Raw genomic sequence first — 56,451 nt, forward strand, 5'->3', positions numbered from 1 at the left:
GCGAGGTCGAAGAAGCACTGGTCAACCTCGACGCGACCAGCGCGCGCACCAGCGACGCAGACAGCGCGGTGCAGAACTACCAGGTCTCTTTCAACGCCACGCAGGCGCGTTATGACAGCGGCCTGGCCAGCCTGTTCGAACTCGAAGACGCGCGCCGCACGCTGTTCACTGCGCAGACAGCACGCGTTTCTCTGCAGCGCGAGCGCACCGAAGCCTGGGTGTCGCTCTATCGCTCGCTGGGCGGTGGCTGGACGCGCGCCTCGACCACCGCACCCAGCGCCGCATCGGCTCCGGCTCCATCCTCCAATGCCATGGCGGCGTCGTCATGAGAAAAACAATGAAACGCTCGACCCTTATCACCCTCATCGTGTTGGCACTCGTGGTCGTCGGCGGTGCCGCGTTCATGTTGATGCGGGGCAAAACCGGCACGGACGCAAAGAGCAAAGCAGCGGCGCCGAAGCCATCGCTCAGCGTGACCGTAGCGAAGCCCGAATCGAGCGAACTCACGATGACGCTGGCCGCCAACGGCAGCGTCGCCGCATGGCAGGAGGCCAGCGTCGGCTCGGAGTCGAACGGATTGCGGCTTGCGGAAGTGCGAGTGAACGTGGGCGACATCGTCAAGAAGGGTCAGGTACTCGCGACCTTCTCTCCGGAAACAGTCAATGCCGACGTGGCGCAATCCCGTGCAGCATTGGCCGAAGCGCGCGCCACCGCCGCCGACGCTGCCGGCAACGCTGCGCGCGCCCGCACGCTGGAGCAAACCGGCGCGCTCAGCCAGCAGCAGATCAACCAGTACCGCACCACCGCCGAGACCGCCAAGGCCAAGGTCGAAGCGGCTGAAGCAGCGCTCGCGGTGCAACAGGTTCGCAAGGGCAACACGCAGGTGCTGGCGCCCGACGACGGCGTGATTTCGGCGCGTACGGCGACGGTCGGCGGCGTGGTGTCGGCCGGCGCCGAGCTCTTCAAGATGATCCGCCAGGGGCGGCTCGAGTGGCGCGCCGAAGTCACTTCCGCCGAGCTGGGCCGCATCGCGGTCGGCACGCCGGTCACAGTCATCAGCGCGAGTGGCGCACAGGTGCCGGGCAAGGTGCGCGCGGTGGCGCCGACGGTCGATCCGCAAACGCGCAACGCGCTCGTGTACGTCGACATTCCCAACGTGCTGCACAACACAGGCATCAAGGCGGGGATGTTCGCGCGCGGCGATTTCCTGCTGGGGCGCAGCAGCGCGACGACCGTGCCGCAAGCGTCCATCGTGCCGCGCGACGGCTTCAACTATTTGCTGCTGCTGCAACCGGACAATCGGGTGTCGCAGCTCAAGATCGAAACCGGTCGCCGCGTCGGTGATCGAGTGGAGGTCACGACCGCACTGCCGGCCGATGCCAGGGTTGTGGTGCAAGGCGCGGGCTTCTTGAACGACGGCGATCTGGTTCGGGTGGTGGATGCCACGACCCCCGTCACGCCGTCTGCGGCCAGGTAAGGAACGCTGGCCATGAACGTTTCCGCCTGGTCCATCCGCAATCCGATTCCCGCGGTGATGCTGTTCGTGCTGCTCACCTTTGGCGGCCTGTTGTCCTTCAACGCGATGAAGGTGCAGAACTTTCCCGACATCGATCTGCCGACGGTCACCGTGTCGGCAGCGTTGCCGGGCGCATCGCCGTCGCAGCTTGAAACCGACGTCGCGCGCAAGCTGGAAAACGCCATCGCGACGATCACCGGCCTGAAGCACATCACGACCAAGGTGCAAGACGGCGCGGCCACGCTCATCATCGAGTTCCGCCTCGAAAAACCGGTGCAGGAAGCCGTCGACGATGTGCGCTCGGCGGTGCAGCGCGTGCGTGCCGACCTGCCCGCCGACGTGCGCGATCCGGTCGTCACCAAGCTCGACCTGGCCGGGCAACCGGTGCTGGCCTTCACGATCGCATCGAGCAAGCTCGACCCCGAAGCATTGAGCTGGTTCGTCGACAACGACGTGACGAAGAAGTTGCTGGCTTTGCCGGGTGTCGGTGCGGTCAACCGCGTGGGCGGCGTGACGCGGCAGGTCAACGTCGACCTCGATCCTGCCAAGCTGCAGGCGCTCGGCGCCAGCGCAGCCGACATCTCGCGCCAGTTGCGCCAGGTGCAGACAGAAAGCGCCGGTGGCCGTACCGACCTGGGCGGCAGCGAGCAACCGGTCCGCACATTGGCCACGGTGCAGAGTGCGAGCGAGCTGGGCAGCCTGCAGATCGCGCTGTCCGACGGTCGCCGCATCCGGCTCGACCAGGTCGCGCGCGTGATCGACGGTATCGCCGAGCCGCGCGCTGCCGCGCTGCTCGACGGCAAGCCGGTGGTCGGCTTCGAGGTGGCGCGCAGCCGTGGCGCCAGCGAAGTGGAGGTCGGCGCCGCGGTTCAGAAGGCGTTGACCGAACTGCGCACCCAACACCCCGACATCCAGCTCAACGAAGCCTTCAACTTCGTCGAGCCGGTCAAGGATGAATACGAAGGCTCGCTGCACCTGCTGTACGAAGGGGCCATCCTGGCCGTGATCGTGGTGTGGCTCTTTCTGCGCGACTGGCGCGCCACGCTGGTGTCGGCAGTGGCATTGCCGATGTCGGTGATCCCGGCGTTCATCGGCATGCACCTGCTGGGCTTTTCGGTCAACGTGATTTCTTTGTTGGCGCTGTCGCTGGTGATCGGCATCCTGGTCGACGATGCCATCGTCGAGGTCGAGAACATCGTGCGGCATTTGCGCATGGGCAAGAGCCCGTACGACGCGGCGATGGAGGCGGCCGACGAGATCGGGCTGGCCGTGATCGCCACCACCTTCACGCTCATCGCGGTGTTTTTGCCGACCGCTTTCATGAGCGGTGTCGCAGGCAAGTTCTTCAAGCAGTTCGGCTGGACCGCAGCGCTCGCCGTCTTCGCATCGTTGGTCGTCGCACGCGTACTGACACCCATGATGGCGGCCTACCTGCTCAAGCCGATCGTGACGGCCGAAAAAGAAGCTCGCTGGCTCACGATCTACATGCGCACCGCCGAGTGGTGCATGAAGAACCGCTTCAAGACGATGGCGCTGGCAACGCTCTTCTTCTTCGGCTCGATCGCGATGATTCCGCTGCTCAAGACCGGCTTCATTCCGCCGGACGACAACTCGCAGACGCAGGTCTACATCTCGCTCGCGCCTGGCGCCACGCTGGCAACGACCACCGTGATGGCCGAAGAAACGCGACGCCGCGTGATGGCGATCGAGCACGTGAAGAGTGTCTACACCACCATCGGCGGCGGCAGCGCGGGCGGCGACCCGTTCGCCAGCTTCGGAACACCCGAAACGCGCAAGGCGACGCTGACGATCAAGCTCGACGAACGCGGCGACCGGCCGCGCAAGCAGGTCATCGAGAACCAGATTCGCAACGCGCTCGAAACGCTGCCCGGTGTGCGCAGCACGGTCGGGCTCGGCGGCTCGGGCGAGAAGTACATCCTGGCGTTGAGCGGCGACGACCCGGCCGCACTGACGACTGCAGCGCGGGCAGTCGAGCGCGACCTGCGCACCATTCCGGGCCTCGGCAACATCACATCGACCGCGAGCTTGATCCGACCCGAAATCTCGGTGCGGCCCGATTTCGCTCGCGCCGCCGACCTCGGCGTGACCAGCGCGGCCATCGGCGAGACGCTGCGCGTGGCCACGCTGGGCGACTACGACGTGTCGCTGCCCAAGCTGAACCTGGCGCAGCGGCAGGTGCCCATCGTCGTCAAGCTGGAAGACTCGGCCCGACAGAACCTGGCGCTTCTGGAGCGGCTGTCGGTGCCGAGCGCGCGCGGACCGGTGATGCTCGGCCAGGTCGCCAACCTCACGGTGGAAGGCGGCCCTGCCGTCATCGACCGCTACGACCGCTCGCGCAACGTCAACTTCGAGATCGAACTGTCGGGCGTGGGGCTGGGCGATGCGAAAGAAGCGACGATGAAGCTGCCGTCGATTCGCAACCTGCCGCCCGGCGTGCGCGTGACCGAAGTTGGCGACGCCGAGGTCATGACCGAGTTGTTCGCCAGCTTCGGCCTGGCGATGCTGACGGGCGTGCTGTGCATCTACATCGTGCTGGTGCTGCTGTTCAAGGACTTCCTGCATCCGGTGACGATCTTGTGCGCTCTGCCCCTGGCACTCGGTGGCGCCTTCGTCGGCTTGCTCATCGGGCAGAAAGCGCTGTCGATGCCCTCGTTGATCGGGTTGATCATGCTGATGGGCGTGGCGACGAAGAACTCGATCCTGCTGGTGGAGTACGCCATCGTCGCGCGACGTGGTCATGACGGAAGCGACGGCCGGCCAGCCGTTGCCGGCATGAGCCGCTGGGACGCGCTGCGCGATGCATGCCACAAGCGGGCGCGGCCGATCATCATGACCACCATCGCGATGGGCGCCGGCATGCTGCCGATCGCAGTCGGCTTCGGCGCGGCGGATTCGAGCTTTCGGTCGCCGATGGCGATCGCGGTGATCGGGGGACTCATCACCTCGACGGTGTTGAGCTTGCTCGTGGTGCCTGCCGTGTTCACCTACATCGACGACATCGAGCAATGGCTGAAGCGGACGGCGAGGCGTCTGCGCGGGCACCCGCCCGATCCAAGGTAAACGCGCGCACTTTGCCTACTCGCGAATGCAGCGCCTTCGCACTCGGCTGGTTCCGATCGTCCTGCACTGTCCAGTTTTTGAAGACTGGAAGTGGGTCAATAGATGAATCGTCAGCATGTTCGCAACGGCCTGTCTGCCATCGTCGCGCTGGGCGCGCTCGCTGCGTCGGGCGCCTGGGCCCAATCGACCGACGCCGTAGCGCAAGAGCGCTACCAACGAGCTCTCGCGGTGTGCAACGACGGCAGCTTGCCCGCGCCCGAGCGCAACAGCTGTGTGCGCATGGCCGGTCGGCAATTGGACCGCACGAATGGCGGGCCCCCGGTCGATACGCCGACTGCCACCCCCGACGGCCGGGCTACGGTGGTAGCGCCGGCCGGCTCGACGCCGCCGAGTGACGCCGACACCACCACGTCGCGTGACGGGCGGGCCACCATCGTCGCGCCATCGGACGGCACCGCGACGCCGCGCTAGTTTTTCGAGTTGGGTATCGATAAGAGGACTGCCAAGATGCAAAAGATGTTGACGGAGCGCGAAGCTTTCGCGGGCGTGCTGATCGGCATAGTGATGGAGCGATGCGGTGAAGCTCATTCCTCAAAGACTTCGCGCACCGGGCTGCAGTTGACCGTGCCGGTCGCCGAGCGGCCGTCGGTGCGGCGTGGACTCGATGCGCTCATCGAGCACGGCGCGCTTTCGGCCCTGGGCGAAACCATCGGCCTGACGCCCGCCGGTCAGTTGCTGGCGCAGCGCACCGCCAATGGCAACACCGACCACATGTCGCTGGATGGTGATAAGGAGCGCGTGCTGTTGCAGCCGTTGCTCATTGCCATCGACCGCGACGACCGGCTGCTTCCGAACAGGCCGCTCGAGGACGTGCGCACGCTTCCAGCACGGCTCGAGAACTATCAGTCGCACCGCGCTGGCCGCGGTGTGCTGTCGAGCTGGTCGCTCTGGGTCGCGATCGTGGCCGTTGTCGCGGCGCTGGCTTGGTACGTGCGGCGTTAGGCCAGCGCCCGCGCCTTGCGCTCGCTCATGCGCTTGGCCAGGCGCGGCAACACCAGAACCGCGACCACGACGACGATCAGCGCGATCGACATCGGCCGCTGGAAGAACACCGCTGCACTGCCTTCGCCGATCGACATCGCGTTACGCAGTTGCGCCTCTGCGAGCGGGCCAAGGATCATCCCGACCACCACCGGTGCGGTGGGGAAGTCGAAGCGCCTCATCACCACGCCGAGAATGCCGATGCCGTAAAGCAGGAACAAATCGAACGCGCTCTGGCGCATGCCGTAGGCACCGACCGTCGCGAAAATCAGGATGCCCGCGTAAAGCTGCGGCTTGGGAATCTTCAGCAGCTTGACCCAGAGGCCGACCATCGGCAGGTTAAGCACCAACAGCATCACGTTGCCGATGTAGAGCGAGGCGATCAGCGCCCAGACCAGCGCAGCCGACGTGGTGAACAGTTGCGGACCCGGCTGGATGCCGTAGTTTTGGAACGCGCCGAGCAGGATCGCGGTGGTGTTGCTGGTCGGGATGCCGAGCGTAAGCAGCGGAATCAGCGCGGTGGTCACGGTCGCGTTGTTAGCGGCTTCCGGGCCAGCCACGCCTTCGATGGCACCGCGTGTCCCGAACTCCTTCCTGACCTCGCCTTTGGCCATCTTCTTTTCGACGGCATAGCTCAGGAAGGTTGGTATCTCGGTGCCGCCTGCCGGGATGCAACCGAACGGCGCACCGATGGCGGTGCCGCGCAGCCACGCCGGAATCGACCGTTTCCAGTCGCTCTTGCTCATGTGCACGCGGCTCAATTTGTTCTGCGCTTCGACGACCTTGCCTTCATACAGCGCCGCATACAAAACCTCGGCCACGGCGAACAAGCCGACCGCCACCAGCACGATCTCGATGCCGTCGAGAAGCTCGGGCACACCGCCGGTGTAACGCCCCTGGCCGGAGATCTGATCGAGGCCGACGCAACCTGCCGCCAACCCGATGAAGAGCGCCGTCATGCCGCGCAGCGTGCTCTTGCCGAGCACCGCGCTCACGGTGGTGAAGGCCAGCAACATCAGCAGAAAATATTCGGGCGGACCGAGCTTGACCGCGAACTCCGCGACGAACGGCGCGAACAGCGTGACGATCACAGTCGCGATGGTGCCCGCCACGAAAGAGCCAATGGCCGCGGTTGCCAGCGCTGCGCCCGCCCTGCCGCTCTTGGCCATCTTGTTGCCTTCCATGGCCGTCACCATGCTGGCGGTTTCGCCCGGCGTGTTGAGCAAGATGGAGGTGGTCGAGCCGCCGTACATGGCGCCGTAATAGATGCCCGAGAAAAAGATCATCGAGGCGGTGACGTCGACCTTCGACGTGATGGGCAGCAGCATCGCCACTGCGACCGCGGGGCCGATGCCGGGCAGCACGCCGACGGCCGTGCCGAGCGCACAGCCGACCAGGCACCACAACAAGTTGACAGGGGTGATCGCAAGCGCGAACCCGTGCATCAGGGCATTGAAGATTTCCATGTCAGAGCCACCCGGTCGAAGTGAGGCCCGGCAGATTGATCGCCAGGAATTGCGTGAAGGTCCAGAACACCGGCGCGGCGATGAGCGCACCCGTGACGACGTCCAGCGCCCAGGTGCGCGGTGAGCTCGAAGCCGCTCCGCTGGCGCGCCGCAAGCCCTGTACTGCCAGCACGTAGCACAGCGTGCAACTCACGATGAACCCCAGCGTGGTGATGAGCGCCGCGTTGAGCAGCAACCCCGCAGACACCCATACGAAGCCCGCCCAGTAAGCGTGCTCCGCACCCGAAGGCGCATCGAGCTCACGAAAGCCGCCACGGCGTGCCTCCCACAAGATCCAGCCCCCGCCAATCGTGAGTACGATCGACACCAACCAAGGCAAGAAGTTAGGCCCGACCCCGCCGTACCCGGCCTCCGAAGAAATGCTGATGGCGCCGAACCCGAGCGCCAGTCCTGTCGACAAAACGCCAATACCGACCAAGGTTTGCGGCCATACGGCGACCGGCCCACGCGGCGGCTCGGCATCAAGGGGGGTAACGGCCGAAGGCTCTGTTGTTGTCATATTCGTCTCAAGGTTTCAACCGAGAGCGCCAAAGCGCCAAAGGCGCAAGCGCTCCCCTTCCAGATGCGAGCCCGACCTCTAGATCATTCCGGACTTGGCCATGATCGCGCGAAGGCTCGCGAAGTCGTCGTCGACGAACTTGGCGAACGCATCACCCGACAGTACTGACGGCGTCCAATCGTTCTTCTTGAGGGCCTCGGCCCAAGCGGCGGACTTGAGCGCGGCCAGCACCATGTCGGTCAGCGCCTTCTTCTGGTCCGGCGTGATGCCTGGAGCGCCGTACACGCCGCGCCAGTTGCCGATCTCGACATCGATGCCCTGCTCTTTCAGCGTCGGCACGTTGACGCCCGGCAGGCGCTGGGCCGAGGTGACGGCAATCGCCTTCATCTTGCCGGCGTTGATGTACTCGGCGAATTCGCTGTAGCCGCTTCCACCGACCGTGACGTTGCCGCCCAGGATGGCCGCGGTCGCTTCACCGCCGCCGCGGAACGCGACGTAGTTGATCTTGGACGGATCGGCGCCGACCTTCTGCGCGATCATGGCCGCGGCGATGTGCTCGGTAGCGCCGCGCGAGCCGCCGCCCCACTTGACGCTGCCCGGGTCTTTCTTGAGCTGGTCGACCACGTCCTTCATGGTCTTGAGCGGCGAATTGGCCGGCAGCACGAACACGTTGTATTCGCTGCTGATGCGCGCGATGGGCGTGGCCGATTCGAGCTTGACCGGTGGCTTGCCGGTGATGATGCCGCCCAGCATGACGGCACCCATCACCATCAGCGCGTTCGGGTCGCCCTTGGAGCCGTTGACGAACTGCGCGAGGCCCAGTGCACCTGCGGCGCCTCCCTTGTTGTCGTAGGTCACCGTGTCGGCAACCTTGGCGTCGGTCAGCGCCTTGCCCAGTGCGCGGCCGGTGGTGTCCCAGCCGCCACCCGGGTTGGCCGGGATCATCATCTTGACGTTGGCGGCAGCTGCCCAGGCCGACATCGGCAAGGCGCCGGAAGCGGCCAGTGCGGCCAGGGATTTCAGAAAGGTATCGCGACGCATGTTGATGTCTCCTTCGACAATGAACCCGAATAGAACCTGAACAGAAGCTGAGTAAACGCTGAACACCGCTATCATGCGGCGCCCCGCTGTCAGTTGGCTGTCCGTCACATTGGGGAAAACACCAAACCCCGAGGCATGAAACTGCTGCTCGTCGAAGACGATCCCACGATGCAGACCACGCTGCAGCGCGCCCTTGCGCGCCGGCAGATCGACGTTCGCGTCTGCGGCGATGGCGCACAGGCGCTGGAGCAATGGCGCGCGCTCGAACCGGACGTGGTCGCGCTGGACTTGAGCTTGCCCAACCTCGACGGCCTGCAGGTTCTGGCGCAGGCCCGTGCCGCCGGCTTGCGCACTCCCGTGCTGCTGCTGACCGCGCGCGGCACCGTGGGCGACCGCATCGTCGGCCTCAACGCGGGCGCCGACGACTACCTGCCCAAGCCTTTCGACCTGGACGAGCTGGAAGCGCGACTGCGCGCACTGCGCCGACGCCATCAGAGCGCCGGCGTCGATTCACCACTCAATCCGCAGCAGGTTGGCGCACTGCGCTACGAACCGGAGAGCGGCGCCATCTATCACCGCGCCGAAGTGCTCGAACTCACGCCGCGCGAACTCGGCTTGCTGAAGGTGCTGATGGAAAAGCCCGGTCATGCCGTGACCAAGGAACGTCTGTTCGAGCTGGTGTTTCCCGGAGAAACAGAGGTGCAGTACGAGGCCATCGAGGTGGTCGTGTATAGGCTGCGCAAGAAGCTGGTCGGCACGGGCGCGGTGTTGATGACGCTGCGCGGGCTTGGCTATCTGCTGCGCGAGGCATGACGCGGTCTTTGTCGACGTCGCTTTCGCGATCGTTGTCGCTAAGAGCGACGCTGCTCTTCGGCATCCTGGCGCCGGTGGCGCTGTTCATCGTCATCAACTCGGTGAGTCTCTACCGCCAGACGCTGGCTGCCGCCACGACGGCTTACGACCGCACCTTGCTGGCGTCGGCCAAGACCATCGGCGAGCAGCTGGATGTCGAGGGCTACGACGAGCATTCGGTGCTTCGCGCCAAGGTGCCCTATTCCGCACTCGAAGCCTTCGAGGCCGACAACAAGAGCAAGCTCTTTTATCGGGTGTCGGCCATCGACGGCGAGCTGGTGTCCGGCTTTGCCGACCTGCCGTTCTGGCGCGGTCGCATTCCCGACCTCAGCGCCTATGCCTCGCTGGTCGACTTCTACGATGCCCAATTTCGCGACGAGCCGGTGCGTGTCGCGGTGCTGCTGCAGCCGGTGGCGAGCGAGCATGGGCGCGGCATGGCGGTGGTGCAGGTGGCTGAAACACTGGAGCTGCGCGAGACATTGGCACGCAAGATCCTGGTCGACACGCTGTGGCGTCAACTGCTGCTGCTCGGTGTGATCGCCGGCGTAACGATTCTCGTGGTGCAGCGCGCGACGCGCCCGGTGCGCGAACTCGGCGAAGCGATCGAGGCTCGCGCCGCGGACGATCTGTCGCCCGTCCACGCACCCGACGCGCCGCGCGAGTTGCGACCGCTGATCGACGCGACCACGCGCGTCATGGGCCGGCTGCAGCGTTTGCTCGATCATCAGAAGCGATTCGTGCGCGACAGCGCCCATCAACTGCGCACGCCGCTCGCGGTACTGAAAGTGCAGGTGCAATCGGCGCGTCGCGGCGACGTCGACCCGCGTCAGGCCCTCGACGAAATCAACCAGACGGTCGAGCGCGCCACGTTGTTGGCCAACCAGATGCTGTCGCTCGCCAAGGTCGAGCAGTTGCGTCAGCGGCCGGAGTCGGCGACTCTCGCCTTCGACGAGGTGGTGCGGCAAGTTGCCATCGACGTGTCGCCGCTGATCGCCGCCAAGGCGCTGGAGTTCGAGCTCGACGCCAAGCCGGCGCCCGTGCATGCGCACTTGTGGATGCTGCAGGAGCTTGCGCGGAATCTGCTGCACAACGCCATCAAGCACAGCCCTGAAGGCGGTTTGCTGGCGGTGCGGGTGCATGTGGAAAGCGACCATGCCGTGCTGGCGGTCGTCGATTCAGGGCCGGGTATCTCGGCCGAACTGCGGCAGCGCCTGTTCGAGCCGTTTTCCGCCGGCGACGCGGCCAGCGGATCGGGCCTGGGTCTGACGATCTGTCGGGAAATCGTGATGGCGCTGGGCGGCAGTCTGACGCTGGACAATCGCGTGCAGGACGGCCAGGTGGTCGGCCTCGATGCAAAAGTGCGGTTGCCGCTCAAGGAGCACACACAAGGATGACGATGGATCGTTTGCGAATCGACAAGTGGCTGTGGGCCGCGCGCTTCTTCAAGACTCGGTCGCTTGCCGCCGATGAGATCGGCAAGAACCGCGTGCAGGTCAACGGCGACATCGCCAAGGCGTCGCGTGAGGTGAAGGCGGGCGACACGGTCGGTATCCGGCTCGGCGCAATGACCCGTGTGGTCCAGGTGCGCGGCATCAGCGCACAACGCGGCTCGGCACCGATCGCGCAACTGCTCTATGCAGAAACCGCCGACAGCTTGGCCGCCCAGACGAATGCGCGAGAACTGCGGCGCATGGGGACGGAGCCAGGGCTCAGTCTGGAACAGGGCCGGCCGACGAAGCGCGACCGACGTCAGCTCGACGATGCCTCTGGCGGATGGGGGGCTCGTTGGAGCGCCAGCGTGGACGACATCGACACTTGATGCCGACGCTCGAGGCTGCAAGGTCAGCCGCAGCGGGTGCCGAAGATGCGGCCGTTCGTCTCGACGTCGACATTCAATCGGCTCTCGTCGAAGGGCGATACGCTCGCGTCCGACCGGAGAACGGTGCGCGCCGTGCGTGCATCGGCGCGTTGGCGTATCTCTTCGAGAAGCGGACCGTTGACGACCTTGCCGAGCGCGAATCGTGCGCCGGCCGCCCGGCAAGCCGGCATGGCCTCATAGAAGCGCGGCGGTGCCGCGATGTCTGCTGAAAGCGGACGGACGTCGCCGCGGAACTGGCACGCTGCACAAGCAAATGCGCAGAGCGAAAGCGACAGCAAACGCAAATACCGGAATTTCGATTCCATGATTGTTTCTCCCTGACAGCAAACACAAAGCCGCTTGACGATACTGCGGGCGCATCCCTTACGCTGTCAGTTTTTTCACAGAAGAAGAAAGCGCTTATGACGAGCTTCAAGACCTACCGAGTCGGCGACAACTTCAAGCTGTCCGACATCGACCCTGGTGATACGCCCTTCCTCGAGGGCAGCGACGACGCGCAGAAAAAAGAACTCGATGCACTTGCAGTGCAACTCGACGTGCTGCAAAACCTGCTGCATGCCGAGGGTCGGCGCAAAGTACTGCTGGTGCTTCAAGGCACCGACACGAGCGGCAAGGACGGCACGATTCGCTGGGTGTTCTCACGCACCACGCCACTCGGCGTACGGGTCGCGGCCTTCAAGGCGCCGACCGACGAAGAAAAAGCGCGTGACTTTTTGTGGCGCTGCCATGCGGTCGTGCCACGCAATGGCGAGCTCGCGGTATGGAACCGCAGCCACTACGAAGACGTGCTCGTGCCGGTCGTCGAGGCATGGATCGACAAGGATGTCACCCGAAAGCGTTACGCGCAGATCAACGACTTCGAGCGGCTGCTGACCGAGAACGGCACCGTCATCGTCAAGTGCATGCTGCACATCGGCAAGGATGAACAGCGCGTGCGCTTGCAGTCACGCGTCGACACACCGGGCAAGCAATGGAAGTTCAGCCCCGACGATCTCATCGTTCGCGAGAAATGGAGCGCTTACCAGCGCGCCTACAGCCGCGCGCTGGCAGCGACATCGACCCGGCATGCGCCCTGGTACGTGGTACCGGCCAACAGCAAGTTGCACCGCAATTTGATGATCGCGCGCTTGCTGGTCAAGACGCTCGCGCAAATGAATCCCACTGCGCCGCCGGCGGACCCCGCGCTCAAGGGGCTTGTTGTCAAATAGTCACACGACCGCAGCCAGCGGGAGTGTATGGTTCTGCCTTTCTAAATTCAACCGAGTACCACCGTGTCCGATAAGCCCCATTCGCCAAGTGCGGCTGCGCCCATAGAGAAGGCGTTGGCGCAAACGCAAGAAACGCAAGAGAAGTTGAGTGCCGGCGTGAACGAGCTGGCCGTGACCAACGCCGTGCTTCAGCAGGAAGTGCCAGTCGAGGCGCTTACTGGCGATCTGGCGCTCGCTCTCGAAAAGAACGAGGCACTAGAGACCAAAGTGCAGGAATGCGTCGACGACCTGGAAGACGTCGGCAAGGTGCTCGCGGAAGAGGTGGCGCGGCGCAAACGGCTGGAAGCGAAGCTTGCCGAGGCCAAGGCGGAGGTTGCCAGCGCTGGCGCGAACAACAACGCCGCTGCGTGAGCGATCCGGTCCTCAACTGAGGGCCACTGCGCATCGACCGCAGTCTGTGGGATGCAGGCGTATCTGGATTGGCTGTCATCAAGCTCCATCCAGGGTTCCGATTTGATCCGGGTTGCCTACACGCGTTCCTCCTGACCGCCTGCACGGGCCCTAGGCCAGGCGAAGCAGCATCACTGTTGTAATTCGTAACAAAAATCTCGATGCGATGTGCGCGATGACCAGCAGACAAGACCAATTGACCGGGATAGAGCGGGCGCTCGCCGAGCTCGACAAGGTGCTTGGCGCTGCGCCTGTGGACCGCAGCGAAGTCCCGTTCTACGGACCGACGATGCTGCTGTCGATGAGCGAGATAGACCAGGCCATGGCACTGCAATCGGAGCGGGCACGGTACGAAGCCAACCCCGAGGACACCGCCGTCCACTTCTGCCTGACATCGGCGATCGCCCTGCTCGAAGTGAGCCAGGTGCTCCTTAACCAAGGTGGCGATCTCTCCCCGCAAGACCGCGAACGTCAGTGGAAAACGCTGGTTGCGTACACAAAAACGGCGGGCCGCTCCGCCTATCGCGCTGCATCGATCCTGACGGACCAAAAAGACTGATCACGACGCCTTTCGACACCATTCGTCGGAATTGTGAATTTATGTATCTCCGCGTGAGATATGCACGCGACTCCTCGTCGACACGCTGCGAAACTGCCCGCATGCCGAATTTGCCGCACACCTCGCAATTGCCGTCGTTGCGGTCGCAATCGTCGTGATCTGCCCAAATTGCGGTGCGCATAACCGGTCGCTCGCCAAGTTCTGCATGAAGTGCGTCACCTCGCTATCGGCCACCCTTGTCGACCGTGAAGAAAACGCCATTGCAGACATTGCCACTACCGAGATGAGCCACGCCGCGACCCTGCGCGTCCAGCGCACCGCCGAATGGGCAGCGGACGGCCATGCCGATCACGAGCGCCCGGAACTCACCGAATTTGCAGAGCACGCATTGCCGGATGGCACGCTCATCGATGGCTTTCGCATCGCCAGATCGATTGGCGAAGGCGGCTTCGGTATCGTCTACCTTGCATGGGATGTGGCGCTGGAACGGCATGTGGCCATCAAGGAATACATGCCGACGTCGCTGGCGGTACGGGCCAATCCGTCGCTCGAAGTGTCGATGCGGTCCGACCGGCACCGCGGCACCTTCGACGCCGGCCTGAAGAGCTTCGTCAACGAAGCGCGTCTGCTGGCACGCTTCGACCACCCGGCGCTGGTCAAGGTGTTCAGGTTCTGGGAAGCGAATCGCACCGCGTACATGGCGATGCCTTTCTATGAAGGGCCGACGCTCAAGGCAACGCTGGCGACCTCCGGCAACACGGCGTCCGAGTCGGAACTGCGCGCGTGGCTGGAGCCTCTGCTCGATGCGCTGTCGGTGCTGCATCGCGAGCATTGCTATCACCGCGACATCTCCCCCGACAACATTTTGCTGACGACGTCGGGCCCGGTGCTGCTCGACTTCGGCGCGGCACGGCGCGTGATCAGCGACATGACGCAGGTGCTGACCGCCGTGCTCAAGCCCGGCTTTGCACCGATCGAGCAATACGGCGGCGAGTTGCAGCAAGGGCCCTGGACCGATCTGTATGCGCTGGCAGGTGTCGTGCATTACGCGATCACCGGCCGAGCCCCGACGGCGTCTGTGGTGCGCGTGGTGAGCGACACGCTGCGCCCGCTGGCGGTGACACACGCCGGCAAATACAGCGACAACTTTCTGCGCGCCGTCGACCTCGCCTTGTCGGTGCGACCCGAGGCGAGGCCGCAAGACGTAGCGGAGTTTCGAGCGTTGCTCGATGCGGGTAAGGTTGCCAAAGCGGCGGCGATCCCGGATGCGCCGCAACAGGCCGACGCGCCAAAGGCCGAAGAGGCTCCGGAAGCGGCCCAGGTATCGATCGACGAATCGGCCGACGACCTAACGCTATCGTCACAACCCGACGTGCCGCAGTCCGCCGCCAAACGCTCCCATCGTCGCGTCTATCTTGCCGCTACTGCATGCCTGCTCCTGGTCGGCAGTGCGACGTTCTGGACGATGCACAGCAGCGGTTCACGGCAGCCGGGCCTCAGCACGTCGGCGGCCGCAGCGGCCAGCTCGCCCGCGCCCGTAACGCAATCGCCAGTCGCACCCACTGTGGTCAAAGCAGTTAGCGCGATCGCGGTAAATGAAGCACCAGCACCACCTTCGGCGGCTGCAACGCCTATCGCCCTGGCGGCCACGCCGCGCTCTGCGGTGCGCATGCCAGCGCCGTCTGTCCCCGAGCGAAAGAAGCCGGCGGCGGTCATCGCTTCGGTCGATGAACCGCGCACGGCATCGCGCACTGATGTCGAGGCAGAACCCGCTTCGCTTCGCAAGGCCCCGGTGCGACCGCAACGCTGCGCCGAGATCATTCAGAAATCTTCACTCGACACCCTGACTGCAGACGAAGTCGCTTACCTGAAAAAAGAATGCCGATGAGTTCCCGTTTCCCCTTCCTGTCTCAGCTTGCTTCTACGACTCTGCCGCGACTGTTTTTCGGCGCCGTGTTTGCGATCGCCGTTGCGGGCTGCAGCACCACCACACCGGTCGGAAGCACTGAACCGCTGCAATTCGACCAGGCCATTGCCGCGGCCACGGACGCGCTGTTTCAACAGTCGCAAGACGCTATGGGCTTCATGGCCCGGCGCAGCAAGCAGGCCGTCGCGCTCGACCCCACGCTCGATGCGGCCAGCGGCCAGCAGACCGCCGCAACGCAACAGCTCGACCGCACGATCACCGAGCGTGCGGCACGCAACTTCGAACAGATCGAGGTGCTTCCGTTTCAGGCGACCAGCCTGGCCAAGGCGCAGTACCTGCTGGTCGGCACGTTGGTGCGTGTGCAGAACACCTATCGCATCGACCTGGGGTTGGTCGACCTCAAAGGTGGCGCGGTGGTCGCGCACGCATCCGCCGTCGCGAGAAAAGAAGGCGTGGACATGAGCCCTTTGCCCTACTACCGCGACAGCCCGGTGCTCATCAAGGACAAGGTCACCGATGGCTACGTGCTCACCAGCGCCACGCCCGCAGGACAAAAAGCCGACGCTACGTACATGGAGCGCATCGCCACGGCGACCGTCATCAACGACGCCACGACGCTCTACAACGCCGCACGCTATCGCGAGGCACTGGGCCAATACCGCAGCGCGCTTGCGACGCCCGCAGGCGACCAGATCCGTGTGCTCACCGGTATCTATCTGAGCGTCAGCAAGCTGGGCATGACGACCGAAGCCGAAGAAACCTTCGGGCGACTCGTTGCGTATGGCATCGCCACCAACCAGCTCGGCGTCAAGTTCCTTTTCAATCCCGGCAGTACCGAGTTCTGGGCCGACCCCAAACTGACCGGGGCCTATGCCATGTGGCTACGGCAAATCGCACGCCAGGCCAGCCGCACCAAGGTCTGCATGGACGTTGTGGGCCACACGAGCAAGACCGGCACCGAAGACGCCAACGAAACCCTGTCGCTCAGGCGCGCAGCGTTCATCAAGCAGCGCCTCGGCGCCGACTCGGCAGACATGGTCAAACGCACCCGTGCGATCGGCATGGGCTCCAAGCAGAACATCGTCGGCAGCGGTACCGACGACGTGGTCGACGCACCGGATCGACGGGTCGAGTTCAGCATCGTGGAGTGCGGTAAGTAAGCCGATTGGCGTTACCGCGAGGTTCATCACCGCCGCGATCCAGAAGCACGCCGACGCGACATCTGCCCTCCAGATCATCGTTCGGCCTCAGGATTGCTCTTGCGCTGTCAGAACGTCTTGGTCAGCGTAGCAATGAACTGCGCCTTGTTGATCGACTGAGTTTGCACGCCGATCGGGCCAAAGCCCGGTTCCACGACCGCCAGGTAGGCATCTTTCTTGTTGGCACCGACCACCGCACCGGCCAGCGACAGGCCACCGCCAAAGTCCCACGACGCGCCGACGTTGTAGTCGACGTAGCTCTTGTAGCCCGTGTTTTTGCGGATGTCGCTGCTCAGGCGCGTGTAGCCGACCGCGGCCTTCAACGTCAGGTGCGGAATCACTTCCTTGGCGTACGACAGGTTCAGGTAGCCGCTGTTGCGGCCCTTCAGGCCCGAGCCGTTGGCCGCGCCGGCAAAGCCGAAGTAGTCCTTGGACACGGTGTGCGAGTACTTCGCGGTGAAGGCGCCCAGGGCGTCGTCGCTGTAGGTGGCAGCGCCGTAGAGTTCGGTCGTGTTGCCCAGGTGGTTGCCCGGGTACACATAGGTCAGCACGCCGAAGTCGAGGTCGAACACGCCGACCTTCATCTTGTAGCCGCCGTAGATGTCCATCTCGATGCTGTTGCCCGAGAGCCAGTTGACGCTGGAATTCCAGTTGCCCACGTAGAAGCCGCTTTCGCCGAAGGCGTAGTCAAAGCCGCCCTGCACCGCCGGCTTGACGCCGCGCTTCTTGTACAGACCGTTGTGGCCGATGGCGTCCTGGTCCTGGCCGCGGAACTTGTAGTTCGTGGTCAGCGAGATGTTGGCGGTCAGGGGGGACGTGGCTGGAGCGGCGGCCGCTGCATCACCGACAGTGCCTGGTGCGGATTGCGCGAAGGAGAGGCAAGACACGGTGGCAAAGACACCGGTCAGACCGGCTTTGATAACGATACTTTTCATTGAGCTGTGCAGTTGTTTGACGACAGCAGCAGGCTAAGCAGGACTCCGTAAAAGCCGCGTAAAAAATGCGGGCGCTCTTATAAAAAGCTTGTTGATGGCCCTGTATGCGCTGGAGCCTGGAGCGCCAGCGCGACGCTGTTCGCACGGCGTGTATCGCATTCCCTGCATCAGCTGGGTGCCGGCTGCACGTATCGATTGCCTAATCCTTGTCGACGAAGATGTTTTGTATAGCCATGCCTTATACAAAACCAACTCATTGAATAGCATGCCTGCTCTTTCTCAATCAGGCACTCCTCCTCATGGACTCCATCTCCCCCGGGCAATTCAGCCTTGTCTACAACGCGTTTTCCTTCGCCATCGCGGTGATGGGAGCGGCGACTGTGTTCTTCTTCCTGTCGCGATCCCAAGTGGCTTCGTCTTACCGAACGGCACTCACAGTGACCGGGCTGGTAACGCTCGTCGCGCTGTACCACTACCTTCGGATCTTCAACAGCTGGGAAGCCGCCTACTCGCTGGCCGATGGCGTGATGAAGCCGACCGGCGCCAAGTTCAACGATGCTTATCGCTACGTCGACTGGCTGTTGACGGTGCCGCTGCTGCTGATCGAACTGATCCTGGTGATGCGCCTGTCGGGTGCTGAAACGCGTGCCAAGGCCACCAAGCTCGGACTGCTTGCAGCCCTCATGGTGTTGCTCGGCTACCCGGGCGAAATTTCGGCAGACCTGAGCACCCGCTGGCTGTGGTGGGGACTGGCGATGATCCCATTCGTCATCATCGTGTACGACCTCTTCGTCGGCCTGCGGAATTCGATTGCCTCGCAGCCCCCCGGCGCCCGCGGTTTGGTCAGCGCGGCCCGTTGGTTGACGGTGGTGTCATGGTTGTTCTATCCGATCGTCTTCGTGTTCCCGATGATCGGTTTCACCGGCGGCGCAGCGACCATTGCGGTGCAGGTCGGCTACACCGTGGCAGACGTGGTGGCCAAGGCGGTGTTCGGCGTGTTGATCTTCCTGATCGCCTCGCGCAAGACCGAGATCGAAGCTTCGTTGAGGTAAGCCGTTGAACCCCGAGCTTTCGTGGGCCCGCGTTCGGGGCTATCAGCCGCCGGTGCGACGGGCATCGGCACCGCGCTGGGTGGCTGAAGTGCCTCACGCCGTGGTGGTGGGCGCAGGCTACGGCGGCATCGCCGCTGCCTTGCGCCTGCGGGCCAAAGGCTACCGCGTCACGCTCATCGACCGGGGCGAGCAACTCGGCGGTCGGGCTCGGGTATTCGAGCGCGACGGTTTCCGGCACGACGCCGGTCCGACCGTGATCACCGCACCGTTTCTCTTCGAAGAGCTGTTCGAGTTGTTCGGCGAGCGACTGGCCGATCACGTCGAGCTGGTGCCGCTGACACCCTGGTACCGCTTCCGATTTGCGGACGGCGACCACTTCGACTACGGCGGCACGCTGGATGAAACGCTGGCCGAGATCGGGCGTATTTCTCCTGAAGACCGCGAAGGCTACTTGCGACTTCTGGAGCACTCCAGGCGCATCTTCGATATCGGCTTCACCCAACTTTCTGCGAAGCCTTTCGACAAGCTAGGGACCATGCTCCGACTGATCCCCAGCCTGATCCGGCTGCGTTGCGATCGCACCGTCTGGGGCTTGGTCAAAGCGTTTCTCAAGAACGACAAGTTGCGCCAGGCCTTTTCGATCCAGCCCCTGCTGGTCGGCGGCAATCCGTTCGACACCACCAGCATCTATGGCCTGATTCATTACCTGGAACGCGCCCACGGCGTGTTCTTCGCGATGGGCGGTACGGGCGCTATCACGCGCGCGCTGGGCCGGCTGATGGAACGCCACGGCGTCGCCGTGCGTCTGGGCAGCACGGTGCAACGCATCCGGGTCGAAGGCGGCGCAGCGACCGCGGTCGAACTGGCGGGCGGCGGCGTCATTCCGGCGGATCTCGTGGTTTCCAACGCCGATGCGGCACACCTGTACACATCGATGATCCCCAAGTCGAAGCAGGCATGGTCGTCGCGGCTGAAGCTGGCGGCCGCGAGCTACTCGATGGGACTGTTCGTGCTCTATTTCGGCACGCGCCGGTCGTACCCGGACGTAGCCCACCACACCATTTGGCTCGGTGAGCGCTACCGCGAACTGCTCGACGAGATATTCAACAAAAAGACGCTCGGCGACGACTTCTCGCTCTATCTGCACCGGCCCACCGCCACCGACCCGAGTTTTGCGCCGGACGGCTGCGAAAGCTTCTATGTGCTGTGCCCGGTGCCCAACATGCAGGCCGACCTGGACTGGAGCCTGGAAGGCCCCAAGCTGCGCGACCGGATCGTTGCGGCGCTGGACCGAACCATCCTGCCGGGCCTGGCAACCACCATCACCGCCGAGTTCAGCATGACGCCACGCGACTTCAGCAACGACTACCTGAGCGTGCACGGGGCCGGTTTCTCGGTCGCGCCGCTGTTCCGGCAGTCGGCCTGGTTCCGTTTCCATAACCGGGCCGAAGGCATTCGCAACCTTTACCTGGTCGGGGCCGGCACGCATCCGGGTGCCGGTCTGCCAGGTGTGCTTTGCTCGGCGAAGGTCGTCGATTCAATGGTCCCCGCTGCCGAGATGGTGGTGCGGCAAGAGCCTCACGGCGCATGAAAAGACACGATGTCATGAACTCACCCGACGCCGCCTACGCCGCTGCTGACCAGTTGCTGGCACGGCATGGACGCAGCTTTCACTGGGCCCGTCGCCTGCTCGGCGCCCGACATGCCGAGCGCGCCACCCGGCTCTACGGCTTTTGCCGCCGCATCGACGATCTGGCCGACGACGCTGCCTCACCGGCCGCAGCCCATGCCGCACTGGACACGGTGCGCCGGGCGCTGGACACCGGCCAATCAGACGACGCCGAAGTGCGCGACATGCTGCAGTTGATGGATTCCTGTCGCATCGATGCGTCGATCCCGCTCGAGTTGATCCGTGGTGTCAGGAGCGACCTCGGCGAGGTGCGCTTTGCCGACATGGACGAACTGCTGCGCTATTGCTACCGCGTGGCCGGCACCGTCGGCCTGATGATGACGGCGGCACTCGACATGACCGCACCCGAGGCGTTGCCGCATGCCATCGACCTCGGCATCGCCATGCAACTGACGAACATCTGCCGCGATGTTCGCGACGATGCGCTGCTCGGGAGGCGCTACCTTCCAGCGACGCTGGTGGGCGAGCTCACGCCGGCCGCCTTGGTCGATCCCAGCGTCGAGGTGCGCGCGACAGCCACCCACGCACTGTGCACGCTGCTGGATCTGGCCGACCGCTTCTACGCCAGTGGAGAGTTGGGGCTGCGCTTTCTGCCCGCCGGCGCGCGCACCGGGATCCTGGTGGCAGCACGGGTCTATCGTGGCATCGGCCTGGTCCTGCGGGAGCGGGAATACGACTGCTGGTCGTCGCGGGCGATGGTCGGCAACGGCGGCAAGGTGGCGATCACGCTCGGTGCTCTGGCCGGGACGCTCGGCGCACGCTGGGGCGGCGGGCAGACGCCAACGCCAACGCCGACGTCGAGCGCGCGGCCGTACGGCCCCCTGCCGCCCCACCCCGGCTCGGCCTGGCTCGCGAGGGCGGGTGTTGCAGACTGATCTCGACCTGCTGATCCTCGGTGGCGGCTGCGCGGGCCTGAGCCTGGCGCTGCGGCTGGCAGAAGCCCCCGGTCGCTGCCGGCGCGTGGCAGTGATCGAGGCACGGCCGGACTATGCCAACGACCGCAGCTGGTGCTTCTGGCGGCTCGGGCCGCATCGCTTCGAGCCGCTGGTGACGCAGAGCTGGTCGCGGATCGCCGTGCGCTCGGCCTCGCGCGTGGTGGTCGCCGACTGTGCGCAGACGCCCTATCAACTTCTTGAAGCCGGCAACTTCTACACGCACGCACGTCACGTGCTCGCGAACAGCGATACGGTGCGTCTGTCGCTGGGGGTGTCGGTGAACGGTCCACCCGTGGCGGTGGCGCACGGCTGGCGCGTCGAGACTTCGGCCGGTGCGCTCACGGCGGCACAGGTGATCGACACGCGCCCGCCAAGCGTGCCGCGGCACGGCGATTCGACACTCTGGCAATCGTTTTTCGGGCAGGAGCTGGTGTGCGAGCGGCCGGTGTTCGACGCCGCTTGCGTGGAATTGATGGACTTCACGGAAGTGGTGTCGGGAGCGGTCGCGTTCACCTATGTGTTGCCGTTGGCACCCGACCGGGCACTGGTCGAAACCACGCTGTTCGACCCCCATCCGCGCGGCCCGTCCGACCTGGCCCAGCACCACCGGCGCGCCGTGCGACGGCTTTGCGGCGATGCGCCGACCCGGATGCTGCGCAGCGAAGCCGGCATGCTGCCGATGGGGATGGCGCACGACCCGGGCGCGCTGGGCCGGGGCCACTTGCGCGCTGGTCTGATGAGCGGCGCGGCCCGGCCGGCCACGGGCTACGCTTTCCAGCGCATCCAGCGCTGGGCCGATGCCTGCGGCGAGGCGCTCCGTCACGGCAAGACGCCGCGCGGACACCACACCGACCCGTTGCTCACCCGAATAATGGACCGGCTTTTCCTGGACGTGCTGCGAAGCCAGCCCGAGCGGGGAGCCGAACTGTTCGTGCGCTTGTTCGGCGGCACCGACATGCGTCGCATCGTCCGCTTCCTGAGCGATCGCGGAACCTTGCTCGACCGTGCCGCCATCGTCGCTTCATTGCCCGCGGGGCTGTTTTTGCGCCAGCTACTGCGGTCGGCGCGGCGCGACCTGGCCGAGGCCTGACGCGATGACCTTCGGCTTGCGGCTGCAAGGTCGTATTTTTTGCGCGGTATCGCTGGTGCTTTTGCTGGCGTTGCTGGCCGGCTTCAAGGCGGAACCGGGGCACGAGCTGATCGCCGTCGGCGCACTGGTGTTGTTGCTCGGCGTGCCGCACGGCTCCCTGGACGTGGTGGTCGCGCGTCGCTTGCTGGACCTGACAGGCATCAGGGCGTGGACGGTGTTCTCGCTGCGCTACGTTGGCCTGGCCGCACTGGTCGTCGGTCTCTGGTGGGTGGCGCCGACGGTGTTTTTGTCTGCCTTTCTCGGCTTCTCCGCGCTGCACTTCGGCGCCGACCCAGAGGAGGGCGTGGCATGGTCGACGCGCGCTTTGTATGGCGGCGCGGTGATCGTCCTGCCGGCCTTGTGCCACGGCGCGGAGTTGCAGCGGCTGCTGGGCCTGGTGGCCGGCCCGGCCAGCGCGGCCTTCGTCATGCCGGCGTTGCGCCTGCTCGCGGCGCCCTGGTTGTGCGCGACCGTGCTCGCTTGCTTGCTGGAGGCCAGGAGATCGCCGCTTGCAGCGACCGAACTGGCGGCATTGGCCGCAGTGTCGACGGCGGCGCCCCCGCTGGTCGCGTTCGCGGTTTATTTCTGCGCCATGCACAGCCCGCGCCATATCCTGCGGACCCTGCCTAGCCGGCAGGCGGCCGATGCCCGCCGCGCGCTGGCGATGGCGCTTTGGCCGACCGTCGCAGTGTTTATCGCCGCCGTGGGAGCCGGCCTGCTGGCCAGTGACATGCCACTGGAAACATGGGTGCTGCAACTCGGCTTCGTCGGCCTGGCGGCGTTGACGCTGCCGCACATGGCGCTGCTGGAAAGGGTCCGCCGAGCATCGCGGCCCGCGCCGCCCGGACAATAGAACCCAGCGCGCCCTTACTCTCACCTCGTTGCCAACGTCCCCGCTTTCTCGCCTTAACCAATCCAGCCTTCATGAAAGACATTTCAACCAGCGCCAATGCGCCCCTCGACGGTGTCTACAGGATCGCCACCGTCTCGAATCTCACCGGCATTCCGGTCCAGACGATTCGTGTGTGGGAGTCACGCCATGCGGTCGTGCAGCCGACGCGCAGCGCCACCAACGTGCGCCTCTATCGGCGCGCCGACATCGAGCGCCTGTCGCTGATCAAGGCCGCGGTCGACGCGGGCCATGCGATCGGCACCGTGGCGTCGCTGACCGACCGGCAGATCAAGGCCCGTTTCAAATTTAATCCAGTGCGAGCGGCGCAGACAACGCAACGTGGCTGTCGGGTCGTCGTATGCGGCACAACGCTGGGCGCCCGGCTCGCCACGGCGTGGGGCGATCGTACCGACGTGCGACTGCGGGGCGTCCTGCCTTCGCTGACCGACGCCGGCGGCACATCGACCGGAGTGATAGACGGCCCGGTCGATGCCGTGATCATCGAAGCATCCGTACTCGCCCCTTCCCTGCCTGCAGCCGTACGGCGGTTGCAGGAAACGACTCGTGCGCGCGTCGTCATCGTGGTCTACGGCTTCGGCAATCGGCGGAGCCTGGCACGACTCGACGACGCCAACGTCATCGCGCTGGCAGCACCGGCCGACCCGGCGCAGCTCGCACGCATCTGTTTGCTCGGACTGTCGATCGCGCCATCGGCGCCCGACACTTTCTCGGAACTGCTGGTGCATCCGGTGGCGCCACGACGCTATGACGATGCAGTGCTCGACCAGCTGGCACAGGTGCCGTCCAGAGTGCAATGCGAGTGCCCGAACCACGTCGCGGACCTTTTGGTGCGACTCAATGCCTTCGAACGCTACAGCCTGGAATGCGAGAGCAGCAATGGTGCCGATGAATCGGCGCACGCGATGCTGTATCGCGCCAGCGGACACTGCCGTGCAATCCTGGAAGAAGCGCTGACTCGCCTCATGGCGCATGAGGGCACACCGGCGCCTGAAGCGTAGAGACTCCGTGAATGCCGTGGCAACACGTCACTCATGGCGGAGCCAATAAATAAATAAGCCCGCAGGCGGTGGCTTGCGGGCTGTATCTATTAGAACCCGTATGGATTCTATTGAGTCTTGGACACTCAGGCCGAAGGCAGCAACACCGAGTCGATGACGTGGATCACGCCATTGGTGCACTCGATGTCAGTCTTCACGACGTTGACTTCGCCGTTCAGCTTCACGCCGCCCGTGGTGCTGATTTTCAGTGCCGCGCCGTTGACCGTGGTCGCCGACTTGCCGTCCATCGTCATGACGTCGGCAGCCAAGACCTTGCCTGCCACCACGTGGTACGTCAGGATGGCTTTGAGCTTCGGGATGTCCTTGAGCAGGCTGTCGACCGTACCGGCGGGCAGCTTTGCAAAGGCTTCGTCCGTCGGGGCGAACACCGTGAACGGGCCCGGGCCCTTGAGAGTGGCCACCAGGTCTGCGGCAGTGAGAGCGGCTGCGAGAGTCTTGAAGCTACCTGCGGCAACGGCCGTGTCGATGATGTCATGCATAAGAAATTTCCAATCGTTTGTCAGCGAAGCCGGGTCGTTGCGACGCCGGTGCACAGAAAGTGCGTTTAAAGGACTTGGCCACAACCGTTGGAGTCGATGCCGGTCCCACATTCGCTGACACGAATCTAATTCGACTGCGCGTGCACGCAGTCGTGCAAGGCCATTGCATTGTGTGTTGGAGTTTCACCGGCTCGCATGCCGTCTGGATCGACTCTTTTAAGGGAGCTGGTCTACTTCGGATCAGGAGTGCGTTTTCCACCCATGGAGTCGGCCGGCATTGAGCCGGTAGCCATCGGATTCCTGCCCATCTTGTTCGGCGACATCTTGTTCTTGTCCATAGTGCCGTTGGACATCTTGTCGTTGCTCATAGGGTCCTTGCCCATGCTGTCTTTCCTCATGGATTGACTGTTTGACGTGCTACCCCCCGAGGTACCCCCATCGCTAGAGCCGCTGCTCGTTGCCGAACCGCCGTTCAAACCCCCACCGCCACCGCCACCTCCACCAGCCCCGCCACCTGCACCCTGAGCCGATGCCGAAACCGAGCCGAGAGCTAAACAGGCGGAGATGAGAATCGTTGAGAACTTTGACATTGCAAACCTTTGAAGTGTGTTGGAAGGACCACTACATGCCTCAACTCGACGCGCACGTGTGCTCCAGGGCGCCCAGGCGCTGTGAGGGATGCCCTACCAAGCCCTATTGAATGCGACGGGCACACCGTTGGCCCCGCGCGTTAGTTTTCCACCGCACGACAACGCAAGCTTTTGTCTTACCACCAACGGCTTTGATTTCTGGGAACTTGTGCGTACATGAAATCATCGCGCACACTCGGCAACGCTTCAGCAGACGGAGACACACGTCTCAAAAACCTTGTTCATCAGATCGCGGCGGGAGACTCGCAAGCCTTTCGCGACCTCTACGATCTTTCGCGCATTTCTCTCTACTATTGCGCGCTCAAAGTTGTTCGCAGAAAGGAGATTGCAGAGGACGTTCTTCAGGAGGCTTATGTCACGATTTGGAGACTGGCTCCGGACTTCGTTGCCGAGCGTGGCGTCGCGATGGCGTGGATGACGGTGATCACGCGTAGCCGAGCAATCGAGAGCCTGCGTCGGCTGGTGACCAGCAGAGAAAGTCTGACGTTTTCCTTTGAAGAGCGTGATGAAGAAACGTTGCCGTCTGATCAACCAGATCCTGGAAGCGCGCTGGACGCCAAAAGACTGTGCGAATCATTGTGCCGTCATGTCGGTCAACTCAAGGCCACGCAGCGCGACGTGCTCAGACTTGCTTTTCTAAGCGACATGACTCACAGCGAGGTCGCATCGTGCACCGGAATGCCGATCGGCACAGTCAAGACGTGCGCGCGCCGCGGCTTGAGCAACTTGCGCAATGCCATGATCGTTCAGGCAAGCCCGGCACCCTGACCGATCGGCTACAACGAAGGGCGCAAGTCAACGAAATGATCCTCTGTGGGCAATCGCACGGTAGAACAATGTGTTCGCGTTGATTCGCTTCACATCGGTGCGATTCACTGGGCTCGGCAGTCGAATGAAGCGCCAATGGCGAGAGCGCCGTCGAAATTGCTGGCTTGTCCAGCATCGTCTTAGTTCTTAATCGCAGACAGCGGTTGAAGCTTCACTGCGTTCTTATCTGCAGCAACGATAGCGGGGAGATCGCGAAGAGTGCTCGTGCCTACTTTGGCCCGAATGATCTGGGTGTCAGCGCCGACACCTAGCGCTAAAGGCGACTCAAAATCTGAAGAAGCAATCGGCTTTGATCCGTCGTTGCTAATTTCAACCGTTGAGAGGTATGGAGCGTCGATCTTGACGCCGTCCAGCCGCAATTCAAGGTCGAGTAGTGCTCCGCTTTTTTCTTGCTGCAGAAGGGGAATGGAAGAGACCAGGCGTACCGTAAGCGATTGTGACGAGAGGTCGACCTGCCACAACCACACTGAAATACCGACGCCCGCGATAGCAACGAGAAGCATGACTACATACTTCCAATCGAAGTCGCCCTGTTCGTTGTATTCGTTACCCACGCGGGCATCCGACTCGGATTTGCTTCGCTCTGTCCACCCTCATCTCCGATTGTTTGTCGGCGACGCTACGTTAGGAGTGAACAGTTTTAGAGGGGGTTATCAAGGGGTGTATAAAAGCAAAACGCGCCCGGAAGGCGCGTTTTGCTAGCTATTTGGCGGAACCGGAGGGATTCGAACCCTCGATGAGGCTCTACACCCCATACTCCCTTAGCAGGGGAGCACCTTCGGCCACTCGGTCACAGTTCCTGAAAGAAGCCGCGATTATGCCAGCTTCCATCGCTTTTCAAGTAGGTGGGTGATCCAGATCGAAGGCCTTGTGCAGTGCGCGCACAGCAAGCTCCATGTATTTTTCGTCGATCACGACGGAAGTCTTGATCTCGCTGGTCGAGATCATCTGGATGTTGATGCCCTCTTCGCTCAGCACGCGGAACATCTTGCTGGCCACGCCCACGTGGCTGCGCATGCCAATTCCGACGATGCTGACCTTGCAGATCTTGGTGTCGCCGACGATCTCGGCCGCGCCGAGCGTGGGCAGCACCTTGGCCTTCAGCAGGTCCATCGCCTTAGCGAACTCGTTGCGGTGCACCGTGAAGCTGAAGTCCGTCTTTCCGTCCTTGCTCAGGTTCTGGATGATGACGTCGACTTCGATGTTGGCATCGGCGATGGCACCGAGGATGTGATACGCGATGCCCGGCTTGTCGGGCACGCCGAGCACGGAAATCTTGGCCTCGTCACGGTTGAACGCGATGCCGGATACGACGGCTTGTTCCATTTTTTCGTCTTCCTCGAAAGTGATCAGCGTGCCGGACTTGGCCTCTTCAACGATGTCGATGTCCCACGGCGTAAAGCTCGAAAGCACTCGCAGCGGCACCTTGTACTTGCCGGCAAATTCGACCGACCGAATCTGCAGCACTTTTGAGCCGAGGCTCGCCATTTCAAGCATCTCTTCAAAGCTCACCGTCTTCAGGCGGCGAGCGTCCGGCTCCACGCGCGGGTCGGTCGTGTAAACGCCGTCGACGTCGGTGTAGATCAGGCACTCGTGCGCCTTCATGGCCGCGGCAATGGCGACCGCCGATGTGTCGCTGCCGCCGCGTCCCAGCGTTGTGATGTTGCCGGCGTCGTCGACACCCTGAAAGCCGGTGATGACGACGACGCGGCCGGCATCGAGGTCGGCGCGCACGCGCTCGTCGTCGATGCTCTCTATGCGCGCCTTGGTGTAGGCGCTGTCGGTGCGCACCGAAACCTGCCAGCCGGCATAGCTCACCGCTTCCATGCCCTCGGCCTGCAGCGCGATGGCCAGCAGTGCCGACGAAGCCTGCTCGCCGGTCGAGGCAAGCATGTCGAGTTCCCGGTCGTGGCCGCGGCTGCCGGTCTGCTGAGATGCCAGCTCCTTGGCGAGACCGAGCAGGCGGTTGGTTTCGCCGCTCATGGCGCTGGGGACAACGACCATCTGGTGGCCGGCGCGCGCCCATTTGGCGACGCGCTTGGCGACGTTGCGGATGCGCTCGGTGGAGCCCATCGACGTGCCGCCGTATTTGTGAACGATCAATGCCATGGGTGAATTGGGAAGAGAAAGAAACCGGGCGCTAGGCCTTCGGCAAGGGCGCGGAATTGTACCAATGCAGGTGCTCACCCTGCCGCTCGGCAAAGCCGTCGGCGACCTTGATGTGGATGCGATGGCCACGCGTGGTGCAGGCGGCAATCTGGTCGAGCAGTTGGTCGAGCTGCGACGCACTCGGCGCGCGCGCGTGCGACTCTCGCAACCAGTGGCGCAACACATTCCCCTGGCGCGCGCGCGAGAGCGCTTGCAGTGCCGGGATGCGCGGCGGAGTGCCGACCAGGAAAAGGTCTTGCGCGCCCAGTTCTTTCAGGAGCTCTTGCGCCTCGGCAGCGTGCGCGGCACTGCGCGCAAAGGTCGACCGAAATTGCGGAAATGTCTGCACCAGCGCCGGCAAAAGAACAGCGCGAATCCGATTGCGGGTGTAGCGCGCGTCGTTGTTGGTCGGGTCGTCGATCCAGGGCAAACCGCGCATTGCCAGCCAGGCGCGGATGTCTGCGGCCGAGACGCCAAGCAACGGGCGATGGATGGTCAAGCCTCGACGCACTGCGATGGCCGGCATGGCGGCCAAGCCCGGCAAGCCAGCACCGCGCGACAACGCCAGCAACAGTGTCTCGACCTGGTCATCGGCGTGGTGGCCGATGGCGATCGACCGGACCAACGGGCGCTCTGTGTGCGCACCGGCCATATCCTGAAAAGAGGCATAGCGCGCATCGCGTGCGGTCGCTTCGGGGCTGTCTCCCGCAGCATGGCGTGCATCGACGCGGCGGCTGATAAACGGCACGGCCAACTGCGCGCAAACGTCGGCGCAGTGCCGCTCAAAATCGTCTGCTGCAGCTTGCAGGCCGTGATGCACATGAAACGCGTGGACTTTCCCGGGCCAACGCGCAGCGCACGCCGCCAGAAGCGCCGTCGAATCGGCCCCGCCGCTGTAGCCGATCGCCAGCGGCAGCGCCGGCTCGAATGCGGCTATAGCCTGCTCGAAGGCCTGTCCGGAAGCAGTCACCTCGACACGCTGCACGCCCTACTTGATGTCGGCTTTGGTGTCCGAGAAACGGCCGTAGCTTTGCAGTCGGTCGTAACGACGATCGAGCAGTTCCCTGACCTTCAAGTCGCTCACCTGACGGAAGGCGTCATTGAGTGCACGCTTGAGGAAAGCTGCCATTTGGCGGTGATCCCGATGCGCGCCGCCGACCGGTTCGTTCACGATTTTGTCGACCAGCCCGAGGGCTTTCAGACGATGCGCCGTGATGCCCAGTGCATCCGCCGCTTCCTTCGCCTTGTCGCTCGTCTTCCAGAGAATGGAGGCGCAGCCCTCAGGGCTGATGACCGAGTAAATCGAATACTGAAGCATCACGAGCTGGTCGCCCACCGAGATCGCCAGCGCGCCGCCGGAGCCACCCTCGCCAATGATCGTGACGATGATCGGCACCTCGAGCTGCGCCATCTCGAAGATGTTGCGGCCGATCGCTTCTGACTGGCCGCGTTCTTCCGCATCGATGCCGGGGTAAGCGCCCGGCGTGTCTACGAAAGTAAACACCGGCAACTTGAATTTCTCGGCGGTTTTCAATAGCCGCAATGCCTTGCGATAGCCCTCGGGCTTGCTCATGCCGAAGTTGCGCGCGGTGCGCTCCTTGGTGTCGCGACCTTTTTGATGGCCCAGCACCATGCACGGCGTGCCGTTGAAGCGGGCCAAGCCGCCTACGATCGACAAGTCGTCGGAAAAATGCCGATCGCCGTGCAGTTCGACGAAGTCGGTAAAGATTTCCCTGACGTAGTCGAGTGTGTAGGGGCGCTCAGGGTGCCGGGCAATCTTGGTAATTTGCCAGGGCGTCAGGTCGCTGTAGATGTCTTTGGTGAGTTGCTGGCTTTTTTTGCCCAGCTGATCGATCTCTTCAGAAATGTCCACCGCAGATTCGGTCTGGACATACCGCAGCTCTTCGATCTTGCCTTCGAGCTCCGCAATGGGCTGTTCGAAGTCGAGAAAAGTTCGTTTCGCCAACGTCTTCTCCTGTTATTCAATAGGCGACCGGTACCGGGTCGAGCGAGCGCCAAATATACCAAGTCGCGACGCTGCAATACGGCGCCCAGGCAACCGCCACCTCGCGCGCGTCGCTGCGACTGACCGGGTCACCCGAAAAGTAGTTGACGCTGATGCCGTTGAGCAGGCCCAGGTCGTCCAGCGGCAGCACGTTGGGCCGCATCAGATGAAAGATCAGGAACATCTCGGCCGTCCAGCGGCCGATGCCACGGATCGCGACCAGCTCTTCGATGATGAGTTCGTCCGCCATCGCGTTCCAGGCGTCCACATGCACTGCGCCGGCATCGAAGTGGATTGCGAGGTCGACCAGGTATTCGACCTTGCGGGCCGACAGACCGGCGCCGCGCATGTCGTCGACCTTGAGCTTGAGAACATTCGCGGGGGTTATCTTGCGCGGCAGCGCAGCGAATTTGTCCCATACCGCCTGGGCAGCCGGAACCGCGATCTGCTGGCCGACAATGCTGCGCGCGAGCGTCGTGAAAGCATCGCCACGTGATTCCAGACACGCATCGCCGAAGCGAGGAATAAGCCGCTTCATCACGCGGTCTTTCCTGGCGAGATGCTTACAGGCTTCTTCCCAGTAATCGGGCGTAAAAATCTCGACAGGCGGTGGTTTCTTGGGCGAAGGCATGGGCGCTCGGGTTGCTTCTTCTTTGCGTTCTATTGAGCTGCGGCCCAAGTCGTGCCGGTGGGGGAGTCTTTCAGCGCGATCCCTTGCAAAAGCAAGTCTTTTCGAATGCGGTCAGCTTCGGAAAAGTTCTTCGCGTCCTTGGCCGCAGTACGTTGGGCGATCAGCACCTGAATGGCCGCAGCGTCGAGCGAACCGCCAGCTTGCTGATACCCAGCTTGGAGAAAAACCTTGGGCTCGCCCTGCAGCAACCCGATCGTGCCGGCCAATGCGCGCAGCAGGCCCGCGACCTCAGACGACTTGGTACGGTTCACTTCGCCCGCAAGGTCGAACAGCACAGCAACTGCCTCCGGCGTGCCGAAGTCTTCGTCCATCGCAGCCTTGAAGCGCGCGGCGTGCGGCTGGTTCCAGTCGATGGCAGCGTCCGCAGGCGGGACCAGATCAAGCGCGGTGTAAAGGCGCTTGAGGGAATTGCGTGCATCGTCCAGATGCACGTCGCTGTAGTTGAGGTCGCTACGGTAATGCGTGCGCACAAGGAAAAAGCGCAATGTTTCGGCGTCGTATTTTTCCAGCACTTCGCGGATGGTGAAGAAATTGCCCAGGCTCTTGGACATCTTCTCGTTGTCAACACGCACGAAGCCGTTGTGCACCCAGAAACGCGCCAGCGGTTTGCCATGCGCGCCTTCGCTCTGCGCGATCTCGTTCTCGTGGTGCGGAAACTGCAGGTCCACGCCGCCTCCGTGGATGTCGAAGGTCTCGCCCAGCGTGGCGCAGCTCATGGCCGAGCACTCGATGTGCCAACCGGGCCGGCCCACGCCGAACACGCTATCCCATTTAGCGTCGTCGGGCTCGGCCGGCTTGGCGGCTTTCCAGAGCACGAAGTCGAGAGGATCGTCCTTGCCGTCGAGCACTGCAACGCGTTCACCGGCATGCAATTCGTCGAGTGACTTGCCCGAGAGCTTGCCGTAGCCGGGAAACTTGCGCACTGCGTAATTCACATCGCCATCGGCCGAGCGGTAAGCCAGCCCCTTGTCTTCCAGCGTGCGGATGATGTCGAGCATCTGCGGAACATAGTCCGTCGCGCGCGGCTCGATCGTCGGAGGTTCGATCCCGAGGGCGCCGATATCCTGGTGCATAGCCACTACGGTCTCTTCGGTCAGCGCCCGGATGGTGATGCCCCGCGCCAGCGCGCGCGCGATGATCTTGTCGTCGATGTCGGTGATGTTGCGCACGTAGGTCACGGCGTAGTCGCTCGCACGCAGCCAGCGTTGCACCACGTCGAAGGCCATCATCATCCGCGCGTGGCCGATATGGCACAGGTCGTACACCGTCATGCCGCAAACGTACATGCGGACATGGCCCGGCTGCAGCGGCGAAAATTCTTCCAGCTGACGCGATAGCGTGTTGTAAATGCGCAGGCTCATGGAGACTCGGAAAGCATCGGACTTACGGCCGGCCGGAGCGGGTGCGCAAGGGTAATTTTCAGGGGCGAAGGTGGGGTTGCACCGGCGGCTGGAAACGACCCCTCGGCTACAATCGTTCTCAGTATAAACGGCCGCCGCCGCATATTTTTCGGGTGTTTTTCGAGCATGCTGCAAGGCGCTCGACCCCCCTACCTCCCGAGGCTTCATGAAGCACTTCGCGCTCTCCCCCTCCAACGCCATCCCCCCCATCTTCCGTCTTCTTTCTGCACCTTTCGTTGCCATGCTGCTGTGCCTGACGGTCGGCGCAGCACACGCCGACGACTACGGCGACGTCAACCAGTTGCTCCGGCAAGGCAAGGCACCTGAAGCACTGACCAAGGCCGACGCTTACATCGCCGGCAAACCGCGCGATCCGCAGATGCGCTTTTTGCGCGGCGTGATCCTGACCGAACAGGGCAAGCAAGCCGAAGCCACGGCCGCCTTCACCAGTCTCACGCAGGACTTCCCGGAACTGCCCGAGCCGTACAACAATTTGGCTGCGCTCTATGCATCGCAAAGCCAGTTCGACAAGGCACGTGCCGCCCTCGAAATGGCGATCAAGCTGAATCCGGGCTATGCGACGGCCTACGAAAACCTCGGCGACGTATATGCCCGTCTCGCAATTCAGCAGTACGTGCGCGCGCAGCAGTTCGCGTCGACCAATCCGAGCGTGACGTCTAAGCTGAAGACGGTTCGCGAACTGTTCGGGCCGGCCACCACGAGCGCAGACCCGGCTCAATTGCCAGCGGCGCCTGTGACCGTCAAGAAGCCGGTGCGCGCAAAGTAGACTTTTCTGTTCGCAGGTGCACTGGCCACGGCCGGATGCACGCTTCCCGATTCATCTTTTCACCGGACAGATCATGGTTATAAACACACGCACAGCAGGTGCCCTTTCGCGCCGCACTGCTCTCTTGCTTGCAGCGTCGCTAGCCGGCTCGATCACCTTTTCAAGCGCGGCATGGGCGCAATCCGCACCACGCGTCAAGCTCGCCACGTCGGCCGGCGACATCGTCGTCGAGCTCGATCAAGCCAAGGCACCGAAGACCGTCGACAACTTTCTGCAATACGTCAAAGAAAAACATTACGACGGCACGGTGTTCCATCGTGTCATCGACGGCTTCATGGTCCAGGGAGGCGGCTTCACTGCGAACATGCAGCAAAAGCCGACGCGCGCACCGATCGCGCTGGAGGCCGCCAACGGCCTGAAGAACGACAAGTACACCATCGCGATGGCGCGCACCGGTAACCCTGACTCGGCCACATCGCAATTTTTCATCAACGTCAAGGACAACGCGATGCTGAACGCTCCCAACCCGGACGGCCATGGCTACACCGTGTTCGGCAAGGTCGTTGCCGGCACTGAAGTCGTCGACAAGATTCGCGCCGCACGCACCGGCACCAAGGGCGGCATGGAGAACGTGCCACTCGATACCATCACCATCCAGTCGGCCAGCATCGTCAAGTGACCGGCGTGACCCAACTTTTTTGAAGGAGCCATCATGAGCAACCCCCAAGTCGAACTGCACATCAAGAACTACGGCATCGTCACGCTCGAACTCGACCGCGCCAAGGCGCCGAAGTCGGTCGACAACTTTCTCGCTTACGCAAAAAAGGGTCACTACGACAACACGGTCTTCCACCGCGTGATCCCCGGCTTCATGGTGCAGGGCGGCGGCTTCGAGCCCGGCATGACCCAGAAGCCCAGCGGCGCCGAGATCGAGAATGAAGCCAACAACGGCCTGAAGAACGACAACTACACCGTCGCGATGGCACGCACCAGCGCGCCGCATTCGGCCACGGCGCAATTCTTCATCAACGTGTCCGACAACGCCTTCTTAAACCACACGGCACCGTCGGCGCAAGGCTGGGGCTACGCTGTTTTCGGCAAGGTCGTCGCCGGCAAGGAAGTCGTCGACAAGATGAAGGCCGTGAAGACTGGCCGCAAGGGCTTTCATGACGACGTGCCGCTCGAAGACGTCGTACTTGAAAAGGCTGTCATCACTGCGGAATAAGCGGACGGACAGACCAGTCGGAGCAAGCGGCACGATGCGTTGGGCAACGATCGCATGAACCCATTGAGCCGCTCGTCGACGTTCCCCGAAATCATCGCGCCCGTCGCATGGCGGACCGTCGACCTCATCTCCGACCTGCACCTGCAGGCTGGAGATGCCGCAACGCTCGAAGTGTGGCGCGGGTACCTGCAGACCACGTCGGCTGACGCATTGTTCATCCTCGGCGACCTGTTCGAAGTCTGGGTCGGCGACGATGCAGCGACGCAGCCCGGTTTCGAGTCAGAGTGCGCCGAACTGTTGCGCCTTACCGCCGAGCGCTTGCCGGTGTATTTCATGCATGGCAACCGCGACTTTCTGGTCGGTGCCGGGCTGGCAGCACAGGCGAACTTCATCTTGCTCGAAGATCCCACTGTGCTGGTGCTCCACGACGAACGCTGGCTGTTGAGCCACGGCGATTTGCTGTGCCTCGACGACACCGACTATCTTGCTTATCGCGCACAGGTACGGAAGCCGGAATGGCAAAGCGCAGTGCTGGCCAAACCGCTGGCTGAACGCCGCGCGCTGGCGAGATCGATGCGCGCGCAGAGCGAAGACCACAAGCGTGGACCTGACGTGGTGTGGGCCGATGTCGATGCCACTGCCGCACGCGACTGGCTGCGGCAGGCTCATGCCCGCACGCTGGTGCATGGTCACACCCATCGGCCGGCAGAGCACGATCTTGGCGATGGCCTGCGTCGTATCGTGTTGAGCGACTGGGATGCCTCAGCGCACCCGCCTCGCGCGCAAGTGCTCTGCCTGTCGATCGCAGGCGCTCAGCGCGTTGATCTGCGCTGATCTGCGTTGACCTCTGATGTTTCGCTGGTTGCGCCGTCTTCGCGCTCTTCCCTCTATTCCCGACGCTGCTTGGCAGGGCACGCTGGCGCGCTATCCATTCTTGAACGACCTTTCCGACGCCGAGCGAGACAGCTTGCGCACGCTCACTGCTGGCTTCCTGAGCGAGAAGGAATTTCACGGTGCGCACGGCTTTGCGATCACCGACGAAGTCGTGCTTGCCATTGCCGCTCAGGCCGTCTTGCCGTTGCTGCACCTGAAAGGCGGACTGACCTGGTACGACGACTTCGTCGGCGTTGTGGTGCACCCGTCTGAAGTGGTTGCGCGGCGCACGACCACCGACATGGCCGGCGTGGTTCACGAATACGAAGAAGTGGTCGCAGGGGAAGCCATGGACCGCGGCCCGGTGATGCTCAGTTGGCAAGACGTGCTCGCCAGCAGCATCACCAGCGACACCGGCTACAACGTCGTCATTCACGAGTTCGCACACAAGATCGATATGCGCAGCGGCGTTGCAGACGGCTGTCCGCCACTGCCTGCGGGCTTTGCCGGGACAGCTAACGCGCGGGAGGCGCAACGCGCATGGCTCCGCGCGCTTCAGTCGGCTTATGAAGTCTTTCGCGAACAGACCATCGTCGCCGAGCGATTCGGAGGCGCGCCGCCGTGGCTCGACGCGTACGGTGCCGAGTCGATCAGCGAGTTCTTCGCGGTCGCGTGCGAGGCGTACTTCGTGAACAGAGTTCGCTTCGCCGAAGAGTTTCCGACGTTGCTCGCACTATTCGATGAATTCTTCCTCGCTGGTAAGGCCGGTCAGGCCGATCGGGCCTGACCTCGGCTGACCGTTACTTGCGCAGCAGCGCCTTCAGCGCGTTCTGCAGACGACGGGCCGCTGCAGCATCGTGCGGCATCGCGAGCACCTTGCTTGCGTCCAGACCCCAGGTTTGCGCCGGTGCAGGGTCGCCGCGCTTGGTGAGCAACTTGAGTTGCAGAGCACGACGTGCATCGAGCTGATCGGCTGGCGTCGGAACCTCCGCCGCCATCTCGAGACGCAGCAAAGCCTCGGACGCTTCATCTGCCTTGGCTGCAGGCGCGCCAGCCAACGACTGCGACCAGGCAGTTCGCACCGCTGGCGACACAGCCCGACCCAGTTCCTGCACCGAGGGCAGCTGCGACGCGTCGCGTTTTTCCCATGCGCCCATCACTTGCGACAACGCCTCGCCGTGCGCTTGTGCTGCAAGTTTGCGCAGCGCCATGTCGGCGCGTTCTAGCGCCTCGCGTTGCGCGCGGAATGCGGCATCGCCGAGACGCGGACCACGGTCTTCAAAGCGAGGGGCGCGGTCGCCGAAGCGATCGCCGCCACGGGCATCGCCGGAGCGCGGTCCACGATCGTTCGAACCACCGGGGCCGCCGGGGCCACGTGAGTCGCGGCGGTCGCCGAACTTGCCACCGCCACGCGGAGCAGGCGCGACATCGCCTCGCTTGCTGCCGGGGCGATCGTCGCCGCGACGTGCTGCCACCACGGGCTTGGGGGCAGGCTTGGGCGGTGCGGCGGGCTCGACTGGCTCGACCGCTGCTGATTCCTCCGCAACTTCTTCCGCACGCACTTCGTTGTCGGCGCGCGAGGAGGCGTCCGAACTGTCGGCGGGTGCGATCAGGTCGCGCGGGCCAGCAGGCGCAGTCGCAACCTCCGGCACTTCACTTTGCGCCTCGGCAGCAACTTCGCGGCCGCCTTCGAGCGCAGCGTCGGCCGGTGGTGTGCTGAGCTGCGTGCTCTCTCCGAACTCCATCGCAGCCTGTTCGACACCCACCTGTTCGGTCGCACCGACATCGGGCCCATCGGGTCCTTCGGTCGGCGCCGCGTGAGTTGCTGCAGCCGCTGGTGCAACAGGTGCCGGTGCCGGAGCCGGCGGCGGCGCTTCACCGCGTATCGCTCCTTCGAGCCGGGCGATCGCAGAGCGAATTTTTTGCACGTCGCCAGCGGCGTTGGCAGCATCGAGCGCCTTCGACGCATCCAGCACGTAGCGGTCGTGCTCGCTCATCGCCGAAGACGCCTTTTCGCGCTCTGCCGTCTTGCGGTTGAACGCGTCGTCGATGGGCGCGCGGAAGGCGTCCCACAGCTTTTGTTCATGACGACGATCAAGCGGTACGGTTTGCGCTTCGGCCTGCCAGCGCTGCTGCAGCGCCTTGACCGCGTCGATGCGCAACATCGGCTGTCCGCCGAGTTCGGTGGCTTCGGCAATCATGGCTTGACGCCGATCGACACTCTCTTTTTGAGCCGACTCGAACGGTGCACGCGCCGCGTCGAACGCTGCGTTCCAGAGCGGTTGCAGTTCGGCAAACACCTTCTCACCGATATGGCCGGCATCGCGCCACTGATCGGCGAACTGGTGCAGCGCGCGGTTGTGCGCCTTGAGGTCCGATGCGTCGGCGTGCGCCTCGGCCCAGCCCTTGACCTCATCGATCAACGCGATGCGTTGCGCGCGATGTTCGGCCGCGTCCGCACGCACCTTGTCGAGCCAGGCCTCGACGACCTTGTGCGCTTCGTTGCAGGCTTCGTCGAAGCGCTTCCAAAGCGCGTGGTTCGGCACGCCGCCTTGGTCGGCCTGCTTCCACTGATCGCGCAACATGCGCAGCGTTTCCTGCATCTTGCGGCCACCCAGGGCCTGGCCTTCAGGGCGCTTCAGCAAACCTTCAGCCCGAGCGACCAAATCTTCGCGGACCTTGTCGGCGCTCCAGCGCTGCCAGCCTTCGAGTTCGCCGGCAGCCACCAGGGCCGTGTGGACGCGTGCTTCCAGTTCGGGTTCGACCTGTTTGCCGTGTTGCTTCAGCACGGCGCGCAAGGCGGCGGCGGCGCCGGCGCTGGCTTTGCCATGTCCTTCTGCAGTTTCCTGTTCGAGCTTGAGCAGCGCAGCCTGAACGGCTTCTTGCGCTGCGGCACGCACGGAGGGATCGACCTTCGGCGCTGCGGGCTTGGCCTGCGCAGCCTTCGGCGCGACAGCCTCGCCGCGCGCGGCGCGCAATTCGTCCGCCCACACCGGAACTGGCGGCAACGGCGCTGCAGCGTCAGCGGCAGCAGCCTGTGCCTGCGTCAGCGCACCATGGAAAGCATCCGAGACGACGAGCAACTGCGCCTTTGACGCATCGAGCTGAGGCGCGAAACGCGCGTCGAGGCTGTTCCAGTTGCCGTCGGCGGCAATCGCGTCGGCCTGCTCTTTCCAGTGAACGACATCGCCGCGGAGACCCTCTTCGGCCGCTTGCGCGTCGTGCCATGACTTGGTCGACAGCACTTCGAAACGCTGCGCCAGCAGCACGGCCGCTTCACGGTGCACCTGCGCGCGATGCTGCAAGTCTTCAATGCCTTTCACGCGCTCGGTCAATTGACTCTTGAAGCTCGCGAGCGGTTCGCGCGACAACGGCGCACCGGCCTTGGCCGCGTCGCGTTGCCAGGCCAGTGCGTCGGCAATGTTGAGTTTGGGCTGCGCCAACAGCGCCTGGGCCTTTTGCGCCCATTCGGCGCCGATGGCTTCCTGGCCCTTGGCACGTTTGAGTTCGTCGAGCTTTTCGCGCAGCAGACGGGCGGCGCCCTTGTCGCGGCCGCTCAGCTCCTTAAACACCTCCTGCATTTGCTCGGTCGAGGGATTGCCCGCGAGCCAGTCACGGATGCGGCCCGCTCTCTCGCCAGAGGTGGACGCCGTGAAAGCGCCGCCGGTGAGGTTGTCGAGGGCCTGGAGATCGTGGGGCTTGGAAGAAGTTGAAGTCACTGCGCGAAGAACGTTTTGTCTTGTTGAATTGGATAAGCGAGGGCGCCGGCAAAGGCTGGCACACATTGCATTTTCACCGACTTGGCGATGAGGGGTTTATCGGGTCGCCAGATTGAGCTCTGCGCCGGGCTTCCAGTTGGCATCTGCAGCCCGCGTTCGCACCGCGCCGAGGAAGAGCCGATCGCTCGGCACCTTCTGTTCCAGCAGGTAATCACGCACCACCGCACCACGCTCGACGGCGAGCTTGCGCATCGTTTCTTCGTCGGCAGTGACGCTGGCCATCAGCAGGTCTTCCATCTCTTTCAGCGGCAGATCTTTTGCAAGACCGACCATGTTGCGCGGCTTGGTGATGTCGGCGCGCTTGTATACCGCGGTGAGCAGCGCGGGGTATTCGGCATCCGTCACGGGCGGTACGGCAGCCGCCGACTCCGCCGCGGTGTCTGCGCCGGCCGTATCCGCAACCGTGCTCGCACCCGCAGTCGCAACGGCGCGCGCCGCCCCGCGGCGCTTTTCGGCCTGGGCGAGTTGCCGCAGGCGCTGACGCTTGAACGCTTCGGCTTCTTTGTCGAGACTCGATGTGCCCACCACGGTCATCTGCAAGCCCGGCCGGTCCGCCAGCGCCTTGGCCACCTTGTCCAGGCCCTGTCTCGCGATGTCCGACAACGCCGAGCTGCCGGCGTCGAATGCGATGGTGCTCGACTCGCCGCTACCGCCGCCGAGCCCGCCGGTGAGCAAGCTGAAAGGAGACGTGATGGCCTTGACGATGAGATTGACCAGCGCCTTCCAGATCAGCGGTCCCACGCTGAACTGCGGGTCGTTGATGGAGCCCGACAACGGCAAATCGACATTGATGACGCCATTGCGGTCAGCCAGCAGCGCGACCGCGAGCCGCACCGGAAGGCTGTTCGGCGCGCCCTGCACTTCCTCGCCGAACTGCAGTTGGTTCAACACCATGTTGTTGGTCGCGGTGAGTCGGCCATCGGGCGCGATCTTGTAGTTGACCTCGAGGCTCAGCTTGCCGCGCTCGATGTTGTGGCCGGCGTAGCGCACGGAGTACGGCGACAGCGGCGGCAGGTCGAGGTCGCGCATCTTTCCGGTGATGTCGAGTTCGAGCGGCTTGGCTAACGGATTCAGCTTGCCGACGATTTCCAGGGATGCCGTCTGCTCGGCCTTGCCGCGCAGTTCGAGGTCGGCCAGCGCGGGTGTGCCACCTGCGCCTGCTTCCGGCTGCGACGAGAACGCGCTGAGCTTGCCGGTGAGTTCGGTCAGGTCTGCCGAGTAGTTTGGCTTGACGAATTGATCGGTGAAGTCGACCTTGCCGTTGATCAGGCTCATTGGGCCGAAACGAATGATCGGCTTGGGTCCGGTCGACGCGTCGCTCACCTGAGGCGCTGAGACGGCCGCCTTCGGCGCCGCAGCAACCGGATCGCCACCGACCCTCTCTTCGGCCGAGATTGTCCGGCCGGACGACGTGGCGGGACGCACCGCCGTGGTCGTCGTGCCACCACCGGGTTTACGTGTCGTGACCGCCGCGGCTGGAGCGGCTTCTGTGCCTGGCGTAGCTGGCGTGGCCGCAGTCGGCGCGGCAGCTGCCCCGTTCGGCGTTGCCGAGCCCGAGGCCACCTGCTCCGGCGATTTGGCGAGATCCTGCAAATTGATGCGGCCGGTCGGGTCCACGATGACGCGCGCAAAAAAGTCGGTCAGCGTGGTCTCGCGCACATCGACGCCGAGCGCGGTGCCGGGCGCCATCGTTACTTGCAGGCCACGCAGGCTCAGGGCTTTCCAGCTGAGCAACTGGTTGGTGCGGTCGATGCCCGGCGTCTGCGTCAGGCTCGCGCTGTTGGCGCGAAAGTCTTCGAGTGCGCTGTCGCCTGCCAGCTTCAGGCTCATGCCGGCCGGCGCCGCGGCGTACTTCACCGTGCCACTGTAGTTCGCATAGGCACGCCGGATGTCGACGTTGAGCGCGTTGGCGTAATACGCCTTGAAGGCGTGCGCGGGGAAGGCCGCCACTTCGACGCGCCCTTCAGCCGCCAGCGGTTTCAGCACGAGGTTGCCCTTGTAGTCGAACCTGCCCGCGTCGGCGCGCCCGCCGGTCACAGCAATGCGCCCGGAGACCTGCAGTGGCGACACGGCCGCGGTGTTGGGTGCGATCTTCTGGGCGCTGACTTTGAGGGCGGTCAGTTCAATGGCCACCGGCGTGCTGCCGGCCTTGTCTGAATAAGACACTGCGCCGTTGTCGACTGCCATGGTGGCGATGGTCAGCGCCCAGGGCGTGGCGTCGGCCGCAGGCGTTCCGGGCGTGGCCGACGCGTTGACTGGCTTCGGCGCAGCCACCTTGGCCACGTCCGCATCCTTGCTACCCGTCGCTGGCGCCTTCAGCCAGCGTTGGAACATCCAGCGCTTTTCGTTGTCACGCTCGACCATCACCTTGGGGTTGGTCGCGGTGAAGGATGCGATGGCGAGCGTGTGCTTCGTCATGTCGACTTCGGCATCGGTCAACTCGAAGCGCCCGACGCTGGCGACTGCCGCTTTCCCTTGCGTCAGTGCCAGACCGTCGAGCGCCAGGCGAACCGCCTTGAACTTGAGTTCCGGTTTGGTCCAGGCCACGTCGATCTGCCCGCTCAGCTTGCCATCCACCGTCGGCTCGAGGCTTTGCGCGAGATACGGTGCTGCCAGCGAAAGCGGCAACGCATCGACATCTGTCTGCACCGTGGCCGCCTTGTCGGTGCCCTCACCCTTGAATTTCAGGTGCGCGCCGGCCAGCGTCATCGAGCCGCTGAAGGGTACGGCCTTGGCCATCGGCCATGTCACCGTGGTCGCCTGGATGGCCAACTCGCTGGCATCGATCGCAGCGGCCGGCTGCGTGGTGGCATCGCGCCACCCGATGTTGCCGCCGTTCAAGGCGACCTTGTCGACCTGAATTTTCCAGCCCGGTGCCGGCGTGTCGGTACGAGCAGCCGCGCTGTCTGCTGCCGCCCGAGGCGCAACCTTCTCCGTCGTACCGGTAGCAGGGTCGGTCGCCAGAAGATTGAGCTGGCCCGCAGCGTCGCGCGCCACCACCAGTCGCGGCGCAGTCAGCGAAACCTCGCCCAGATGCACCATGCGATCAAGCGGCCGCACGTCGGCAAGTTCGACTTTCAACGAGTCGAAGCCGAGCAGGTCGCGCCCCTTGCCGTCGGCCAGCTTGGTACCGTGCGCCTCGATCGTTCCGCTCAGTTTCAGCCCGGCCGTTGCAGCCTGCTCGAAGTCGATCTTTAGATCGGCGTCGAGCGTGCCGGCTTGCAGCTTGACCGGCGAGCCGGCAGGGATGTATCCAAGGTACGGCGCCAGATCGAGTCCCTTGAACTGGAGATGCGCGTCGGTCTTGCGGTTGTCTGCGAACGGCGTGCTTAACGCGGTCGAATCGAACTCGCTGCCGTTTAGCACGAACGCGAGCTTGGGCTCGGTCTTGATCTCCCGCTTAGACGCCAGATTGCTCAGAAATGGGACATTGAGCACCAGGTCACGCAGCGTGTGCGTGCGCTTGACCGTCTCGTCGTTGAAGTCGACGGAGCCGCCGGAGATCGCGATGTTGTAGATCGCAAAGCGCGGCGGGTCGCTCTTGGGCGCTGCAGGGGCGGCAGCGAGTTTGGCAAGAATGTCGTCGATGTCGTATTTGCCATCGGCCCGATGGGTCAGCTTGACGACCGGCGACTCGACGCGGACGGCGTCGATCACCGGTGCCAACCTCAAGACTGACTGGAGTTCCGCGTCAGCGTACAGCCGAGCCACGTGGAACTGCGGCTGGCTACCGTCAGCGGTGGCGATGCTCACATCGTCGACTGTCAGTTCCAGCGTCCACGGCCTGAAATCTATTTTTCCGACAGTTACTTTTCGACCCAGCTTCTCGCTGGCGATCTTTTGAATCTGGCTTTTTGCAATCGGCGGGACCGCCAACCAGGCGACGAGCCAAAGGCCGAGCAGCGATGCCAAAGCGACGATCCCGCGTCGCACCCACTTATTTCGTATTAGCGATGCAGCATTCATTTGAAGTGAGTGTGCCGCAAAGGCTTTGTCGTTCCCATTGCCATTCCAGAAGCAAGAAAGCCCGGTGACAGGACATGGTGTCTTGCTACCGGGCTCGATGGCGGGCACGAGGCTCATGCCATCTTTTCGCTCGACCGGAAGTTCAATCGTTCCGACCAAGCTGGCGGCAAGAGATTGCCACCAAGAGTGCCTCTATCGCTGGACCGCCGAATTGTTCTTTGGTCGCTGGACTTTGGCGATGCCAAAATTAACTGGCTTATGCAGATTAGGCCTTGCCCCCAGTCAATGCAAGTCGCATTTTCAATTTCTTGCAAAGCGCTATTAGCAGCAATACTTTGGATTTACTTAGCACGTTTTGTTAGACCGATTTTAGAATAACATACCTAGGCGTTATTCTTGACCGTGTATTTAGCCACTCCTAGAATCCGCTTCTCCCGTGATGCCAAGCGCCCGGGCCTCCATGAAATCCGCCGCCGAACTTCTCGGCTTGATCAGGCGCCCGCGCTCCCTCCTCCTCGCGCGGGCCTGATTTGTACCAATCCAGCGATTTCGCCTTTTGTACCGGTTCTCCGCTCCTCGGGGTGAACCGCCAACGGGCGCCGCACAGAAAGGAAGAGCGATGAAACTGGCATTCGAAGCCACAGCCCAAGGATTCAGGACATTCGTGTCCGACGTGGCCGACGGTTTTTTCGAGATGACCCACAACGGCTTTGCGTTGGTAGGACTGGCCATAGTGTTTGCGGCCATAGCCCTGGTAGCGCGGCCCGACTTGCGTGAACAAGGCGAAGAGCAGCTCATGAGCTGGCTCCAGTCGCGCAAGCCCGTGCCCGCCGTGCCTGAAGTCCTCGTGAGCGATCTCGATCCCACCGCGATCGAGCGCACGACGGCGACCAGTCCGCTCGACTTGCCCAAGCAACAAGCCGCAGTGGCTTACTGGCTCAGCAAGAAATACCGCGTTGCGGCAGAGCCCTTGAGCGCACTCGTCGCCGAGGCCTATGACCTCGGCAAGCGAAGCAAGCTCGATCCGACTTTGATCCTTGCAATCATGGCAGTCGAATCCAGCTTCAACCCGTTTGCGCAAAGCCAGGTTGGCGCGCAAGGGCTGATGCAGGTCATGACGCGGGTGCACGGGGATAAGTACGAGAGCGCCGGCGGCACGCTGACGGCGTTCGATCCGGTGACCAACATGCGTGTTGGCGTCAAGGTGCTGCAGGAATGCATCGCTCGCGCCGGTTCGCTCGAAGGCGGCTTGCGCTATTACGTGGGCGCGGCCAACCTGGAAGACGACGGCGGCTACGCTGGCAAAGTAATGGCCGAGCACGGACGGCTGCGTCAGGTCGCCGACGGGCGCTCACCACCGACAACGACCGCACCCACACCAGCGTTGCGTGCGCAAGCGACACCAGCCCCGGCTCCCTTGGCAAAACCGGCTGAAGCTGCCGCAGACAAGTTAGCCTTGTTGGGCGATTTGTAGGCGATGCGGCGCTCCTGGGCGCCGAATCTTTCATCGTCGGCTACACTCGCGCGGTACGCGACTGGCGATAGGCGCACCCCGCTCCCGGGTTTCGCGCTGACGTGGAATACCACTGGGAAGCGTACCGCCTGCGGCCTTCAGCAGGTGTTCAGCCGTTCGCCTGGGCAGCCCTTGTTTGGTTGAAGAACAAGGACATCGTCTTCAAAGGACTGCCATGTATCCGCGCAATATTCTGGTCGAACAGACCGATCCTGAAATCTGGGCTGCTATCCAGGCCGAGAACGCTCGCCAGGAACAGCACATCGAGCTGATCGCGAGCGAAAACTACGCCTCGCCTGCCGTCATGCAGGCGCAAGGCTCACAGCTCACCAACAAGTACGCTGAAGGCTATCCTGGCAAGCGCTATTACGGCGGCTGCGAGTTCGTCGACATCGCCGAACAATTGGCCATCGACCGTATCAAGCAGATTTTTGGCGCCGACGCTGCCAATGTTCAGCCGCATTGCGGCGCCTCTGCCAACGAAGCCGTGATGCTGGCCTTTTTGAAGCCCGGCGACACCATCATGGGCATGAGTCTGGCCGAAGGCGGCCACCTGACGCACGGCATGCCGCTCAACATCAGCGGCAAGTGGTTCAACGTGGTGAGCTATGGGCTCGACGCCAAGGAAGAAATCGACTACGACGCCATGGAGCGCAAAGCGCGTGAGCATCTGCCCAAGCTCATCATCGCCGGCGCCTCGGCGTATTCACTGCGCATCGATTTCGAGCGTTTCGCCAAGGTGGCGAAAGACATCGGTGCGATCTTCATGGTCGACATCGCGCACTACGCCGGTCTGGTCGCGGCGGGCGTGTACCCCAACCCGGTCCCCTTCGCGGATGTCGTTACCTCGACGACGCACAAGAGCCTGCGCGGCCCGCGCGGCGGCATCATCCTGATGAAGTCGCAGCATGAAAAAGCCATCAACAGCGCGATCTTTCCTGGCTTGCAAGGCGGTCCACTGATGCACGTGATCGCAGCCAAGGCCGTCGCCTTCAAGGAAGCCATGACGCCTGAGTTCAAGGCTTACCAGCAGCAGGTCGTGAAAAATGCGCAGATCGTCGCCGACACGCTGACCGAACGCGGCTTGCGCATCGTGAGCGGCCGCACCGAAAGCCACGTGATGCTGGTCGACCTGCGCGCCAAGGGGATCACCGGCAAGGAAGCCGAAGCGGTACTCGGCAGCGCGCATATGACGATCAACAAGAACGCCATTCCCAACGACCCTGAAAAGCCGATGGTGACCAGCGGCGTTCGCATCGGCACGCCGGCCATGACGACGCGCGGCTTCAAGGACGAAGAAGCGCGCCAGACAGCCCATCTGATCGCCGACGTGCTCGAGAACCCACGCGATGAAGCGAACATCGACGCGGTACGCGTCAGGGTACATGCGTTGACCAGCCGCTTCCCGGTCTACAGCTGAACACGGGCACGGTGACCGCATGAAATGTCCTTTTTGCGGTCACCTCGAAACGCAGGTCGTCGAGACCCGTGTTTCAGAAGACGCGGATTTTGTGCGCAGGCGCCGTCAGTGCGCCGACTGCGACAAGCGCTTCACCACCTACGAGCGGCCGGAGGTCAACTTTCCTGCGGTCGTCAAGAAAGATGGCAGCCGTGCCGACTTCGATTCGCGCAAGGTTCGTGCGTCGATGGTGTTGGCGCTGCGCAAGCGACCAGTGAGCATCGAACAAATCGACAGCGCCCTCATGCGCATCGAGCAAAAGCTGCTGTCCAGTGGGTTGCGGGAAATCGACTCGGCCAAGGTCGGCGAACTGGTCATGCGCGAACTCAAGCGGCTCGACAAGGTTGCTTATGTCCGCTTCGCGTCGGTGTATCGGAGCTTCGAAGACGTGGATGAATTCAGGCAGTTGCTGCGCGACATTTAGTATCCGATCGACGTTACCAAACGTCGTTTTCTTCTGCCAACTTCGTCAATTCGAGTTTGCAAAGATTCTAAAAGGTCGCATCTGCATCGAAACAGCCCGATCGTCCATCTAGATCGACCGGCGAGGCATTTTTGCCTCCTTCTTTCGTGTAACGGCCCGTAGCATCCGGGCCCTATGCGACGCACATCCGTACTCCCTGCCCATTCGTCAAAGCCGATTCACCTCGTCTCTGGCTTCACGGCCATCGAGTTGATGGTTGTCGTGTCGATCGTCGGAATACTGGCCGCGCTCGCCGCGCCGAGCTTCCGTAGCGTCGTCGAAAACTACCGCGTCCGACGCGCTACCGAAGACCTCGTCTCCACCATCTATCTGGCGCGCGCGGAAGGCATCAAACGCGGTGGCGGCGTCGTGCTTCGCAAGGCTGGCGCAGCGAATTGCAGCGGCTCGACTCAAATCGAGCAGTGGGATTGCGGCTGGTTCGTCTTTGTGGACTCGAACGGCAACAAGCTCATCGACCCGGGCGAAGAAACGATTCAAACCGCGCCTGCGGCGACGGGCGTCTCCATCACCTTCACTTTGCACAACGCGCTGGCGTCTGTCGACCGCTGGGGACAGTTCAGCGGTGCCGGCGCGTTCGGCTTTGTCGTGCGACCCTCCGGCAACACATCGGCTGCCAGTACAACGGCTCTGTGCATGAGCAGCGGCGGTCGTTTGGCAACACGCAAAGGGGTGGCCTCATGCCAGGCCTGAAACGACAAAGCGGCGTCTCGCTCATCGAATCGCTGGTCGCGACGACGATTCTGGCGATCGGCAGCCTTGGCCTGCTCACCGTCCAGATCCGCACCTTGGCCGAAACGCAGACCAGCGTGCACCGGGCGCAGGCCGTTCGCGCCATCGAGGATCTGGCAGAGCGCATCAAGGCCAACCCGGACGGCTTCGGCCAGCTCCGCACTGGCGCATACGCAAGCCCATGGGACGCGACGCCCATCGTTGCGTCGGATGCCTGCGATGTCAACGCATGCAGCCCGGCTGAGCTGGCCCGATCGGACATCGCCCAGTGGCGAAAGACGATCGCCCGCACCTTGCCGCTGGGACAAGCGAACGTGTTCACCGATGAATCGGTTGCCGCTGCCGACCGACGCCAGCTGGGTGTGATGGTGGGTTGGCGCGCGAACGAGCGGACGGGCGATGGCGTCTCGCCGTTCGATCTGAAAGTAGATGACGCAGGTGTCGCTTGTCCCGAGGGACTTATCTGCCATCTCGTCTATGTGCAGCCCTGAATTTTCATCCGCCCGCGGTCGCGGGGCTCAAAGCGGCGCCTCCCTGATCGAGTTGCTCGTCGGTTTGACGCTCGGCCTGATGGTCGTCGCGGCCGCGATCGGCACATTGATCGTCTCAAGAACTGCATCAGGCACGGTCGGCGATCTGAGCCAATTGCAGCAGCAAGGCTCCTACGCGCTGCGTGTCATGGGCATTCAGATTCGTCAGGCCGGGTCGGTCGCGCCCATCAAGGATTCGGTCAACTCGCTCTACAGCTTCAAGGACACCTTCATCGGGTTCGGTGGGAATTCAAGCGTGGTGACTGGTGCCGATGGCGCCGGGGACAGCGCCGACACCGTATCGACCAGCAACGAGCCGCTCGATGGCAACCCCGACACACGTCCGCGCGATTGTCTCGGCGAGAAGGCAAACGGTGCCCGCATCGACAGCACGTTTTGGGTCGACGGCGAAGCGCACGAACTCAAGTGCAAAAGCGGCGCCAAGAACCAGGCCCTGATCGGCAACGTCGCCGACTTTCAGGTTTGGTATCGCATCCTTTCCGCGGCCAGCACCACGCAACGCATGACCGCGAAACAAGTCGATGCCGCCGGGCTCTGGCGCTCCGTTAAATCGATCGAAATATGTCTCGACTTGCAAGGCGATGAGGCTGGGCAACCCGGTGTCGGCAGCTACGCCAACTGCCAAGGCGTGGAGTCGCCGAGGAACGGGCGTCTGCATCTGGTCTTTCGCAATGTCTTCGACTTGCGGACGCAGGGCAGCTGATGGGCACGCCACGCTTGCGCCAGCAGGGCATCGCACTGTTTGTCGTGATGGTGGTGTTGCTGCTGTCGATGCTGCTGGTGCTTTGGTCATCGCGTACAGCCCTGTTCAACGAACTGCTTACGGGTACCGACAGCGACTATCAGCGTGCGCTTGAAGCTGCTCAGTCCATGGTGCGCGATGCCGAGTTCGATATTCAAGGGCAAAAGCCCGACGGGTCTGCGTGCAGTGGCTCCTTTTGCCGGTCTCCCGTCATCGATCCGAGCCAAGGTCAAGCCTTCTACCCTGAGAGTGCTAACGACTTTCAAGATCTGGACGCCGCGTTGGTCACGAAGACTCCCTCATGCGTTGCCGGCATCTGCACGGCGACCAACGTAGCCGCCGAATTCTGGACGACGGCGACGGCACTGAACGCCATGAAAGCCTCGGCAGCGACCTACGGCCGGTACACAGGCGCGCAGGCCGGCGAGGTCGGGAACCCATTGCTGAGGGCGAACGCCGGTGCTGGCGCCAAAGCCTGGTATTGGGTCGAAGTGCTGCCCTACGACACCGCCTCGGCGGTCACCGCCGGCCCGGCGCAGACCTTCGCGCCAGACAGCACGCGGCCCAACATCTATCGCATCACCGCTGTGGCACAGGGGCTCAAGCCGGGCACCCAGGCAGTTGTGCAGTCGGTCTTTGTCTGGAAAAAAGTCAGTTCGTGAGTCGGGGCGGACATTCGTGCCCGGGCGAGGAAATCAGGGGAGTCACCATGACAACGAATCCAATGCTCGCGCGGCCTGCGCTGAGCCTCGCCATCTTCGCCGTGCTCGCCACGGCGTTCGCCCTCTTCAGCGCGGACATCGAAGCCGCGCCACTGTCGTTGAGCATGGCGCCGGCCGGGACGGCGTACCGACAGCCTGCACCCAACGTCATCGTGTCGGTCGACGACTCGCGCAGCATGAATGTGTCGGGCATGGCGACCCTGCGCAGCGCACTGAAAGACACGTTCTCTGCCGCCAACGTGCCGGACGGTTCGATCCGCCTTGCATGGCAAGCGATGACCGGCTGCTACACGATCCCGGCCGGCGGCGACTGCAAGAACCAGAACGCGATGAGAGTGCTCGATGCAGCGCAGCGAGGCCGCTTCCAGCAGTGGGTCGACACATTGGCGCCTCAAGGCGCGACGCCCTCGCACCGCATGTTATTCAACGCCGGCCAATATCTGAAGTCGGCGCCAGGTGTCGACAGCCCCTGGGCCAGCGTCCCCGGAAGCACGCAACATCCGATGTTGAGCTGCCGCAAGTCTTACAACCTCTTCATGACCGACGGCGGCTGGAACGACACGACATCATGGGATGCAGCCGACAGCATCGCTGCGCGATCGATCGGCAACAGGGACGGGACGACCGGAACGTTAGGTGATGGAAAGACGGTGTACGACGTCGAAAGCGACAGCACGGCGATTTACCGCGACCGCTTCGGCACGAGCACGTTGCCGACGCTCTCCGACCTGGCCTTCCACTATTGGGCGACCGATCTTCAGCCGTCTCTCGCCAACGATGTCCCTGCGAAGCTCACCCACAAAGGCGACCAGACCTTCACCAGCGAGGGCGCGAGCAGAACGGTTCCGGAATTCTGGAACCCGCGCAACGATCCGGCGACCTGGCAGCACATGACGACCTACACGGTCGGTTTCAATGCAGCCGCCAACTGGAACGCCACCAGCGCCACGCCGAAGTTCGGCGCGGACACCTGGACCGGCGGCGATTACACGGCACTGATTGCCGGCCGCATCCACTGGACCGATGCCATAGACGGCGACGAAACCACGCGAATGCCAGAGCTCTGGCACATGGCGCTCAACGGCCGCGGCAAGTTCGTGCCGGCGCCGACCGCGAGTTCGCTCGCCGGGTCGTTCAAGGACATCCTCGATTCGATTGCCGCCGACAAGTCCTCGCCCATTAGTTCGGTGTCTGTCAGCGCCAGTTCCACGAGGCTCGATGCCGCAGTCTTCACCTCTTCCTACGACCCGGCCAGTTGGAGCGGCGCCATCACTGCGCACAAGCTGGCCGCCGGCACAGGTGTTGCGTCGGCTGAAGGACTCTGGGGGACGGTGCCGGCAACGGCGACAAGCACTGCCAAGCCGGTTTCGACTGCCACGTTGCTAGACCACGTCGCCTTCTCGCCGAGCGCCCGCGTGGTCATGTCCGCGAGGCGCCCGCCGGCGGCTGGCGACAGCCCCGCCGTCAACGGTATCTCGTTCGTCTGGAGCGCGCTTGCGACCGCACAGCAACGCGCGCTCGACACATCGAACGCCACGATCGACGGCCTGGGCAAGGAACGCCTCGCCTTCGTGCGCGGCTTTCGCGACGACGAGCAATCGAACGGCGGCAACTTTCGTAACCGGGATTCGCGTCATGGCGATGTCGTGAACTCCAAACCTTGGTACGTGGCCGGCAAGGCGGGCGCAGCCTACACGGCGTACGGTTATGCCGCATTCAGGGCAGCCAGCACGACGCGGCCATCGATGCTCTACGTCGGCGCCAACGACGGCATGCTGCACGGCTTTTCGGCCGCCGATGGCAAAGAGAAGATCGCTTACGTACCACTGGCAGCCTATGCCGGGCTGTCGCAGCTGACCCAGCCCGGCTACGCCCATCGCTACTTCGTCGACGGCTCACCTTTAGCCGGCGATCTCTACGTCGGCGGAAGTTGGAAGACCTATCTGGCCGGCTTCATGGGCGCGGGCGGCAAAGGCTACTTCGTACTCGACGTGACCGACCCTGGCGCGTTTGTCGCAGGCAATGCCGGAAACATCGTCGTACTGGACCAGACCGCATCCACCTCCACCTCCACCTCCACCATCGACGCGGACATCGGCCACATCTTCAGCGAACCCGTTCGCGAGCAAGGAGACACCGGAGTTACACGTCAAATCACTCAGCTCAACGACGGCCGCTGGGCATTGGTCACAGGCAACGGCTACAACAGCACGCGCGAAAACGCCGTGCTGATGATCCAGTACCTCGACGGCGCTCGCGAGTTGAGAAAGATCCATGCAACCACTGCAAGCGGGCTGACAGGCAACGGCCTTTCAGCCCCTCGGCTCGTCGATCTGAACGGCGACAGCGTGTCAGATGTGGCCTATGCGGGCGATCTTCACGGCAACCTCTGGAAGTTCGACCTCAGCGCCCACGCGCCATCTGATTGGAAGACCGCTTTCAACGGCGCGCCGCTCTACTCGGCGACTTCCGCAGCAGCCGGAGGCGTGCCTGGACGGCCGCAGCCCATCACCAGTGCGCCAGTGTGGTTGCCGCATCCGAAAGGCGGTGTGATGGTCGTCTTCGGCACCGGTGCCAATCTGACTGACGCCGACAGAACCGACACCTCAGTGCAAACGGTTTACGGCGTGTACGACAACACCGCGGTGACGCGCAGCGCCGGCAAGCTCACGCTGACTGCCAGCAGCGCCCTCACCGGCGGTCGCGGTGCGCTGGTTCAGCAGACCATCAGCTCCGCTGCCGCCACGGCCACGGCAACGGCGGTCGCCGGATCGGCATCCGGCCACACCATCCCGCTTTGGACGGTGTCGTCCAACCCTGTCGACTACGCCGGCTCGCCCGCCAAACGTGGCTGGTACCTGGAGCTGCCGCCGGGTGAACGAGTGCTCGGCAATCCAACGTGGTTCGACGGCCAACTGATCGACGTGGCGAGCACGCTGCCCGCGGCCGGTGAAGACATCACACGTGAAACCTGCTCCCCCAGCATCACAGGTGCACGGCACTTTCTGACGACGATCAACGCCATTAACGGCAGCGCGCCAAAGTCCGATATCTACGCCTATGCCGGCGCGGGCGGCGCAACAAGCGCGACGGGAGTTGCTTCGCGAAGCGAAACCGGCGTCCGGTCCAGCATCAGGGACAGCGCGACCAACACAGAAAAGGCCATCTGTGCGGCTGGTCAAATCTGCGCCGATCGCAAGTTGCTCGGCCGCACCGCACTGCGTCCCTCGTGGCGGCAAATTCAATGAGTGCGCGACAACGCACTAGGCATCGCGGCTTCAGTCTGGTCGAAGTACTGACCGTCGTCGCGGTCATTGGCATCCTCACCGCTGTCGCGCTGCCCAGTTACCAGGAATATGTACGCCGCGGTCATCGGGCCGAAGCGCGCGCCGGGCTGCTCCAAGCAGCACAGTGGATGGAACGCGTGGCGACGGCCAACGGCGTCTATCCCGCGACGACAGCCAAGAACGGTGCGGACGTGACGCCGTTGCCCTTGTCGCTGACGACCGTTCCCGGCAGGCGGTACGCCGTGTCGCTCAAGACAGCCACCGACTCCGCCTACACTCTGATCGCAGTGCCTTCGGACGCGCAGTCAGACGACAAATGCGGGACGTTCACGCTGGACCAGTCCAGTGTTCGCGGCATTACCTCGGCTGCGGCCACTGGCAGCGCCGACTTGATCGCCGACTGCTGGAATCGCTGACCGTCGTTCACTCTTCGGTTAGTGTGACGCGCTATGCACCCGTCACTCACTCGACACTGACCCAACGTTGACCGCCCCATCCGACCCCGCTGCCGTCCCTCTTGCCGCCACGTGCTTGGCAAACACGGCAGAGCCGATGCAACTCGCCCTGTCATCGGCACGCGCCGCGCAATGGGCCGTTCCGCCCAATCCCGCCGTCGGCTGCGTGATCGTGTCGCCGACCGGCGAGGTGATCGGCGTCGGTCGAACGCAGCGCACCGGCGGTCCGCATGCCGAAGTCATGGCTCTGCGCGACGCTGCCTCCAAAGGTCATGCTGTCCGGGGCGCCACCGCCTATGTGACGCTGGAGCCCTGCTCCCACCACGGCCGAACAGGCCCTTGCAGCGACGCGATCATCGCCGCCGGCATCGGCAAAGCCGTCACTTCGCTGGCCGACCCGAATCCGCTGGTGGCCGGACAGGGATTCGCCAAACTTCGCGCCGCCGGCATCGATGTCGAAGTCGGACCTGGCGCCGCAGAATCCCGTGAACTCAACATCGGTTTCTTCAGCCGAATGATCCGCAAATCACCGTGGGTTCGCCTCAAAGTCGCTGCGTCGCTCGACGGCAAGACGGCGCTGGAGAACGGCACCAGCCAATGGATCACCTCCCCGCCTGCGCGCACCGACGGTCACGCCTGGCGGGCACGCTCCGGCGCGATGCTGACGGGTGTGGGCACCGTGCTCGAGGACAACCCGCGTCTCGACGTACGGCTGGTCGACACAGAACGTCAACCTCCGCTGGTCGTGGTCGACAGCCATCTTCAGACGCCACCCGACGCTCATATTTTTGAAGCCGCACGTCAAGTGTGGATCTACGCTGCGGCCCGTGATGAAGCCAAGGCAGCGGCACTGGAAGCGCGCGGTGCCACCGTCACCTGCCTGCCGAACGCGCAGGGCAAAGTCGATCTCGCTGCCCTGCTGAAAGACCTCGCGATGCGCGAAATCAACGAACTGCACGTCGAGGCCGGCCACAAGCTCAACGGCTCGCTTATCCGAGAAGGCCTGGTCGACGAGTTCGTGGTCTATCTCGCGCCCAAGCTCATCGGCAGCGGCTTCGGTATGGCCAGCCACACCCATGCCGGCGGTTCACTGACGTCGCTGACGGGCGCATTGCCTCTGGAATTCCGCTCGGTGGAGTTGATTGGCCCCGACCTCCGGATCGTCGCGCGAGTGACCGGCAAAGACGCGTTCTAGCCTCCTTCCGGTGGCCCTTTTGGCGCCGTTCTTGCGCATCTGGCGAACGCAGGCCGCGCGTTCTGCGAAAATCCTTGAATGTTCACCGGAATCATCACCGGCGTGGGGCGCATCGCCGCAGTCCACGACCTCGGAAGCTCTTCATCCCACGGCAAGCGGCTCAGCATTGCGACGCCTCCAGGTTACCTGGACGACGTGGGCCTCGGCGACAGCATCGCGCTCAACGGCGCCTGCATGACCGTCACGTCGCTCGACGCGGCGCAACTGCAGTTCACCATCGATATTTCGGCCGAATCTCTCGACAAGACCGCCGGTCTTTCCGTGCCCGACGGCGCCGTCAACCTCGAAAAAGCCTTGCGGGCAACCGACCGGCTGGGCGGCCACATCGTCTCGGGCCACGTCGATGGCATCGGCAGGGTGAGCTACTTCGCGGAGATCGGCGAAAGCTGGGAACTCCGAATCGTCGCACCGCAAGCACTCGCACGCTTCCTTGCGTACAAAGGCTCGATCACCGTCAACGGTGTCAGCCTGACCGTCAACACGGTGACCGATCTTGTTGTTGAAGACGTTGCGGACGGCAGCGAGATCAGCATCAACCTGATACCGCACACGGTCGAGAACACCGGGCTAGGCACCTTGCGCGCCGGCAGCAACGTCAACCTCGAGGTCGACACCGTCGCCCGCTACGTCGAGCGCATGCTGCAAGCGGGCGCCCTCTCCATCCCGAACAAGAAAGACAAGCCATGAACGCCTCCGTCACGTCGATTGCGTCTGTATCGCCGATCACCGCTTCGCGCAGCGGTCGCGTCACCGCGCCAATCTCACCTATCGAAGAAATCGTCGAAGACCTGCGTGCCGGCCGCCTGGTGATCCTGGTCGATGAAGAAGATCGCGAGAACGAAGGCGACATCGTCATCGCGGCCGACCACATCACGGCGGAGTCGATCAATTTCATGGCGCGCCACGCTCGCGGTTTGATCTGCCTGACACTGTCGCGCGAGATGTGCGAACGCCTGCAACTGCCGCCGATGGTGTCGCGCAACGGCGCCAAGCACTCGACCGCGTTCACCGTGTCGATCGAAGCAGCCGAAGGCGTGACCACCGGCATCTCGGCCGCCGACCGAGCCCGCACCGTGCAGGCGGCCGTCGCGCGCAATGCGGTGGCGGCAGACCTTGTGCAACCGGGCCACATCTTTCCGCTCCAGGCGGTGGATGGCGGTGTGCTCATGCGCGCGGGGCACACCGAAGCCGGCTGCGATCTGGCAGCGATGGCTGGCTGCTCGCCCGCTTCGGTCATCTGCGAAGTCATGAACGAAGACGGCACGATGGCGCGCCTGCCCGACCTGCAACTGTTCGCAGCGGAGCACGGCATCAAGATCGGCACCATTGCCGCCTTGATCGAGCACCGCAGCCGCACCGAATCGCTTGTCAAAAAGGTCGGCGTGCGCGAAATCCAGACGGCTTGGGGTGTGTTCACCGCACATGCTTTCACCGACAAGCCGAGCGGCGGCGTGCATCTGGCGCTGGTCCGCGGAAGCTGGTCGCCGGAAGACACCGTCGACGTGCGCGTGCACGAGCCGCTCTCGGTGCTCGACGCGCTCGAGGTCAACCGCTCGCTGCATTCATGGGGCCTCGACTCGAGCCTCGCGCACATCGCTGCCGAAGGCAAAGGCGTGGCCGTGCTCTTGAACTGCGGTGAATCCGGCGCTGACTTGCTGGCCCAGTTCGACGGCACCGCGCGCCCGGCGCAAGCGCCCGAGCGCGGCCGCATGGACTTGCGCAGCTACGGCATCGGCGCGCAGATCCTGCGCGAATGCGGCGTCCGCAAAATGAACCTGCTGGGCACGCCGCGGCGCATGCCGAGCATGGCCGCCGGCTACGGCCTCGAAATTGCGGGCTACATCTCGAAAGACTGACGACATGCAAGGTTCGAACAAAGGAGCGGGAACCCCGCTCGAAGGCATCGGCTTGCGCATCGGCATCGTGCAGGCGC

The 56,451-nt window shown here is 63.6% G+C and carries 53 protein-coding genes, 1 tRNA gene and 1 riboswitch (2 of these 55 running past the window's edge); of the genes, 38 read left to right on the plus strand and 16 right to left on the minus strand.

Features of this window, described 5'->3' with window-relative positions:
- The 5 genes from H7F36_RS19515 to H7F36_RS19535 form a co-directional block, all read left to right on the plus strand.
- Window positions 1-329, plus strand: partial view of an efflux transporter outer membrane subunit gene (locus H7F36_RS19515; protein WP_261802407.1) — the end only. Its footprint begins 1,156 nt before the window's first position; 329 of the gene's 1,485 nt are visible here — the last part of the coding sequence; the start codon falls outside the window, past its left edge; its stop codon occupies window positions 327-329.
- Window positions 330-337: 8 nt separating this feature from the next.
- Complete coding sequence (locus tag H7F36_RS19520) at window positions 338-1,477, plus strand: efflux RND transporter periplasmic adaptor subunit (protein WP_261802408.1); 1,140 nt, start codon at window positions 338-340, stop codon at window positions 1,475-1,477.
- Window positions 1,478-1,489: 12 nt separating this feature from the next.
- Complete coding sequence (locus tag H7F36_RS19525) at window positions 1,490-4,597, plus strand: efflux RND transporter permease subunit (RefSeq protein WP_187052331.1); 3,108 nt, start codon at window positions 1,490-1,492, stop codon at window positions 4,595-4,597.
- A 102-nt stretch (window positions 4,598-4,699) separates the two neighbouring features.
- Window positions 4,700-5,068 carry a hypothetical protein gene (locus tag H7F36_RS19530; protein ID WP_187052332.1) on the plus strand — a complete coding sequence of 123 codons (369 nt, stop codon included), beginning with the start codon at window positions 4,700-4,702 and terminating at the stop codon, window positions 5,066-5,068.
- A gap of 36 nt (window positions 5,069-5,104) precedes the next feature.
- Window positions 5,105-5,599, plus strand: coding sequence for a hypothetical protein (locus H7F36_RS19535; RefSeq protein WP_187052333.1), 495 nt, complete (start codon window positions 5,105-5,107; stop codon window positions 5,597-5,599).
- On the opposite strand, the gene H7F36_RS19540 is transcribed toward H7F36_RS19535, so the two are convergent.
- The 3 genes from H7F36_RS19540 to H7F36_RS19550 all read right to left on the minus strand — a co-directional run bounded on the left by H7F36_RS19540 (window position 5,596) and on the right by H7F36_RS19550 (window position 8,704).
- On the minus strand, window positions 5,596-7,104 hold the full coding sequence (locus tag H7F36_RS19540; RefSeq protein ID WP_187052334.1) for a tripartite tricarboxylate transporter permease: 1,509 nt from the start codon (window positions 7,102-7,104) through the stop codon (window positions 5,596-5,598). The two genes, H7F36_RS19535 and H7F36_RS19540, sit on opposite strands and share 4 nt — an antisense overlap.
- Before the next feature lies 1 nt (window position 7,105).
- Window positions 7,106-7,663: a tripartite tricarboxylate transporter TctB family protein gene (locus H7F36_RS19545; protein WP_187052335.1), complete on the minus strand. Its 558-nt coding sequence runs from the start codon at window positions 7,661-7,663 to the stop codon at window positions 7,106-7,108.
- A gap of 78 nt (window positions 7,664-7,741) precedes the next feature.
- Entirely contained in the window at window positions 7,742-8,704 is a 963-nt protein-coding gene (locus H7F36_RS19550; protein ID WP_187052336.1) for a Bug family tripartite tricarboxylate transporter substrate binding protein, read from the minus strand.
- Window positions 8,705-8,839: 135 nt separating this feature from the next.
- Between H7F36_RS19550 and H7F36_RS19555 the strand changes: the two genes are divergently transcribed.
- The 3 genes from H7F36_RS19555 to H7F36_RS19565 are packed head-to-tail and all read left to right on the plus strand — an operon-like array spanning window position 8,840 to window position 11,375.
- Window positions 8,840-9,517 carry a response regulator transcription factor gene (locus H7F36_RS19555; protein ID WP_187052337.1) on the plus strand — a complete coding sequence of 226 codons (678 nt, stop codon included), beginning with the start codon at window positions 8,840-8,842 and terminating at the stop codon, window positions 9,515-9,517.
- Window positions 9,514-10,950, plus strand: coding sequence for a sensor histidine kinase (locus H7F36_RS19560; protein ID WP_187052338.1), 1,437 nt, complete (start codon window positions 9,514-9,516; stop codon window positions 10,948-10,950). Before H7F36_RS19555 ends, H7F36_RS19560 begins: the two co-directional genes overlap by 4 nt.
- A 2-nt stretch (window positions 10,951-10,952) precedes the next feature.
- The gene (locus H7F36_RS19565) at window positions 10,953-11,375 is read left to right on the plus strand and encodes an RNA-binding S4 domain-containing protein (protein WP_187052339.1); all 423 of its coding nucleotides are present in this window, start codon (window positions 10,953-10,955) and stop codon (window positions 11,373-11,375) included.
- 23 nt (window positions 11,376-11,398) lie between these two features.
- Here H7F36_RS19565 and H7F36_RS19570 read toward each other — a convergent pair whose 3' ends face one another.
- Window positions 11,399-11,740: a hypothetical protein gene (locus tag H7F36_RS19570; protein ID WP_187052340.1), complete on the minus strand. Its 342-nt coding sequence runs from the start codon at window positions 11,738-11,740 to the stop codon at window positions 11,399-11,401.
- A 96-nt stretch (window positions 11,741-11,836) separates the two neighbouring features.
- Between H7F36_RS19570 and H7F36_RS19575 the strand changes: the two genes are divergently transcribed.
- The 5 genes from H7F36_RS19575 (at window position 11,837) to H7F36_RS19595 (ending at window position 16,739) form a co-directional block, all read left to right on the plus strand.
- Window positions 11,837-12,643 (plus strand): PPK2 family polyphosphate kinase, encoded by an 807-nt coding sequence (locus H7F36_RS19575; RefSeq protein WP_187052341.1) that lies wholly within the window; start codon window positions 11,837-11,839, stop codon window positions 12,641-12,643.
- Window positions 12,644-12,706: 63 nt separating this feature from the next.
- Entirely contained in the window at window positions 12,707-13,054 is a 348-nt protein-coding gene (locus H7F36_RS19580; protein ID WP_187052342.1) for a hypothetical protein, read from the plus strand.
- A 214-nt stretch (window positions 13,055-13,268) separates the two neighbouring features.
- Window positions 13,269-13,652: a hypothetical protein gene (locus tag H7F36_RS19585; protein WP_187052343.1), complete on the plus strand. Its 384-nt coding sequence runs from the start codon at window positions 13,269-13,271 to the stop codon at window positions 13,650-13,652.
- A 205-nt stretch (window positions 13,653-13,857) separates the two neighbouring features.
- On the plus strand, window positions 13,858-15,540 hold the full coding sequence (locus H7F36_RS19590) for a serine/threonine protein kinase (protein ID WP_222620404.1): 1,683 nt from the start codon (window positions 13,858-13,860) through the stop codon (window positions 15,538-15,540).
- The gene (locus tag H7F36_RS19595; protein ID WP_187052344.1) at window positions 15,537-16,739 is read left to right on the plus strand and encodes an OmpA family protein; all 1,203 of its coding nucleotides are present in this window, start codon (window positions 15,537-15,539) and stop codon (window positions 16,737-16,739) included. Before H7F36_RS19590 ends, H7F36_RS19595 begins: the two co-directional genes overlap by 4 nt.
- A 107-nt stretch (window positions 16,740-16,846) precedes the next feature.
- Here the strand turns inward: H7F36_RS19595 and H7F36_RS19600 are convergent, their stop codons facing one another.
- Window positions 16,847-17,713 carry a TorF family putative porin gene (locus H7F36_RS19600; protein ID WP_187052345.1) on the minus strand — a complete coding sequence of 289 codons (867 nt, stop codon included), beginning with the start codon at window positions 17,711-17,713 and terminating at the stop codon, window positions 16,847-16,849.
- 299 nt (window positions 17,714-18,012) lie between these two features.
- Here H7F36_RS19600 and H7F36_RS19605 point away from each other — a divergent pair, with 299 nt between their 5' ends.
- From H7F36_RS19605 to H7F36_RS19630, 6 genes are all read left to right on the plus strand, one after another.
- Window positions 18,013-18,765 (plus strand): bacteriorhodopsin-like, encoded by a 753-nt coding sequence (locus H7F36_RS19605; protein ID WP_187052346.1) that lies wholly within the window; start codon window positions 18,013-18,015, stop codon window positions 18,763-18,765.
- A 4-nt stretch (window positions 18,766-18,769) separates the two neighbouring features.
- On the plus strand, window positions 18,770-20,356 hold the full coding sequence (gene crtI, locus H7F36_RS19610) for a phytoene desaturase family protein (RefSeq protein WP_261802409.1): 1,587 nt from the start codon (window positions 18,770-18,772) through the stop codon (window positions 20,354-20,356).
- A 14-nt stretch (window positions 20,357-20,370) separates the two neighbouring features.
- Window positions 20,371-21,330 (plus strand): phytoene/squalene synthase family protein, encoded by a 960-nt coding sequence (locus H7F36_RS19615; RefSeq protein WP_187052347.1) that lies wholly within the window; start codon window positions 20,371-20,373, stop codon window positions 21,328-21,330.
- Window positions 21,320-22,480 (plus strand): lycopene cyclase family protein, encoded by a 1,161-nt coding sequence (locus tag H7F36_RS19620; protein ID WP_187052348.1) that lies wholly within the window; start codon window positions 21,320-21,322, stop codon window positions 22,478-22,480. Before H7F36_RS19615 ends, H7F36_RS19620 begins: the two co-directional genes overlap by 11 nt.
- Before the next feature lie 4 nt (window positions 22,481-22,484).
- The gene (locus H7F36_RS19625; protein ID WP_187052349.1) at window positions 22,485-23,372 is read left to right on the plus strand and encodes a Brp/Blh family beta-carotene 15,15'-dioxygenase; all 888 of its coding nucleotides are present in this window, start codon (window positions 22,485-22,487) and stop codon (window positions 23,370-23,372) included.
- A 71-nt stretch (window positions 23,373-23,443) separates the two neighbouring features.
- Window positions 23,444-24,430, plus strand: coding sequence for a MerR family transcriptional regulator (locus tag H7F36_RS19630; protein ID WP_187052350.1), 987 nt, complete (start codon window positions 23,444-23,446; stop codon window positions 24,428-24,430).
- 125 nt (window positions 24,431-24,555) lie between these two features.
- On the opposite strand, the gene H7F36_RS19635 is transcribed toward H7F36_RS19630, so the two are convergent.
- Complete coding sequence (locus tag H7F36_RS19635) at window positions 24,556-24,969, minus strand: fasciclin domain-containing protein (RefSeq protein WP_187052351.1); 414 nt, start codon at window positions 24,967-24,969, stop codon at window positions 24,556-24,558.
- A gap of 230 nt (window positions 24,970-25,199) precedes the next feature.
- A complete protein-coding gene (locus H7F36_RS19640) occupies window positions 25,200-25,352 on the minus strand; it encodes a hypothetical protein (protein WP_187052352.1) in 153 nt (50 codons plus the stop codon).
- A gap of 423 nt (window positions 25,353-25,775) precedes the next feature.
- Here H7F36_RS19640 and H7F36_RS19645 point away from each other — a divergent pair, with 423 nt between their 5' ends.
- Window positions 25,776-26,387 (plus strand): RNA polymerase sigma factor, encoded by a 612-nt coding sequence (locus H7F36_RS19645; protein ID WP_187052353.1) that lies wholly within the window; start codon window positions 25,776-25,778, stop codon window positions 26,385-26,387.
- Between the two features lie 179 nt (window positions 26,388-26,566).
- Here the strand turns inward: H7F36_RS19645 and H7F36_RS19650 are convergent, their stop codons facing one another.
- The 7 genes from H7F36_RS19650 to cysS all read right to left on the minus strand — a co-directional run bounded on the left by H7F36_RS19650 (window position 26,567) and on the right by cysS (window position 32,652).
- Entirely contained in the window at window positions 26,567-27,001 is a 435-nt protein-coding gene (locus tag H7F36_RS19650; protein ID WP_187052354.1) for a hypothetical protein, read from the minus strand.
- A gap of 153 nt (window positions 27,002-27,154) precedes the next feature.
- A tRNA-Ser gene (locus H7F36_RS19655) sits at window positions 27,155-27,247 on the minus strand.
- Between the two features lie 37 nt (window positions 27,248-27,284).
- Entirely contained in the window at window positions 27,285-28,556 is a 1,272-nt protein-coding gene (locus H7F36_RS19660; protein ID WP_187052355.1) for an aspartate kinase, read from the minus strand.
- A 31-nt stretch (window positions 28,557-28,587) separates the two neighbouring features.
- On the minus strand, window positions 28,588-29,565 hold the full coding sequence (gene tilS, locus H7F36_RS19665) for a tRNA lysidine(34) synthetase TilS (RefSeq protein ID WP_187052356.1): 978 nt from the start codon (window positions 29,563-29,565) through the stop codon (window positions 28,588-28,590).
- A gap of 18 nt (window positions 29,566-29,583) precedes the next feature.
- The gene (locus H7F36_RS19670) at window positions 29,584-30,561 is read right to left on the minus strand and encodes an acetyl-CoA carboxylase carboxyltransferase subunit alpha (RefSeq protein WP_187052357.1); all 978 of its coding nucleotides are present in this window, start codon (window positions 30,559-30,561) and stop codon (window positions 29,584-29,586) included.
- A gap of 16 nt (window positions 30,562-30,577) precedes the next feature.
- A complete protein-coding gene (locus H7F36_RS19675) occupies window positions 30,578-31,231 on the minus strand; it encodes a DNA-3-methyladenine glycosylase family protein (protein ID WP_187052358.1) in 654 nt (217 codons plus the stop codon).
- A 29-nt stretch (window positions 31,232-31,260) separates the two neighbouring features.
- The gene (gene cysS, locus H7F36_RS19680; RefSeq protein WP_187055107.1) at window positions 31,261-32,652 is read right to left on the minus strand and encodes a cysteine--tRNA ligase; all 1,392 of its coding nucleotides are present in this window, start codon (window positions 32,650-32,652) and stop codon (window positions 31,261-31,263) included.
- 205 nt (window positions 32,653-32,857) lie between these two features.
- On the opposite strand from cysS, the gene H7F36_RS19685 reads away from it, so the two are divergent.
- The 5 genes from H7F36_RS19685 to H7F36_RS19705 all read left to right on the plus strand — a co-directional run bounded on the left by H7F36_RS19685 (window position 32,858) and on the right by H7F36_RS19705 (window position 36,363).
- Window positions 32,858-33,478 (plus strand): tetratricopeptide repeat protein, encoded by a 621-nt coding sequence (locus H7F36_RS19685; RefSeq protein ID WP_410003049.1) that lies wholly within the window; start codon window positions 32,858-32,860, stop codon window positions 33,476-33,478.
- Between the two features lie 73 nt (window positions 33,479-33,551).
- Window positions 33,552-34,157 carry a peptidylprolyl isomerase gene (locus tag H7F36_RS19690; protein ID WP_187052359.1) on the plus strand — a complete coding sequence of 202 codons (606 nt, stop codon included), beginning with the start codon at window positions 33,552-33,554 and terminating at the stop codon, window positions 34,155-34,157.
- A 33-nt stretch (window positions 34,158-34,190) separates the two neighbouring features.
- The gene (locus H7F36_RS19695) at window positions 34,191-34,703 is read left to right on the plus strand and encodes a peptidylprolyl isomerase (RefSeq protein ID WP_187052360.1); all 513 of its coding nucleotides are present in this window, start codon (window positions 34,191-34,193) and stop codon (window positions 34,701-34,703) included.
- A 54-nt stretch (window positions 34,704-34,757) separates the two neighbouring features.
- On the plus strand, window positions 34,758-35,537 hold the full coding sequence (locus tag H7F36_RS19700) for a UDP-2,3-diacylglucosamine diphosphatase (RefSeq protein WP_187052361.1): 780 nt from the start codon (window positions 34,758-34,760) through the stop codon (window positions 35,535-35,537).
- A 16-nt stretch (window positions 35,538-35,553) separates the two neighbouring features.
- On the plus strand, window positions 35,554-36,363 hold the full coding sequence (locus H7F36_RS19705) for a zinc-dependent peptidase (RefSeq protein WP_187052362.1): 810 nt from the start codon (window positions 35,554-35,556) through the stop codon (window positions 36,361-36,363).
- A 13-nt stretch (window positions 36,364-36,376) separates the two neighbouring features.
- Here H7F36_RS19705 and H7F36_RS19710 read toward each other — a convergent pair whose 3' ends face one another.
- Together H7F36_RS19710 and H7F36_RS19715 are read right to left on the minus strand one after the other, a co-directional pair.
- Window positions 36,377-39,295 carry a DUF349 domain-containing protein gene (locus tag H7F36_RS19710; protein ID WP_261802410.1) on the minus strand — a complete coding sequence of 973 codons (2,919 nt, stop codon included), beginning with the start codon at window positions 39,293-39,295 and terminating at the stop codon, window positions 36,377-36,379.
- Between the two features lie 96 nt (window positions 39,296-39,391).
- A complete protein-coding gene (locus tag H7F36_RS19715) occupies window positions 39,392-43,321 on the minus strand; it encodes a DUF748 domain-containing protein (protein ID WP_187052364.1) in 3,930 nt (1,309 codons plus the stop codon).
- A 619-nt stretch (window positions 43,322-43,940) separates the two neighbouring features.
- On the opposite strand from H7F36_RS19715, the gene H7F36_RS19720 reads away from it, so the two are divergent.
- The 13 genes from H7F36_RS19720 to ribH all read left to right on the plus strand — a co-directional run.
- Window positions 43,941-44,795: a lytic transglycosylase domain-containing protein gene (locus tag H7F36_RS19720; RefSeq protein WP_187052365.1), complete on the plus strand. Its 855-nt coding sequence runs from the start codon at window positions 43,941-43,943 to the stop codon at window positions 44,793-44,795.
- A gap of 47 nt (window positions 44,796-44,842) precedes the next feature.
- A riboswitch (ZMP/ZTP riboswitch) is annotated at window positions 44,843-44,968 on the plus strand.
- A gap of 41 nt (window positions 44,969-45,009) precedes the next feature.
- Window positions 45,010-46,254 carry a serine hydroxymethyltransferase gene (glyA, locus tag H7F36_RS19725; RefSeq protein WP_187052366.1) on the plus strand — a complete coding sequence of 415 codons (1,245 nt, stop codon included), beginning with the start codon at window positions 45,010-45,012 and terminating at the stop codon, window positions 46,252-46,254.
- Between the two features lie 19 nt (window positions 46,255-46,273).
- Complete coding sequence (gene nrdR, locus H7F36_RS19730; RefSeq protein ID WP_187052367.1) at window positions 46,274-46,717, plus strand: transcriptional regulator NrdR; 444 nt, start codon at window positions 46,274-46,276, stop codon at window positions 46,715-46,717.
- 174 nt (window positions 46,718-46,891) lie between these two features.
- Window positions 46,892-47,467: a GspH/FimT family pseudopilin gene (locus H7F36_RS19735; protein WP_187052368.1), complete on the plus strand. Its 576-nt coding sequence runs from the start codon at window positions 46,892-46,894 to the stop codon at window positions 47,465-47,467.
- The gene (gene pilV, locus H7F36_RS19740; RefSeq protein ID WP_187052369.1) at window positions 47,455-47,997 is read left to right on the plus strand and encodes a type IV pilus modification protein PilV; all 543 of its coding nucleotides are present in this window, start codon (window positions 47,455-47,457) and stop codon (window positions 47,995-47,997) included. Before H7F36_RS19735 ends, pilV begins: the two co-directional genes overlap by 13 nt.
- Window positions 47,998-48,049: 52 nt before the next feature.
- Window positions 48,050-48,760 (plus strand): PilW family protein, encoded by a 711-nt coding sequence (locus H7F36_RS19745; RefSeq protein ID WP_187052370.1) that lies wholly within the window; start codon window positions 48,050-48,052, stop codon window positions 48,758-48,760.
- Window positions 48,760-49,461, plus strand: a complete 702-nt coding sequence (locus tag H7F36_RS19750; protein WP_187052371.1) for a pilus assembly protein — start codon at window positions 48,760-48,762, stop codon at window positions 49,459-49,461. The genes H7F36_RS19745 and H7F36_RS19750 overlap by 1 nt, the downstream gene beginning before the upstream one ends.
- A gap of 47 nt (window positions 49,462-49,508) precedes the next feature.
- A complete protein-coding gene (locus H7F36_RS19755; RefSeq protein ID WP_187052372.1) occupies window positions 49,509-52,769 on the plus strand; it encodes a pilus assembly protein in 3,261 nt (1,086 codons plus the stop codon).
- Window positions 52,766-53,224 carry a type IV pilin protein gene (locus tag H7F36_RS19760; protein WP_187052373.1) on the plus strand — a complete coding sequence of 153 codons (459 nt, stop codon included), beginning with the start codon at window positions 52,766-52,768 and terminating at the stop codon, window positions 53,222-53,224. Before H7F36_RS19755 ends, H7F36_RS19760 begins: the two co-directional genes overlap by 4 nt.
- Before the next feature lie 136 nt (window positions 53,225-53,360).
- Entirely contained in the window at window positions 53,361-54,458 is a 1,098-nt protein-coding gene (gene ribD, locus H7F36_RS19765) for a bifunctional diaminohydroxyphosphoribosylaminopyrimidine deaminase/5-amino-6-(5-phosphoribosylamino)uracil reductase RibD (RefSeq protein ID WP_187052374.1), read from the plus strand.
- Window positions 54,459-54,536: 78 nt separating this feature from the next.
- Window positions 54,537-55,205, plus strand: coding sequence for a riboflavin synthase (locus H7F36_RS19770; RefSeq protein WP_187052375.1), 669 nt, complete (start codon window positions 54,537-54,539; stop codon window positions 55,203-55,205).
- The gene (gene ribBA, locus H7F36_RS19775; RefSeq protein ID WP_187052376.1) at window positions 55,202-56,374 is read left to right on the plus strand and encodes a bifunctional 3,4-dihydroxy-2-butanone-4-phosphate synthase/GTP cyclohydrolase II; all 1,173 of its coding nucleotides are present in this window, start codon (window positions 55,202-55,204) and stop codon (window positions 56,372-56,374) included. Before H7F36_RS19770 ends, ribBA begins: the two co-directional genes overlap by 4 nt.
- Window positions 56,375-56,378: 4 nt before the next feature.
- A protein-coding gene (gene ribH / locus H7F36_RS19780; protein ID WP_187052377.1) for a 6,7-dimethyl-8-ribityllumazine synthase crosses the window boundary here: on the plus strand, window positions 56,379-56,451 show its beginning. It continues 392 nt past the right edge of the window; only the first 73 of its 465 coding nucleotides appear in the window; the start codon lies at window positions 56,379-56,381; its stop codon lies beyond the right edge, outside the window.

The organism is Variovorax sp. PAMC28562 (assembly GCF_014303735.1).
GTDB lineage: Bacteria > Pseudomonadota > Gammaproteobacteria > Burkholderiales > Burkholderiaceae_C > Variovorax.

Coding starts and splice junctions, on each gene's coding strand:
- H7F36_RS19675 (WP_187052358.1), bottom strand. CDS start 31,231: ATGCCTTCGCCCAAGAAACCACCGCCTGTCGAGATTTTTACGCCCGAT.
- H7F36_RS19545 (WP_187052335.1), bottom strand. CDS start 7,663: ATGACAACAACAGAGCCTTCGGCCGTTACCCCCCTTGATGCCGAGCCG.
- H7F36_RS19590 (WP_222620404.1), top strand. CDS start 13,858: ATGAAGTGCGTCACCTCGCTATCGGCCACCCTTGTCGACCGTGAAGAA.
- H7F36_RS19570 (WP_187052340.1), bottom strand. CDS start 11,740: ATGGAATCGAAATTCCGGTATTTGCGTTTGCTGTCGCTTTCGCTCTGC.
- ribBA (WP_187052376.1), top strand. CDS start 55,202: ATGAACGCCTCCGTCACGTCGATTGCGTCTGTATCGCCGATCACCGCT.
- H7F36_RS19735 (WP_187052368.1), top strand. CDS start 46,892: ATGCGACGCACATCCGTACTCCCTGCCCATTCGTCAAAGCCGATTCAC.
- H7F36_RS19585 (WP_187052343.1), top strand. CDS start 13,269: ATGACCAGCAGACAAGACCAATTGACCGGGATAGAGCGGGCGCTCGCC.
- ribD (WP_187052374.1), top strand. CDS start 53,361: ATGCAACTCGCCCTGTCATCGGCACGCGCCGCGCAATGGGCCGTTCCG.
- H7F36_RS19625 (WP_187052349.1), top strand. CDS start 22,485: ATGACCTTCGGCTTGCGGCTGCAAGGTCGTATTTTTTGCGCGGTATCG.
- H7F36_RS19535 (WP_187052333.1), top strand. CDS start 5,105: ATGCAAAAGATGTTGACGGAGCGCGAAGCTTTCGCGGGCGTGCTGATC.
- pilV (WP_187052369.1), top strand. CDS start 47,455: ATGCCAGGCCTGAAACGACAAAGCGGCGTCTCGCTCATCGAATCGCTG.
- H7F36_RS19690 (WP_187052359.1), top strand. CDS start 33,552: ATGGTTATAAACACACGCACAGCAGGTGCCCTTTCGCGCCGCACTGCT.
- H7F36_RS19600 (WP_187052345.1), bottom strand. CDS start 17,713: ATGAAAAGTATCGTTATCAAAGCCGGTCTGACCGGTGTCTTTGCCACC.
- H7F36_RS19685 (WP_410003049.1), top strand. CDS start 32,858: ATGAAGCACTTCGCGCTCTCCCCCTCCAACGCCATCCCCCCCATCTTC.
- H7F36_RS19605 (WP_187052346.1), top strand. CDS start 18,013: ATGGACTCCATCTCCCCCGGGCAATTCAGCCTTGTCTACAACGCGTTT.
- H7F36_RS19560 (WP_187052338.1), top strand. CDS start 9,514: ATGACGCGGTCTTTGTCGACGTCGCTTTCGCGATCGTTGTCGCTAAGA.
- H7F36_RS19575 (WP_187052341.1), top strand. CDS start 11,837: ATGACGAGCTTCAAGACCTACCGAGTCGGCGACAACTTCAAGCTGTCC.
- H7F36_RS19555 (WP_187052337.1), top strand. CDS start 8,840: ATGAAACTGCTGCTCGTCGAAGACGATCCCACGATGCAGACCACGCTG.
- H7F36_RS19630 (WP_187052350.1), top strand. CDS start 23,444: ATGAAAGACATTTCAACCAGCGCCAATGCGCCCCTCGACGGTGTCTAC.
- H7F36_RS19640 (WP_187052352.1), bottom strand. CDS start 25,352: ATGGGCAAGGACCCTATGAGCAACGACAAGATGTCCAACGGCACTATG.
- H7F36_RS19770 (WP_187052375.1), top strand. CDS start 54,537: ATGTTCACCGGAATCATCACCGGCGTGGGGCGCATCGCCGCAGTCCAC.
- H7F36_RS19550 (WP_187052336.1), bottom strand. CDS start 8,704: ATGCGTCGCGATACCTTTCTGAAATCCCTGGCCGCACTGGCCGCTTCC.
- H7F36_RS19750 (WP_187052371.1), top strand. CDS start 48,760: ATGGGCACGCCACGCTTGCGCCAGCAGGGCATCGCACTGTTTGTCGTG.
- H7F36_RS19615 (WP_187052347.1), top strand. CDS start 20,371: ATGAACTCACCCGACGCCGCCTACGCCGCTGCTGACCAGTTGCTGGCA.
- H7F36_RS19715 (WP_187052364.1), bottom strand. CDS start 43,321: ATGAATGCTGCATCGCTAATACGAAATAAGTGGGTGCGACGCGGGATC.
- H7F36_RS19755 (WP_187052372.1), top strand. CDS start 49,509: ATGACAACGAATCCAATGCTCGCGCGGCCTGCGCTGAGCCTCGCCATC.
- H7F36_RS19705 (WP_187052362.1), top strand. CDS start 35,554: ATGTTTCGCTGGTTGCGCCGTCTTCGCGCTCTTCCCTCTATTCCCGAC.
- H7F36_RS19520 (WP_261802408.1), top strand. CDS start 338: ATGAAACGCTCGACCCTTATCACCCTCATCGTGTTGGCACTCGTGGTC.
- H7F36_RS19645 (WP_187052353.1), top strand. CDS start 25,776: ATGAAATCATCGCGCACACTCGGCAACGCTTCAGCAGACGGAGACACA.
- cysS (WP_187055107.1), bottom strand. CDS start 32,652: ATGAGCCTGCGCATTTACAACACGCTATCGCGTCAGCTGGAAGAATTT.
- H7F36_RS19760 (WP_187052373.1), top strand. CDS start 52,766: ATGAGTGCGCGACAACGCACTAGGCATCGCGGCTTCAGTCTGGTCGAA.
- H7F36_RS19540 (WP_187052334.1), bottom strand. CDS start 7,104: ATGGAAATCTTCAATGCCCTGATGCACGGGTTCGCGCTTGCGATCACC.
- H7F36_RS19565 (WP_187052339.1), top strand. CDS start 10,953: ATGGATCGTTTGCGAATCGACAAGTGGCTGTGGGCCGCGCGCTTCTTC.
- H7F36_RS19700 (WP_187052361.1), top strand. CDS start 34,758: ATGAACCCATTGAGCCGCTCGTCGACGTTCCCCGAAATCATCGCGCCC.
- nrdR (WP_187052367.1), top strand. CDS start 46,274: ATGAAATGTCCTTTTTGCGGTCACCTCGAAACGCAGGTCGTCGAGACC.
- H7F36_RS19660 (WP_187052355.1), bottom strand. CDS start 28,556: ATGGCATTGATCGTTCACAAATACGGCGGCACGTCGATGGGCTCCACC.
- H7F36_RS19720 (WP_187052365.1), top strand. CDS start 43,941: ATGAAACTGGCATTCGAAGCCACAGCCCAAGGATTCAGGACATTCGTG.
- H7F36_RS19595 (WP_187052344.1), top strand. CDS start 15,537: ATGAGTTCCCGTTTCCCCTTCCTGTCTCAGCTTGCTTCTACGACTCTG.
- H7F36_RS19635 (WP_187052351.1), bottom strand. CDS start 24,969: ATGCATGACATCATCGACACGGCCGTTGCCGCAGGTAGCTTCAAGACT.
- H7F36_RS19695 (WP_187052360.1), top strand. CDS start 34,191: ATGAGCAACCCCCAAGTCGAACTGCACATCAAGAACTACGGCATCGTC.
- H7F36_RS19525 (WP_187052331.1), top strand. CDS start 1,490: ATGAACGTTTCCGCCTGGTCCATCCGCAATCCGATTCCCGCGGTGATG.
- glyA (WP_187052366.1), top strand. CDS start 45,010: ATGTATCCGCGCAATATTCTGGTCGAACAGACCGATCCTGAAATCTGG.
- H7F36_RS19530 (WP_187052332.1), top strand. CDS start 4,700: ATGAATCGTCAGCATGTTCGCAACGGCCTGTCTGCCATCGTCGCGCTG.